Origin of the sequence: Streptomyces sp. NPDC001728 (genome assembly GCF_040297565.1) — a bacterium.
Classification (GTDB): Bacteria; Actinomycetota; Actinomycetes; order Streptomycetales; family Streptomycetaceae; genus Streptomyces.
Genome location: NZ_JBEOZK010000016.1, coordinates 113570 through 167722, shown reverse-complemented (window position 1 = coordinate 167722; position 54153 = coordinate 113570). Strand labels below are relative to the sequence as shown.

At 68.3% G+C, this 54153-nt stretch carries 66 protein-coding genes, 4 tRNA genes and 1 pseudogene (2 of these 71 only partly in view); 61 read left to right on the top strand and 10 right to left on the bottom strand.

All coding sequences use genetic code 11. From position 1 onward, the window contains the following. From ABT154_RS23635 to ABT154_RS23610, 6 genes are all read left to right on the top strand, one after another. Positions 1 to 547: the 3' portion of a complex I subunit 4 family protein gene (locus tag ABT154_RS23635; RefSeq protein ID WP_351858789.1), read on the top strand. Its footprint begins 1007 nt before the window's first position; the window shows 547 of its 1554 coding nt (coding positions 1008-1554); its start codon lies off the left edge, out of view; its stop codon occupies positions 545 to 547. After that, entirely contained in the window at positions 544 to 2100 is a 1557-nt protein-coding gene (locus tag ABT154_RS23630; protein ID WP_351858778.1) for an NADH-quinone oxidoreductase subunit N, read from the top strand. The genes ABT154_RS23635 and ABT154_RS23630 overlap by 4 nt, the downstream gene beginning before the upstream one ends. 50 nt (positions 2101 to 2150) lie before the next feature. Further along, positions 2151 to 2606, top strand: a complete 456-nt coding sequence (mscL, locus tag ABT154_RS23625) for a large conductance mechanosensitive channel protein MscL (protein ID WP_351858777.1) — start codon at positions 2151 to 2153, stop codon at positions 2604 to 2606. A 171-nt stretch (positions 2607 to 2777) separates the two neighbouring features. Further along, entirely contained in the window at positions 2778 to 3641 is an 864-nt protein-coding gene (gene htpX / locus ABT154_RS23620; protein ID WP_332435836.1) for a zinc metalloprotease HtpX, read from the top strand. After that, complete coding sequence (locus ABT154_RS23615; protein ID WP_351858776.1) at positions 3638 to 4036, top strand: YccF domain-containing protein; 399 nt, start codon at positions 3638 to 3640, stop codon at positions 4034 to 4036. Before htpX ends, ABT154_RS23615 begins: the two co-directional genes overlap by 4 nt. Before the next feature lie 8 nt (positions 4037 to 4044). Beyond that, the gene (locus ABT154_RS23610) at positions 4045 to 5076 is read left to right on the top strand and encodes a barstar family protein (RefSeq protein WP_351858775.1); all 1032 of its coding nucleotides are present in this window, start codon (positions 4045 to 4047) and stop codon (positions 5074 to 5076) included. Here ABT154_RS23610 and ABT154_RS23605 read toward each other — a convergent pair. From ABT154_RS23605 to ABT154_RS23590, 4 genes are all read right to left on the bottom strand, one after another. Further along, positions 5042 to 6280: an APC family permease gene (locus ABT154_RS23605; RefSeq protein ID WP_351858774.1), complete on the bottom strand. Its 1239-nt coding sequence runs from the start codon at positions 6278 to 6280 to the stop codon at positions 5042 to 5044. The two genes, ABT154_RS23610 and ABT154_RS23605, sit on opposite strands and share 35 nt — an antisense overlap. Positions 6281 to 6311: 31 nt before the next feature. Further along, on the bottom strand, positions 6312 to 6935 hold the full coding sequence (locus tag ABT154_RS23600; RefSeq protein WP_351858773.1) for an alpha-ketoglutarate-dependent dioxygenase AlkB family protein: 624 nt from the start codon (positions 6933 to 6935) through the stop codon (positions 6312 to 6314). Then, positions 6932 to 7429, bottom strand: a complete 498-nt coding sequence (locus ABT154_RS23595; protein WP_351858772.1) for a methylated-DNA--[protein]-cysteine S-methyltransferase — start codon at positions 7427 to 7429, stop codon at positions 6932 to 6934. The genes ABT154_RS23600 and ABT154_RS23595 overlap by 4 nt, the downstream gene beginning before the upstream one ends. A gap of 105 nt (positions 7430 to 7534) precedes the next feature. After that, positions 7535 to 8026, bottom strand: a complete 492-nt coding sequence (locus tag ABT154_RS23590) for a YajQ family cyclic di-GMP-binding protein (RefSeq protein WP_317878263.1) — start codon at positions 8024 to 8026, stop codon at positions 7535 to 7537. A gap of 170 nt (positions 8027 to 8196) precedes the next feature. Here ABT154_RS23590 and ABT154_RS23585 point away from each other — a divergent pair. Further along, positions 8197 to 8278: transfer RNA gene (locus tag ABT154_RS23585), tRNA-Tyr, on the top strand. Between the two features lie 68 nt (positions 8279 to 8346). On the opposite strand, the gene ABT154_RS23580 is transcribed toward ABT154_RS23585, so the two are convergent. Continuing rightward, positions 8347 to 9003, bottom strand: coding sequence for an SDR family oxidoreductase (locus ABT154_RS23580; RefSeq protein WP_351858771.1), 657 nt, complete (start codon positions 9001 to 9003; stop codon positions 8347 to 8349). 2 nt (positions 9004 to 9005) lie between these two features. Further along, the gene (locus ABT154_RS23575; RefSeq protein WP_351858770.1) at positions 9006 to 10289 is read right to left on the bottom strand and encodes an amidohydrolase family protein; all 1284 of its coding nucleotides are present in this window, start codon (positions 10287 to 10289) and stop codon (positions 9006 to 9008) included. Positions 10290 to 10496: 207 nt separating this feature from the next. Here ABT154_RS23575 and ABT154_RS23570 point away from each other — a divergent pair. From ABT154_RS23570 to ABT154_RS23545, 6 genes are all read left to right on the top strand, one after another. Then, a tRNA-Thr gene (locus ABT154_RS23570) sits at positions 10497 to 10569 on the top strand. A gap of 43 nt (positions 10570 to 10612) precedes the next feature. Then, a tRNA-Met gene (locus tag ABT154_RS23565) sits at positions 10613 to 10685 on the top strand. A gap of 86 nt (positions 10686 to 10771) precedes the next feature. After that, positions 10772 to 10936, top strand: a complete 165-nt coding sequence (rpmG, locus tag ABT154_RS23560; protein WP_007265873.1) for a 50S ribosomal protein L33 — start codon at positions 10772 to 10774, stop codon at positions 10934 to 10936. Positions 10937 to 11054: 118 nt separating this feature from the next. Beyond that, positions 11055 to 11507: an FAS1-like dehydratase domain-containing protein gene (locus ABT154_RS23555; RefSeq protein ID WP_317874077.1), complete on the top strand. Its 453-nt coding sequence runs from the start codon at positions 11055 to 11057 to the stop codon at positions 11505 to 11507. A gap of 2 nt (positions 11508 to 11509) precedes the next feature. After that, complete coding sequence (locus tag ABT154_RS23550) at positions 11510 to 11938, top strand: MaoC family dehydratase (protein ID WP_351858769.1); 429 nt, start codon at positions 11510 to 11512, stop codon at positions 11936 to 11938. A gap of 27 nt (positions 11939 to 11965) precedes the next feature. After that, positions 11966 to 13057: a UDP-N-acetylmuramate dehydrogenase gene (locus ABT154_RS23545; RefSeq protein WP_351858768.1), complete on the top strand. Its 1092-nt coding sequence runs from the start codon at positions 11966 to 11968 to the stop codon at positions 13055 to 13057. A gap of 33 nt (positions 13058 to 13090) precedes the next feature. Here the strand turns inward: ABT154_RS23545 and ABT154_RS23540 are convergent. After that, positions 13091 to 13327: pseudogene (locus ABT154_RS23540) on the bottom strand (NAD(P)H-binding protein); the annotation flags it as partial. Between ABT154_RS23540 and ABT154_RS23535 the strand changes: the two are divergent. Further along, the gene (locus ABT154_RS23535) at positions 13323 to 13895 is read left to right on the top strand and encodes a TetR/AcrR family transcriptional regulator (RefSeq protein ID WP_351858767.1); all 573 of its coding nucleotides are present in this window, start codon (positions 13323 to 13325) and stop codon (positions 13893 to 13895) included. The pseudogene ABT154_RS23540 and the gene ABT154_RS23535 overlap by 5 nt on opposite strands. Here ABT154_RS23535 and ABT154_RS23530 read toward each other — a convergent pair. Further along, a complete protein-coding gene (locus ABT154_RS23530) occupies positions 13888 to 14910 on the bottom strand; it encodes an adenosine deaminase (RefSeq protein WP_351858766.1) in 1023 nt (340 codons plus the stop codon). The two genes, ABT154_RS23535 and ABT154_RS23530, sit on opposite strands and share 8 nt — an antisense overlap. A gap of 139 nt (positions 14911 to 15049) precedes the next feature. After that, entirely contained in the window at positions 15050 to 16276 is a 1227-nt protein-coding gene (locus tag ABT154_RS23525) for a pyridoxal phosphate-dependent aminotransferase (protein WP_351858765.1), read from the bottom strand. A gap of 207 nt (positions 16277 to 16483) precedes the next feature. Here ABT154_RS23525 and ABT154_RS23520 point away from each other — a divergent pair. The 15 genes from ABT154_RS23520 to tuf all read left to right on the top strand — a co-directional run bounded on the left by ABT154_RS23520 (position 16484) and on the right by tuf (position 35239). Then, positions 16484 to 16556 (top strand) — tRNA-Trp (locus ABT154_RS23520). A 103-nt stretch (positions 16557 to 16659) separates the two neighbouring features. After that, positions 16660 to 16947, top strand: coding sequence for a preprotein translocase subunit SecE (gene secE / locus ABT154_RS23515; RefSeq protein WP_317874081.1), 288 nt, complete (start codon positions 16660 to 16662; stop codon positions 16945 to 16947). A 44-nt stretch (positions 16948 to 16991) separates the two neighbouring features. After that, positions 16992 to 17912, top strand: coding sequence for a transcription termination/antitermination protein NusG (gene nusG / locus ABT154_RS23510; protein ID WP_351858764.1), 921 nt, complete (start codon positions 16992 to 16994; stop codon positions 17910 to 17912). A gap of 158 nt (positions 17913 to 18070) precedes the next feature. After that, positions 18071 to 18505 (top strand): 50S ribosomal protein L11, encoded by a 435-nt coding sequence (rplK, locus tag ABT154_RS23505; RefSeq protein ID WP_317874083.1) that lies wholly within the window; start codon positions 18071 to 18073, stop codon positions 18503 to 18505. 78 nt (positions 18506 to 18583) lie between these two features. Beyond that, on the top strand, positions 18584 to 19312 hold the full coding sequence (rplA, locus tag ABT154_RS23500; protein WP_056552442.1) for a 50S ribosomal protein L1: 729 nt from the start codon (positions 18584 to 18586) through the stop codon (positions 19310 to 19312). Between the two features lie 117 nt (positions 19313 to 19429). Continuing rightward, the gene (locus ABT154_RS23495) at positions 19430 to 20356 is read left to right on the top strand and encodes an SCO4651 family lipoprotein (RefSeq protein WP_351858763.1); all 927 of its coding nucleotides are present in this window, start codon (positions 19430 to 19432) and stop codon (positions 20354 to 20356) included. A gap of 248 nt (positions 20357 to 20604) precedes the next feature. Next, entirely contained in the window at positions 20605 to 21135 is a 531-nt protein-coding gene (gene rplJ, locus ABT154_RS23490) for a 50S ribosomal protein L10 (protein ID WP_056552434.1), read from the top strand. Positions 21136 to 21244: 109 nt separating this feature from the next. Next, entirely contained in the window at positions 21245 to 21625 is a 381-nt protein-coding gene (rplL, locus tag ABT154_RS23485) for a 50S ribosomal protein L7/L12 (protein ID WP_351858762.1), read from the top strand. Between the two features lie 548 nt (positions 21626 to 22173). Continuing rightward, the gene (gene rpoB / locus ABT154_RS23480) at positions 22174 to 25656 is read left to right on the top strand and encodes a DNA-directed RNA polymerase subunit beta (RefSeq protein ID WP_317874085.1); all 3483 of its coding nucleotides are present in this window, start codon (positions 22174 to 22176) and stop codon (positions 25654 to 25656) included. Between the two features lie 107 nt (positions 25657 to 25763). Continuing rightward, positions 25764 to 29663, top strand: a complete 3900-nt coding sequence (locus tag ABT154_RS23475; protein ID WP_317874086.1) for a DNA-directed RNA polymerase subunit beta' — start codon at positions 25764 to 25766, stop codon at positions 29661 to 29663. A gap of 126 nt (positions 29664 to 29789) precedes the next feature. After that, a complete protein-coding gene (locus ABT154_RS23470) occupies positions 29790 to 30614 on the top strand; it encodes an ATP-grasp domain-containing protein (RefSeq protein ID WP_351858761.1) in 825 nt (274 codons plus the stop codon). A gap of 266 nt (positions 30615 to 30880) precedes the next feature. Beyond that, a complete protein-coding gene (rpsL, locus tag ABT154_RS23465; RefSeq protein ID WP_003948652.1) occupies positions 30881 to 31252 on the top strand; it encodes a 30S ribosomal protein S12 in 372 nt (123 codons plus the stop codon). Positions 31253 to 31254: 2 nt separating this feature from the next. Then, positions 31255 to 31725: a 30S ribosomal protein S7 gene (gene rpsG, locus ABT154_RS23460; protein ID WP_018101248.1), complete on the top strand. Its 471-nt coding sequence runs from the start codon at positions 31255 to 31257 to the stop codon at positions 31723 to 31725. A 39-nt stretch (positions 31726 to 31764) separates the two neighbouring features. Beyond that, positions 31765 to 33894, top strand: a complete 2130-nt coding sequence (gene fusA, locus ABT154_RS23455) for an elongation factor G (RefSeq protein ID WP_351858760.1) — start codon at positions 31765 to 31767, stop codon at positions 33892 to 33894. Between the two features lie 151 nt (positions 33895 to 34045). Continuing rightward, complete coding sequence (gene tuf, locus ABT154_RS23450) at positions 34046 to 35239, top strand: elongation factor Tu (RefSeq protein ID WP_073910658.1); 1194 nt, start codon at positions 34046 to 34048, stop codon at positions 35237 to 35239. A gap of 108 nt (positions 35240 to 35347) precedes the next feature. Here tuf and ABT154_RS23445 read toward each other — a convergent pair whose 3' ends face one another. Next, positions 35348 to 37330: a PIG-L family deacetylase gene (locus ABT154_RS23445; RefSeq protein WP_351858759.1), complete on the bottom strand. Its 1983-nt coding sequence runs from the start codon at positions 37328 to 37330 to the stop codon at positions 35348 to 35350. Between the two features lie 158 nt (positions 37331 to 37488). Here ABT154_RS23445 and ABT154_RS33965 point away from each other — a divergent pair, with 158 nt between their 5' ends. The 32 genes from ABT154_RS33965 to rplQ all read left to right on the top strand — a co-directional run. After that, positions 37489 to 37635 (top strand): DUF6596 domain-containing protein, encoded by a 147-nt coding sequence (locus tag ABT154_RS33965; protein WP_502969572.1) that lies wholly within the window; start codon positions 37489 to 37491, stop codon positions 37633 to 37635. After that, a complete protein-coding gene (locus ABT154_RS33960; RefSeq protein ID WP_502969573.1) occupies positions 37572 to 37811 on the top strand; it encodes a hypothetical protein in 240 nt (79 codons plus the stop codon). The genes ABT154_RS33965 and ABT154_RS33960 overlap by 64 nt, the downstream gene beginning before the upstream one ends. Positions 37812 to 38201: 390 nt before the next feature. After that, positions 38202 to 38510 (top strand): 30S ribosomal protein S10, encoded by a 309-nt coding sequence (rpsJ, locus tag ABT154_RS23435; protein WP_003948644.1) that lies wholly within the window; start codon positions 38202 to 38204, stop codon positions 38508 to 38510. A gap of 11 nt (positions 38511 to 38521) precedes the next feature. Further along, positions 38522 to 39166, top strand: a complete 645-nt coding sequence (gene rplC / locus ABT154_RS23430; protein WP_317877596.1) for a 50S ribosomal protein L3 — start codon at positions 38522 to 38524, stop codon at positions 39164 to 39166. A 7-nt stretch (positions 39167 to 39173) separates the two neighbouring features. Further along, complete coding sequence (gene rplD, locus ABT154_RS23425; protein WP_317877597.1) at positions 39174 to 39824, top strand: 50S ribosomal protein L4; 651 nt, start codon at positions 39174 to 39176, stop codon at positions 39822 to 39824. After that, positions 39824 to 40147, top strand: a complete 324-nt coding sequence (rplW, locus tag ABT154_RS23420; RefSeq protein WP_015035575.1) for a 50S ribosomal protein L23 — start codon at positions 39824 to 39826, stop codon at positions 40145 to 40147. Before rplD ends, rplW begins: the two co-directional genes overlap by 1 nt. Positions 40148 to 40187: 40 nt before the next feature. Further along, the gene (rplB, locus tag ABT154_RS23415; protein ID WP_030318653.1) at positions 40188 to 41024 is read left to right on the top strand and encodes a 50S ribosomal protein L2; all 837 of its coding nucleotides are present in this window, start codon (positions 40188 to 40190) and stop codon (positions 41022 to 41024) included. A gap of 12 nt (positions 41025 to 41036) precedes the next feature. Beyond that, positions 41037 to 41318 (top strand): 30S ribosomal protein S19, encoded by a 282-nt coding sequence (gene rpsS, locus ABT154_RS23410; RefSeq protein WP_024755409.1) that lies wholly within the window; start codon positions 41037 to 41039, stop codon positions 41316 to 41318. A gap of 42 nt (positions 41319 to 41360) precedes the next feature. Continuing rightward, a complete protein-coding gene (gene rplV / locus ABT154_RS23405; protein ID WP_016645177.1) occupies positions 41361 to 41708 on the top strand; it encodes a 50S ribosomal protein L22 in 348 nt (115 codons plus the stop codon). Next, positions 41708 to 42556: a 30S ribosomal protein S3 gene (rpsC, locus tag ABT154_RS23400; protein WP_033201982.1), complete on the top strand. Its 849-nt coding sequence runs from the start codon at positions 41708 to 41710 to the stop codon at positions 42554 to 42556. The genes rplV and rpsC overlap by 1 nt, the downstream gene beginning before the upstream one ends. A 5-nt stretch (positions 42557 to 42561) precedes the next feature. Continuing rightward, entirely contained in the window at positions 42562 to 42981 is a 420-nt protein-coding gene (gene rplP / locus ABT154_RS23395) for a 50S ribosomal protein L16 (RefSeq protein ID WP_015035580.1), read from the top strand. After that, positions 42981 to 43205: a 50S ribosomal protein L29 gene (gene rpmC, locus ABT154_RS23390; RefSeq protein WP_056552388.1), complete on the top strand. Its 225-nt coding sequence runs from the start codon at positions 42981 to 42983 to the stop codon at positions 43203 to 43205. The genes rplP and rpmC overlap by 1 nt, the downstream gene beginning before the upstream one ends. Continuing rightward, on the top strand, positions 43205 to 43486 hold the full coding sequence (gene rpsQ, locus ABT154_RS23385; RefSeq protein ID WP_024755411.1) for a 30S ribosomal protein S17: 282 nt from the start codon (positions 43205 to 43207) through the stop codon (positions 43484 to 43486). Before rpmC ends, rpsQ begins: the two co-directional genes overlap by 1 nt. A 106-nt stretch (positions 43487 to 43592) precedes the next feature. Continuing rightward, entirely contained in the window at positions 43593 to 43961 is a 369-nt protein-coding gene (rplN, locus tag ABT154_RS23380; RefSeq protein ID WP_003956455.1) for a 50S ribosomal protein L14, read from the top strand. Positions 43962 to 43963: 2 nt separating this feature from the next. Continuing rightward, positions 43964 to 44275 (top strand): 50S ribosomal protein L24, encoded by a 312-nt coding sequence (gene rplX, locus ABT154_RS23375; RefSeq protein ID WP_317874224.1) that lies wholly within the window; start codon positions 43964 to 43966, stop codon positions 44273 to 44275. Then, on the top strand, positions 44272 to 44829 hold the full coding sequence (rplE, locus tag ABT154_RS23370) for a 50S ribosomal protein L5 (RefSeq protein ID WP_351793114.1): 558 nt from the start codon (positions 44272 to 44274) through the stop codon (positions 44827 to 44829). The genes rplX and rplE overlap by 4 nt, the downstream gene beginning before the upstream one ends. Before the next feature lie 5 nt (positions 44830 to 44834). Beyond that, positions 44835 to 45020 carry a type Z 30S ribosomal protein S14 gene (locus tag ABT154_RS23365; protein ID WP_003948630.1) on the top strand — a complete coding sequence of 62 codons (186 nt, stop codon included), beginning with the start codon at positions 44835 to 44837 and terminating at the stop codon, positions 45018 to 45020. A gap of 206 nt (positions 45021 to 45226) precedes the next feature. Continuing rightward, positions 45227 to 45625, top strand: coding sequence for a 30S ribosomal protein S8 (rpsH, locus tag ABT154_RS23360; protein WP_317874225.1), 399 nt, complete (start codon positions 45227 to 45229; stop codon positions 45623 to 45625). Positions 45626 to 45645: 20 nt separating this feature from the next. Next, a complete protein-coding gene (gene rplF / locus ABT154_RS23355; protein WP_317874226.1) occupies positions 45646 to 46185 on the top strand; it encodes a 50S ribosomal protein L6 in 540 nt (179 codons plus the stop codon). A 3-nt stretch (positions 46186 to 46188) separates the two neighbouring features. Next, on the top strand, positions 46189 to 46572 hold the full coding sequence (gene rplR / locus ABT154_RS23350) for a 50S ribosomal protein L18 (protein ID WP_148005765.1): 384 nt from the start codon (positions 46189 to 46191) through the stop codon (positions 46570 to 46572). Positions 46573 to 46618: 46 nt separating this feature from the next. After that, the gene (rpsE, locus tag ABT154_RS23345) at positions 46619 to 47221 is read left to right on the top strand and encodes a 30S ribosomal protein S5 (RefSeq protein ID WP_030214033.1); all 603 of its coding nucleotides are present in this window, start codon (positions 46619 to 46621) and stop codon (positions 47219 to 47221) included. After that, the gene (gene rpmD, locus ABT154_RS23340) at positions 47221 to 47403 is read left to right on the top strand and encodes a 50S ribosomal protein L30 (protein ID WP_056552385.1); all 183 of its coding nucleotides are present in this window, start codon (positions 47221 to 47223) and stop codon (positions 47401 to 47403) included. Before rpsE ends, rpmD begins: the two co-directional genes overlap by 1 nt. A 1-nt stretch (position 47404) precedes the next feature. Further along, a complete protein-coding gene (gene rplO / locus ABT154_RS23335; protein ID WP_317874227.1) occupies positions 47405 to 47860 on the top strand; it encodes a 50S ribosomal protein L15 in 456 nt (151 codons plus the stop codon). 220 nt (positions 47861 to 48080) lie between these two features. Then, on the top strand, positions 48081 to 49400 hold the full coding sequence (gene secY, locus ABT154_RS23330; protein WP_351858758.1) for a preprotein translocase subunit SecY: 1320 nt from the start codon (positions 48081 to 48083) through the stop codon (positions 49398 to 49400). Then, positions 49400 to 50047: an adenylate kinase gene (locus ABT154_RS23325; protein ID WP_317874229.1), complete on the top strand. Its 648-nt coding sequence runs from the start codon at positions 49400 to 49402 to the stop codon at positions 50045 to 50047. The genes secY and ABT154_RS23325 overlap by 1 nt, the downstream gene beginning before the upstream one ends. A 77-nt stretch (positions 50048 to 50124) precedes the next feature. After that, entirely contained in the window at positions 50125 to 50991 is an 867-nt protein-coding gene (gene map / locus ABT154_RS23320) for a type I methionyl aminopeptidase (protein ID WP_502969571.1), read from the top strand. A 179-nt stretch (positions 50992 to 51170) separates the two neighbouring features. Continuing rightward, the gene (gene infA, locus ABT154_RS23315; RefSeq protein WP_003956442.1) at positions 51171 to 51392 is read left to right on the top strand and encodes a translation initiation factor IF-1; all 222 of its coding nucleotides are present in this window, start codon (positions 51171 to 51173) and stop codon (positions 51390 to 51392) included. Between the two features lie 63 nt (positions 51393 to 51455). Continuing rightward, on the top strand, positions 51456 to 51569 hold the full coding sequence (gene rpmJ / locus ABT154_RS23310; protein ID WP_003956441.1) for a 50S ribosomal protein L36: 114 nt from the start codon (positions 51456 to 51458) through the stop codon (positions 51567 to 51569). A gap of 201 nt (positions 51570 to 51770) precedes the next feature. Continuing rightward, on the top strand, positions 51771 to 52151 hold the full coding sequence (rpsM, locus tag ABT154_RS23305) for a 30S ribosomal protein S13 (protein ID WP_030214048.1): 381 nt from the start codon (positions 51771 to 51773) through the stop codon (positions 52149 to 52151). A 66-nt stretch (positions 52152 to 52217) separates the two neighbouring features. Continuing rightward, the gene (rpsK, locus tag ABT154_RS23300) at positions 52218 to 52622 is read left to right on the top strand and encodes a 30S ribosomal protein S11 (RefSeq protein WP_003956432.1); all 405 of its coding nucleotides are present in this window, start codon (positions 52218 to 52220) and stop codon (positions 52620 to 52622) included. A 130-nt stretch (positions 52623 to 52752) separates the two neighbouring features. After that, positions 52753 to 53775 (top strand): DNA-directed RNA polymerase subunit alpha, encoded by a 1023-nt coding sequence (locus ABT154_RS23295; protein WP_003966937.1) that lies wholly within the window; start codon positions 52753 to 52755, stop codon positions 53773 to 53775. A gap of 180 nt (positions 53776 to 53955) precedes the next feature. Further along, on the top strand, positions 53956 to 54153 hold the 5' portion of the coding sequence (gene rplQ, locus ABT154_RS23290) for a 50S ribosomal protein L17 (RefSeq protein WP_351858756.1). Its footprint extends 273 nt past the window's final position; the window shows 198 of its 471 coding nt (coding positions 1-198); its start codon is at positions 53956 to 53958; its stop codon lies beyond the right edge, outside the window.

Below are 54153 nucleotides of genomic sequence, written 5' to 3'. Positions count from 1 at the left end.
GACCCCCACCGGAGTCAACGGCGCGCTCTTCGCCAACGTCGCCCACGGCCTCGTCACCGGCCTGCTGTTCTTCCTGGTCGGCGCGGTCAAGGACCGCTACGGCACCGCCGACCTCGACACCCTCGCCGGGGCCACCGGCGCCGCCCTCTACGGCCGCGCGCCCCGCCTCGGCGCCCTCCTCGCCTTCGCCGCCGTCGCCTCGCTCGGTCTGCCCGGCCTGGCCGGCTTCTGGGGCGAGATGCTGGCCCTGTTCGGCGCCTTCGAACCGGCCGCCGGCCTCAGCCGCCCCGCCTTCCTCACCTTCATGGCGATCGGCGCCTTCGGCACCCTGCTCACCGCCGCGTATCTCCTCCTCGTCGTCCGCCGCGTCTGCATGGGCGGCCCCCGGCCCGCCGGGGAGACACCGATCGCCGACGTCCAGGGGTACGAGTTCGCCGCCTGGACCCCGCTCGTCGCCCTCACCGTCCTCGCCGGACTCTGGCCCGCCGTCCTCCTCGGCCTCACCGACCCGGCCGTCCAGAAGCTCCTTGCCGGAGGCATCCGATGACCCCTGTGACGACGCTCGCCGGCGAGTCGCTCGTCCAGTCCGTCGACTGGCTCACGATCGCGCCGCCGACCCTGACGGCCGTGGTCGCCCTCGTGGTGCTCGTCGCCGACCTCTTCCTCCCCGAGGAGCGCAAGGGGATCCTCGGCTGGACCGCGATCGGCGGCCTCGTCGCGGCCCTCGCCCTCCTCCTCCCGCTGCGGGCCGGTGACCGCTCCACCTTCTGCCTCACGCCCGACACCCAGATCAGGGCGTGCAGCTACACCGCCGACCACTTCACCCTCGTCATCCAGCTGCTCGTGCTCGGCGGCGCCCTCCTCACGGCGCTGCTCTCGATCACGGAGACCCGCGAGAAGCTCCCGGCCGGCGAGTTCTGGTTCCTTCTGCTGTCCTCCGCCGCGGGCGCGGCCCTGCTGCCCGCCTCCCGCGACCTGGCGACCCTGGTCATCGCCCTCGAAGTGGCCTCGCTGCCCGCGTTCGCGCTGGTCGGCCTCAAGCGCGGCGACCGCAGGTCCGGGGAGGCGGCGCTCAAGTTCTTCCTGTCGTCCGTGACCGCGACCGCCGTCACCCTGCTCGGCGTCAGCTTCGTGTACGCGGCGACCGGCACCCTCCACCTCACGGAGCTGGCCCAGCGCCTCGACGACGTGCCCGGCCAGCTCCAGACGCTCGCCGAGGCGGGCGTGGCCCTCACCCTCGTCGGCTTCGCGTTCAAGACGGCCGCCGTCCCCTTCCACTTCTGGGTCCCCGACACCTATGTGGGCGCCCCGCTGCCGGTGGCCGCCTATCTGTCGGTGGTCGGCAAGGCCGTCGGCTTCACCGGGCTCATCCTGGTGACGGTCGTCGCCTTCCCGTCGTACGCGGACGTGTGGGGCCCGGCGCTCGCGGCCCTGGCCGCGCTGACCATGACCGTGGGCAACGTCGCCGCCCTGCGGCAGGTCTCCACGCGCGCGTGGAGCGCGGTCCGGCTGCTCGCCTGGTCGTCGGTCGCCCAGGCCGGCTACCTCCTGGTGCCGATCGCCGCCGCCGCGTACTCCAGCGACGACCAGGTCGGCGCCACCGTCGCGTACGCCCTGATGTACGCCGTCGTGAACCTCGGCGCCTTCGCGGTGGTCGCGCTCGTCGCCCGTACGCACCCCCTGAACCGCCTCGCCGACTACCGGGGCCTGTACGCGACGCGCCCCGCCGCGGCCCTCGCGCTCGGCTTCTTCCTGCTGAATCTGGCCGGTCTGCCCCCGGGTATCATCGGCCTCTTCGCCAAGGTGACCGTCTTCTCGGCGGCCGTCGACGCGGGCCTCGGCTGGCTGGCCGTGGTCATGGCCGTGAACGTCGTGATCGCGCTCTACTACTACCTCCGCTGGACGGCACTGCTGTTCCGTACGCCGGAAGCCGCGCCCGGAACCGCGCCGGAGGCCGCGCCCGAGACGGGCATGGAGAAGGTCCCCCACAGGGCCCCCGTGCCGATCACCCTGGCGATCGCGCTGACCGCCGTAGCCGGAGCTGTGCTGTCGGGTTACCCGCAGTTCGCCCTCCGCTTCGCCGCGAACAGCCTGTTCTGACCCTCAGAAGAGCCCGCCCCCCACAGAAAAAGAACGAGGAGCAAGACCCCGTGCTGAACGGATTCAAGGACTTCATACTTCGCGGGAACGTCATCTCGATGGCCATCGGTCTGGCCGTCGGTTCCGCGTTCACGGCCGTCGTCACGGGCTTCAGCAAGGCCTTCATCACCCCGCTCATCGGTCTCGCCACCGGCTCCGTCGGCGACTTCAGCGAGGCCAGCTTCAAGATCCAGGGCACGGTCTTCCCGTACGGCCTGGCCATAGCGGCGATCATCGCCTTCGTCATCACGGCCGCCGTCCTCTACTTCCTGATCGTCGTCCCGATGACCAAGATCCAGGTCAAGTTCGCCAAGGCCGAGGCCGCCGACCCCAAGGCCGAGAAGCGCGACTGCCCCCGCTGCTTCACCGAGATCCCTGCCATCGCCTCCCGCTGCGCCCACTGCACCAGCGAGGTCGAGCCCGTCGCCACCGGCCTGGAGAAGCTCGCCGTCCCCGCGGCCCGCTGATCACCCGAACGGCGCACACCACCCCCGGTGCGGCCCGGGGAACCCGAGCTTCCCGCCTGGCGTTGACCAGTACGGAAGGGTCCACTGGAGGTGGGCCTCCCCCCGGACGCAGTCCGGGAGGACGACCACGCAGCAAAGGGTTCCCCTGCCGCACCACTTGGAGGGCGTACCGTGCACCGCCGGCACAACGGGCTGAGGACCGCCGTACTCCTCGGAGGGCTCTCGGCCCTCATCATCGTCATCGGCAGCTTCTTCGGCCGTACGGGGCTGATCGTCGCGCTCGTCGTGGCGCTGGGCACCAACGCGTACGCGTACTGGAACAGCGACAAGCTGGCGCTGAGGGCCATGCGCGCCCGCCCGGTCAGCGAATTCGAGGCACCCGGGCTCTACCGGATCGTGCGGGAGCTCTCCACACAGGCCAGACAGCCCATGCCACGGCTGTACATCTCGCCGACCCAGGCGCCCAACGCCTTCGCGACCGGCCGCAACCCGCGCAACGCCGCGGTCTGCTGCACCGAGGGCATCCTCGCGATCCTCGACGAGCGCGAGCTGCGCGGGGTCATCGGCCATGAGCTGAGCCACGTCTACAACCGGGACATCCTCATCTCCTCGGTCGCCGGAGCCCTCGCCTCCGTGATCATGTTCCTGGTCAACTTCGCCTGGCTGATCCCGGTCGGCCGCTCCAACGACGACGACGGCCCCGGACTGCTCGGAATGCTCCTGGTCATGATCCTGGGCCCGGTCGCCGCCTCCGTGATCCAGCTGGCCATCTCCCGCTCCCGGGAGTACGAGGCCGACGCCTCCGGCGCCCAGCTCACCGGCGACCCGCTCGCCCTGGCCAGCGCCCTGAGGAAGCTGGACGCGGGAACCAAGCAGCTGCCGCTGCCCCCCGAGCCCCGGATCGAGACCGCGAGCCACATGATGATCGCGAACCCCTTCCGGCCCGGACAGGGCATGTCCAAGATGTTCTCCACCCATCCGCCGATGGCCGAGCGCATCGCCCGGCTCGAACAGATGGCAGGTCACCGACCGTGAAGACGATCCTCAATGTCATATGGCTGATCCTGTGCGGCTTCTGGATGTTCCTGGGCTACATGCTCGCGGGCGTCCTGCTCTGCATCACGATCATCGGCATCCCCTTCGGGCTCGCCGCGTTCCGCATCGGCGTCTACGCCCTGTGGCCCTTCGGCCAGACGGTCGTCGACCGCCGTGACGCGGGCGCGCCCTCCTGCGTCGGCAACGTGCTGTGGCTGATCCTCGCCGGCTGGTGGCTGGCCCTCGGTCACATCACCACCGGCATCGCCCTCTGCATCACGATCATCGGCATCCCACTCGGCATCGCGAACTTCAAGATGATCCCGGTCTCGCTGCTGCCACTGGGCAAGGAGATCGTCCCCACGGACCAGGCGTACGGCTACCAGAGTCGCTGAGGTGCCCGGTGCAGAACCCGAGGTACGCACTCCTCTCCGGCCGGTACGCGGTCGCGCTCTGCACGGACGTCGAAGGCCTCTTCGGCGAACCCGACCCGCCGCCCCGCACGCGGTACGAGCTCCGCGGCTGCGAACCGCGCGGCGAGCTGGCCCGCGCCGTCACCGAGGCGATCGTGGAGGGCACGGCCCCGCTCGGCACCCTCGATGTGGAGACCCCCGACGGGCCCTGGCGCTTCGACGCCGTCCGCGTCCTGGGCGCGCGCGGCGACACCGTCACGGTCGAGAGCGCGGGCGCCCCTCGCCGCGTCCCCGGGGCGTACGGCACCACCCCGTGCGCCCACTTCATACCGGTCGCCCGCGAGACCGGGACCGGCCGCACCGAGGTCACCTTCCTCGGCTGCTCCCCGCGCGGCGCGCTCCGCGACGCCCTGGCCGCCGGCGCCGAGGAGTTCGAGGCGGTCCGCTACCAGGGCCTCACCTGGCTCGGGAACCACCACCACGAGGCCGAGGCGGGCCACGTCACCGGCTGGGACACCTCCGCCGGCCACCGCGGTCTGATCGACCTGACCGTGTCCTTCTCCCGTACGGGCCTCCTGCCGCACCCGACCCGGGACGTGTGGGACCTCTTCTGGCGCGACCGGCCCACCGAGCCGGGAACCTGGCGCCGCTTCCCCGGCCCCGGCCGGGCCCTGTGGCTGGCCCAGGCCGCCGCACTCGGCTCGTACGGCGCCCGGGAGGTCGTCCCGGGCGCGACCTACCACCTCGACGGCACCGGCGTCCTCGACGAGGACTCCTTCCTCTGTGCCGTGGGCGAGACCGTCCACGGCCCCGGTCACGCCTTCCGCGGCCCCGGCCACGCCCGCGCGGGAGACGTCCGGGCGGTCGGCGAGGCACTGGAGGGCGCCACCCTCGTCTGGCACCACGCCGACGTGGCCCGCGCCTGCCTCGGCGTGCGCCCGCTGACCGGACGGCGCCCGGCCACCTTCCACGAGATCACCGAGGGCCTCACGGCCGCGGGGGTACGGCTCGTCCTCGGCTGACCGCCCACGCCACGGCCCCCGCCGCGACGACCGCCGAGCCCGCGAGGACGGAACCGAACGGCAGCGCGAAGGCCAGCGCCCCGCACCCGGCGAGCCCGAGCGCGGCGAGCGGGCGCCGCTCCGGCCCCAGCGTCCAGGCCGAGGCGTTCGCGATCCCGTAGTAGACCAGCACCCCGAACGACGAGAAGCCGATCGCACCCCGGACGTCCGCCGTCGCCGCCACCACGGCCACCACCGCGCCCACCGCGAGCTCCATCCGGTGCGGCACCTGGAAACGCGGGTGGACGGCCGCGAGCGCCGTCGGCAGATACCCGTCCCGGGCCATGGCCAGGGCCGTACGGGACACCCCGAGGATCAGCGAGAGCAGCGAGCCCAGAGCGGCGACGGCCGCGCCCACCGCGACCACCGGCACCAGCCAGTCGGCGCCGGCCGCGCGGGCCGCGTCGGTCAGCGGGGCGGGAGAGTCGGCCAGGGCTTCGGGGCCGAGGACGGTGAGCACGCTCACCGCGACGAGCACGTACACGGCGAGCGCGATCCCGAGCGCGAGGGGTACGGCACGGGGGATCGTCCGGGCCGGATCGCGGACCTCCTCGCCGAGCGTGGCGATGCGCGCGTACCCCGCGAACGCGAAGAAGAGCAAACCCGCGGCCTGGAGGACGCCGCCGAAGGTCAGCTCCCCGCCGGGCGCGAGCGGGGAGGTCCCGCCGGCCCCGAGGGAGACCACGACCAGCACGAGGAGGACCGCGAGGACCAGCGCCACGATCACCCGCGTGAGCAGGGCCGACTTCTGAACTCCCCCGTAGTTCACGGCCGTCAGGGCCACCACGGCGGCCACCGCCACCACGTGCGCCTGCCCCGGCCACAGATACGCCCCGACGGTCAGCGCCATCGCCGCGCAGGAGGCGGTCTTGCCCACCACGAACGCCCAGCCGGCCAGATACCCCCAGAAGGGTCCCAGGCGTTCGCGACCGTACACATAGGTGCCGCCGGAGCTGGGGTGGCGGGCGGCGAGCCGGGCCGAGGCCATGGCGTTGCAGTACGCGATGACGGCGGCGGTCCCGAGCGCGAGCAGCAGCCCGCCGCCGGACCCGGCGGCGCCGGCGGCCGGCCCGAGGGCGACGAAGATCCCGGCCCCGACCATGGCACCGAGCCCGATCACGACCGCGTCGAAGACACCGAGGGACCGCCGCAGCTCACCAGTCATGCGCCGCAGCCTAGGGGGTGTCCCGGCGTGTCTACGGCCCGGTCTCCCTGAGCGTGATGTTCAGCCGTCCGGTCAGCCCGAGCTCCGGATCGGCCGTCCCCGGGAACACCTTCGGCACCCCGTGGTGCACCCACCGGGACACCCCGCCGAACACGAACAGGTCCCCGGAGGCCAGATCCACGTCCTGGTACGGCCGGCCCCGGCTCTCCTCGTTGCCGAAGCGGAACACGCACCGGTCCCCGAGGCTCAGCGACACCACCGGCGCACCCGAACGCTCCTCCCGGTCCTGGTGCATCCCCATCCGCGCCCCCGGCGCGTAGAAGTTCACCAGCGCGGTGTCGGGCGTGAAACCCCCGTCGTCCCCGTACGCCTCGACCAGCGCCTCCCGGCCCAAGGTCACGAGCCAGCCGGGCAGCGGCACCCCGACGGTGTCGAGATAGCGGTACGGCTCCCACTGCCGCCCCAGGCACAGCGAGCGCACCGACATGACGCCCCCGCCGGGCAGCACGGTCTGCCGGTACGGCACCGGCCCCCGCCCCCACTCACGGCAGACGTCCACCAGCTCCCGCTGCCGGGCGAACGGCAGCCACCCGGGGACGTGCACGGCGCCGGGCGCCACCGTGGCCCGCTCGCGCGGGAACAGCCCCTCGGTCACACCAGGGCCCCCTCCAGGCCCAGGAGCCGCTCCTTGCGCTCCAGCCCGGCGGCGTACCCGCGCAGACTCCCGTCGGCCCCGATCACCCGGTGGCAGGGCCGCACCACGAGCAGCGGATTGCGCCCGATCGCGGTCCCCACCGCCCGCACCCCGGCGCCCGGGGAACCGACGCGCCGCGCGATCTCCCCGTACGAGACGGTCGTGCCGTACGGGATCTCCTCCAGCGCCTGCCAGACGCGCCGCTGGAACGGGGTCCCGGCCTCGCCGTCGAGCGGCAGCTCGAACCGGTGCCGGTGCCCGGCGAAGTACTCCCCGAGCTGCTCGACGGCCTCGCCGAAGGCCTCGGGCGCCAGGACCCACCCGTCCTCGACCTCGACGGCACCCTTCTGCCCCGGCAGGGACAGCGAGCGCAGCACGGCACGGCCCCCTCCGGCGAGCTGCCCGACAAGCAGCATCTCGCCCAGGGGGCCGTCGGCGTACGCGTACACGGTCATGGCTGGTTCCTCTCCCCGCACGGGTCTTCCACAGACCCAGTGTGCGGGGACCGCCGAACCTCGGGCTGGCGGTATTCGGACATGACCTTCACGACCGCTGAGGGGTCAGCGGTAGTTCACGAACTGGATCGCGAAGTCGAAGTCCTTGCCCTTGAGCAGCGCCTGAACGGCCTGCAGGTCGTCCCGGCTCTTCGAGCTGACCCGCAGCTCCTCGCCCTGCACCTGCGCCTTGACGCCCTTGGGGCCCTCGTCGCGGATGGCCTTCGCGACCTTCTTGGCGTTCTCCTGGGAGATGCCCTCCTGGACGGAGGCGAAGAGCTTGTACTCCTTGCCGGACAGCTGCGGCTCACCCTCGACGTCCAGCGACTTCAGCGAGATGCCCCGCTTGATCAGCTTGGACTGGAAGATGTCGAGGATCGCCATGACGCGCTCCTCGCCGTTCGCCTGCATCAGGATCTTCTCGCCCGACCAGGCGATCGAGGCGTTGGTTCCCTTGAAGTCGTAGCGCTGCGAGATCTCCTTCACGGCCTGGTTGAGGGCGTTGTCGACCTCCTGCCGCTCGACCTTGGACACGATGTCGAAACTGGAGTCGGCCATGACTCGTGGCTCCTTGCTCGGATGCTGGGGGTACAGCCCAAAGCCTAGGGGGTGCGCAACGGCCCGAACGGCTGATCAATCCGGTGGCGAAGCACCCCCTGGGATCAGGTATCGTTTACGTCGTTGCCACGGAACACCGCAGAAAAGCGGCTCCACGGCAGCGATCTCATGGCGATGTGCCCGAGTGGCCAATGGGAGCGGACTGTAAATCCGTCGGCTTAGCCTACCCAGGTTCGAATCCTGGCGTCGCCACGCGATACGGAAGGTCCCCGGTGCTTGCACCGGGGACCTTCTCGCGTTTCCGCGGGCCGGGCGGGGGCTCAGTTTCCGGCCACGTCCTTCACCGCGACCGACAGCGGGGTCGAGCCCGCGATCAGTTCCAGGGTCAGGCCGGCCGTCGCCGGGGTGTCCAGGAGTTCCGCCAGGACCGCCGCCACGTCGTCCCGGGGGACCGGGCCGCGGCCCGTGCGGGCCTCCAGTCGGACCATGCCCGTGCCCGCGTCGTTCGTCAGCGAACCCGGGCGCAGGACCGTCCAGTCCAGCGCCGTACGCGACCTGACCTCGTCGTCGGCGGCGCCCTTCGCGCGGAGGTACGCGTCGAAGATCTCGTCGCCCGGGTGGGTGGAGTCGGCGCCCATCGAGGAGACGACGACGAAGCGCCGCACGCCCGCCCGCTCCGCCGCGTCCGCGAACAGCACCGCTGCCGCCCGGTCCACCGTGTCCTTGCGGTCCGCCCCGCTGCCCGGCCCCGCGCCCGCCGCGAAGACCGCCGCGTCCGCGCCCTGGAGCACCGCGGCGACCATCTCCACCGACGCCGACTCCAGGTCCAGGACGACGGGCTCCGCGCCCGCGTCCCGCAGGTCCCCCGCCTGCTCCGGTCTGCGGATGATCCCCGCGACCTCGTGCCCGCCCGCCGAGAGCAGCCTCTCCAGGCGCCGGGCGATCTGTCCGTGTCCTCCAGCGATGACGATGCGCATACTCACGACCGTACGACGGGACCGGCCGGAGGGCTTCCCGGCTCCGGCGGACGCTCCGGGCGCGCCTGCCTCGGCAGGTCCAGCGCCGCCGCCGAGTCGCAGTACTCCCGTACCGCGCTGGTCCGGGCCACCACCCGCCCCCGGTGCACCACGAGCCGGCTGTACGCGAGGGACAGCACGCCCGAGAGGCGCTCGCCGCGCACCGCGAGCAGCTCCGCGGGGAAGCCGGCCTCCACCCGCACCTCCGGCAGCCCCATCACCGCCCGCGCCTCCGCGCTCACCGCCGCGTACGCCTCCTCCGGCGGGAGCCCGCCGAGCGAGGCCAGCAGGTATGCCGCCTCCAGCGGATCGCCGCGCCCCACCGGGTTCGCCACGTCCCGCAGCGCCCCGCTGCCCGCCGCGACCCGCACCCCCGCCGCCCGCAGCAGCCGTACCGGCGCCGAGCCGCGCCGCTCCGTGCTCCCGCAGCCGCCCTGCGGCAGGCACACCACGGTCACCCCGGCCGCCGCCAGCCCGTCCGCCGCCCGCCGGGCCACCTCGGCGGGCAGCCGGCCGAGCCCCGCGCACGGGCCGATCGACACCCCCGGGCGCAGCCCGCCGGCCATCGCCGCGAGCCGGGCGAGCCGCGCCGGGTCGCCGCCGTCGGTGTGCAGGTCGACCGGGACGCCGTGCTCGGCCGCGACCTCCAGAACCGCTTCCACGTAGCCGGAGGGGTCCGGGTCGAGGTCCGGGCAGCCGCCGACCACCCCGGCGCCCATCTTCAACGCGTCCCGCAGCATCGCCAGGCCGTCGGCGCCCGCCACCCCGGTGAGCAGCCTCGGCACCGCGACCGCGGTGAGGTCCACCAGGCCGCGCAGTGAGCGCCTGGCCTGGAGGACGGCTTCGAGCGGGCCGAGCCCGTGGACGTCGCCGGTCCGCACGTGCGCGCGTTGCCCGGTGGCGCCGTGGCCGAGCTGGAGCAGCGCGGCCTCGGTGGCCCGGCGCTGCACCTCCTCGGGGGCGTACGAGACGGGCCCGGGGGAGTCTGCGGAGAGAGCGGTGTCGGCGTGCGCGTGGGGTTCGGCGGCGGCGGGCAGCAGCAGATAACCGGTGAGGTCGACCCGTGCTCCGACGGCGGCGAGGCTGCCGGCCGTGCCGACCGCCTCGATACGCCCGCCGACGAGCCGTACGTCGACGGTCCGCCCGTCGGTGAGCCGTGCGTGGGAGAGCAGGAGGGAGGTCGAGTCGGCCGTGGTGGCGGCCCCGTCCTCGGGCGGCGGCGTGGGCTGCTTGCTGTCGGCTGACATCGGGCTCCTCAAGGCTCCTCAAGATCAAGATCACGCAGCGTGGGGGCCGAGCCTAGGGGCGCTCGGTCCGCGCTTCGAGGAGGAGCGCAATAGTCGTACCGATGAGGCCACGAGTGGCGTACGGGACGCCTGGTGGGGACCCTCGCGGGGGCTCCGCGAAACGGATTTGGGTGATGGGCCGGAGACCGTGTAATGTCTTCCTCGCTCGCCCCAATAGCTCAGTCGGTAGAGCGTCTCCATGGTAAGGAGAAGGTCTACGGTTCGATTCCGTATTGGGGCTCTGGTGAGAAGGACCCGTCTTCGGGCGGGATCCGGATCATCAAAGCGGTGTAGCTCAGTCGGTAGAGCAAGCGGCTCATAATCGCTGTGTCACCGGTTCAAGTCCGGTCACCGCTACACACGGTAGCCGATTGTGGGGTCGGTCCTTCGATCGGCTACTCTTTTATGCGTTCATCCGTCCCATCCGTCCAAGGAGCACTCACGTGGCTGCCACCGACGTCCGCCCGAAGATCACGCTGGCCTGCGTGGAGTGCAAGGAGCGGAACTACATCACCAAGAAGAACCGGCGTAACAACCCGGATCGCATGGAGATGAAGAAGCACTGCCCCCGCTGCAACTCGCACACTGCGCACCGCGAGACGCGCTAATCAGGCTCGTACACGAGGCCGTCCCCACTGCGGGGGCGGCCTCGTGTCGTTTGTCGGCACACAGACGGCGACGGCACCGCCGGAGCCCTCGGCAACAAATCCAGGAGGTATCGAGTCCATGGCGCTCGACCAGTCCTTCGTGGGCCGGACCTATCCGCCCACCGCGCCCTACGAGGTCGGCCGCGAGAAGATCCGCGAGTTCGCCGAGGCGATCGGCGACGCGAATCCCGCGTACACCGACACCGAGGCGGCCAAGGCGCTCGGGCACTCCGATGTGATCGCCCCGCCGACCTTCGTGTTCGCCATCACGTTCAAGGCGGCCGGCGCGGTCATCGAGGACCCGCAGCTGGGCCTGGACTACAGCCGCGTCGTGCACGGCGACCAGAAGTTCGCCTACACCCGGCCCGTCCGCGCCGGGGACCGGCTCTCGGTCACCTCCACCATCGAGGCGATCAAGTCCCTCGCGGGCAACGACATCCTGGACATCCGCGGCGAGGTCCACGACGCCTCCGGCGAGCACGTGGTGACCGCCTGGACCAAGCTCGTCTCCCGCGCACCCGAGGGGGTCTGACCATGACCGCGAAGATCGCCTACGACGAGGTCGAGGTCGGCACCGAGCTGCCCGCGCAGGCCTTCCCCGTGACGCGCGCCACGCTGGTGCGGTACGCGGGCGCCTCCGGGGACTTCAACCCCATCCACTGGAACGAGAAGTTCGCGGTGGAGGTCGGCCTGCCCGACGTCATCGCCCACGGCATGTTCACCATGGCCGAGGCGGTCCGCGTCGTCACCGACTGGGCCGGCGACCCCGCCGCCGTCGTCGAGTACGGCGTCCGCTTTACCAAGCCCGTCGTCGTCCCCGACGACGGGACCGGTGCGCTCATCGAGGTCAGCGCCAAGGTCGCGGCCAAGCTCGACGACCAGCGGGTCCGGGTGGACCTCACGGCGATGTGCGCCGGCCAGAAGGTGCTGGGGATGAGCCGGGCCGTGGTCCGGCTCGCCTGACGCGGCTGACGGGCCCCGCTTTCCGCCGTGGCGGAAAGCGGGGCCCGTACTCTTGAGCCCGTGCAGCTCCTCAACGACGCCCCCCTCGCGCCCCTGACCACCTTCCGGCTCGGTGGCCCCGCCGCCCGGCTCGTCACCGCCACCACGGACGACGAGGTCGTCGCGGCCGTGCGTGAGGCCGATGCCGCGGGGACCCCGCTGCTGATCATCGGCGGCGGCTCCAACCTGGTCATCGGGGACAAGGGCTTCGACGGCACCGCGCTGCGCATCGCCACCACCGGCTTCGCCCTGGACGGGACCCGGCTCGAACTCGCCGCCGGCGAGGTCTGGACGGACGCCGTCGCCCGGACCGTCGAGGCCGGGCTCGCCGGGATCGAGTGCCTGGCCGGCATCCCCGGCTCGGCCGGCGCGACCCCCATCCAGAACGTCGGCGCCTACGGGCAGGACGTCTCCGCCACCGTCACCGAGGTCGTCGCCTACGACCGGCGCGCGGGGGAGACCGTCACCCTCACGGGCGCCGAGTGCGCCTTCTCGTACCGGCACAGCGTCTTCAAGGACCACCCCGAGCGGTACGTGGTGCTGCGCGTCCGGTTCGAGCTGGAGGACGCGGACGGGATGTCCGCCCCGATCAAGTACCCGGAGACCGCCCGCGCCCTCGGCGTCGAGGCGGGCGACCGGGTGCCCCTCGCGACCGCCCGCGAGACCGTGCTGCGGCTGCGCGCCGGCAAGGGCATGGTCCTGGACCCGGAGGACCACGACACCTGGTCGGCGGGCTCCTTCTTCACCAACCCGATCCTCACGGCAGGGGAGTACGGGACCTTCCTCGCGCGCGTGGCCGGGCGTCTCGGCGCGGACGTCGCCCCGCCGGCCTTCCCCGCGGGCGGGGACGGCGAGGTGAAGACCTCAGCCGCCTGGCTGATCGACCGGGCCGGGTTCACCAAGGGGTACGGCTCCGGGCCCGCGCGGATCTCCACCAAGCACACGCTCGCCCTCACCAACCGGGGCGAGGCGACCACCGAGGACCTGCTGGCGCTCGCCCGCGAGGTCGTCTCCGGGGTTCACGAGGCCTTCGGGATCACCCTCGTCAACGAGCCGGTGACGGTCGGCGTCAGCCTCTGAGGTTCCGTACGCGGCTGTTCGGCCCGCGGCTGTTCAGTACGCGACGCCCACGCCCTGCTTGACCGTCGCCGGGTCGTCGATCATCGACAGCATCGCGTGGGCCACGTCCGCGCGGGCGAGGGAGCGGCCCCGGGGCGGGTTCCCGCCGACGACCGTGCGGTAGCGGCCGGTGACCGGCTTGTCCGTCAGCTTGGGCGGGCGTACGGAGGTCCAGTCGGCGCCGCTCGCGGCGAGCTCGGACTCCATCACCCGCAGGTCGGCGTAGATGTCCGTCGACGCCGCCCGCGGCCTCATGCGGACCGTGGGGCTCGCCCGCACCACGACCAAGGAGATCGCCAAGGCCGCGGGGTGCTCGGAGGCCGCGCTCTACAAGTACTTCGCGAGCAAGGAGGCCCTGTTCCTCGCCGTACTCAACGAGAGGCTGCCCCGGCTCGGCGGACTCCTCGACACCCTCGCCGCCGACCCCGGCGGCCGTACCGTCGAGGAGAACCTCGCCGAGGTCGCCCGGCAGGCCGCGCTCTTCTACGAACAGACGTTCCCGATCGCCGCCTCCCTCTACGCCGAACCGCGGCTCAAGCAGCGCCACGAAGAGGTCATGCACGCCTACGGGCGCGGCCCCCACAAGCCCATCGAGGGCCTCGCCGCCTGTCTGCGCGCCGAGCAGCGGCACGGGCGCATCGCCGCCGACGCCGACCCGGTGGCCGCCGCGTCGCTGCTCCTGGGCGCCTGCGTCCAGCGCGCCTTCGCCTGGGAGACGAGCCCGGACCGCAGGCCGCCGGACTCCCTCGACGACTTCGCCCGCGGGCTCGCCCGCACCCTGCTCAGGGGGATCAGCTAGCGATCCAGTCGTCGATCCCCGCGAGCAGCTTCGCCCGTACGTCCTCCGGGGCCGCCGAGCCCCGTACCGACTGCCGGGCCAGCTCCGCCAGCTCCGCGTCCGTGAAGGCGTGGTGCCGGCGGGCGATCTCGTACTGCGCGGCGAGCCGCGAGCCGAAGAGCAGCGGGTCGTCCGCGCCGAGCGCCATCGGCACCCCCGCCTCGAAGAGCGTCCGCAGGGGCACGTCCTCGTGCTTCTCGTACACCCCGAGGGCCACGTTCGACGCGGGGCAGACCTCGCAGGTCACCCCGCGCTCCGCGAGCCTGCGCAGCAGCCGCGGGTCCTCCGCCGACCGCACGCCGTGGCCGACCCGCGCCGCCCGCAGGTCGTCCAGGCAGTCCCGTACCGAAGCGGGACCCGTCAGCTCGCCGCCGTGCGGGGCCGCGAGCAGACCGCCGTCACGGGCGATGGCGAAGGCCCGGTCGAAGTCCCGCGCCATGCCCCGCCGCTCGTCGTTGGAGAGCCCGAAGCCGACGACGCCCCGGTCCGCGAACCGCACCGCGAGCCGGGCGAGCGTACGCGCCTCCAGCGGGTGCTTCATCCGGTTCGCCGCGACCAGCACCCGCATCCCGAGCCCGGTCTCCCGCGAGGCCGCGTCGACCGCGTCGAGGATGATCTCCAGGGCGGGGATGAGCCCGCCGAGGTGCGGGGCGTACGAGGTGGGGTCGACCTGGATCTCCAGCCACCCGGAACCGTCCCTGACGTCCTCCTGGGCCGCCTCGCGCACGAGCCGCTGGATGTCCTCGGGGGCGCGCAGACAGGAGCGGGCGACGTCGTAGAGACGCTGGAAGCGGAACCAGCCGCGCTCGTCGGTCGCCCGCAGCCGGGGAGGCGTACCGCCCTTGAGCGCCTCGGGGAGGCGCACCCCGTACTTGTCGGCCAGTTCGAGCAGGGTCGAGGGCCTCATCGAACCGGTGAAGTGCAGGTGCAGATGGGCCTTCGGAAGGGTCGTGAGATCGCGGTATTCGTGCTCCATCGGCCGATCCTGCCCTACCCGAATGGACGAACACAGCCCGTTTCCCCGATCGGGACCTCGCTAGAACGCAAAAACGGGCCCCCGGTTCCGAAGAACCGGGGGCCCGTCCGGCCCCCTCCCAAGAGCAGGCCGGACTCGCTCAGTCCGTGGCCTCGGCCAGCAGCTTCTGGATCCGGGACACGCCCTCCACCAGGTCCTCGTCGCCCAGCGCGTACGAAAGACGCAGGTAGCCCGGGGTGCCGAAGGCCTCGCCCGGGACGACCGCGACCTCGGCCTCGTCCAGGATCAGGGCCGCGAGCTCGACCGAGCTCTGCGGGCGCTTGCCGCGGATCTCCTTGCCGAGCAGCGGCTTCACCGAGGGGTACGCGTAGAACGCGCCCTCCGGCGTCGGGCAGTACACGCCCTCGATCTCGTTCAGCATCCGCACGATCGTCTGGCGGCGACGGTCGAAGGCGGTGCGCATCTCCGCGACGGCGTCCAGGTTGCCCGAGACGGCGGCGAGCGCGGCGATCTGCGCGACGTTGCTCACGTTGGACGTGGCGTGCGACTGGAGGTTCGTCGCGGCCTTCACGACGTCCTTCGGGCCCACGATCCACCCGACGCGCCAGCCCGTCATGGCGTACGTCTTCGCCACGCCGTTGACCACGATGCACTTGTCGCGCAGCTCGGGGACGATCGCCGGCAGCGAGGTGAACTTCGCGTCGCCGTAGACCAGGTGCTCGTAGATCTCGTCGGTCAGGACCCACAGGCCGTGCTCGACGGCCCAGCGGCCGATGGCCTCCGCGTCGGCCTCGGTGTAGACCGCGCCGGTCGGGTTGGACGGCGAGACGAAGAGGACGACCTTGGTCCGCTCCGTCCGGGCCGCCTCCAGCTGCTCCACCGAGACCCGGTAGCCGGTGGTCTCGTCGGCCACGACCTCCACCGGGACACCGCCCGCGAGACGGATCGACTCCGGGTACGTCGTCCAGTACGGCGCCGGGACGATGACCTCGTCGCCCGGGTCGAGGATCGCGGCGAACGCCTCGTAGATCGCCTGCTTGCCGCCGTTGGTCACCAGGACCTGGGAGGCGTCGACCTCGTAGCCGGAGTCGCGCAGCGTCTTGGCGGCGATGGCGGCCTTCAGCTCGGGCAGACCGCCGGCCGGTGTGTAGCGGTGGTACTTCGGGTTCTTGCAGGCCTCGACGGCCGCGTCGACGATGTAGTCCGGGGTCGGGAAGTCGGGCTCACCCGCGCCGAAACCGATCACCGGGCGCCCGGCGGCCTTGAGGGCCTTGGCCTTGGCGTCGACGGCGAGGGTGGCGGACTCGGAGATCGCACCGATCCGGGCGGAGACCCGACGCTCGGTGGGAGGGGTAGCAGCGCTCATACGGCCCATCGTCCCAGACCGGCTCAGGCCCCGGCACACAGGTTTCACGGACCGGACAGGAACGGTCATTCCCGGTCGTACGCGCGTCCGGCGGCAGGTCCGTCGTGGTTTCTGTTCGACGCGGGGCCCCCTGACCACGTATGCTCACTCCTCGTTGGCCCGCAGCGACCACATCTCACGATGCGGTACGTTGAGGGACACCAACAAAGGGTCGTAGCTCAATTGGTAGAGCACCGGTCTCCAAAACCGGCGGTTGGGGGTTCAAGTCCCTCCGGCCCTGCTACACACACCGCCAGGTGTTGTGCGCATGTACGTACTTCATTGCACCGCCGTGCGGCTCCACCCGGGCGCGGCACGGCCGACCCGGAATCAGGTGAGAGATCGTGACGGACGCCGTAGGCTCCATCGACATGCCTGATGCCGACGACGAGGCCGCCGACGCGAAGAAGAAGTCGCGCAAGGGCGGCAAGCGCGGAAAGAAGGGCCCCCTGGGCCGTCTCGCGCTCTTTTACCGGCAGATCATCGCGGAACTCCGCAAGGTCGTCTGGCCGACGCGCAATCAGCTGACGTCGTACACCACTGTGGTGATCGTCTTCGTCGTCATCATGATCGGCCTCGTCACCGTGATTGACTATGGCTTCCAGGAAGCAGTCAAGTACGTCTTCGGCTGACTTTTTGTTCCACCCCATCTGTATCGCAGGAAGAAGCAGCCACCGTGTCTGACGCGAACCTGAACGACGCCTTCGAGTCCGAGTCCGTCGAGGACGAGCTGGACATCGTCGAGGCCGCCGACGAGGACCAGGCGGACGCTGCTGACGAGGTCGCAGGCGAGGCCGCCGAGGAAGCCGCTCTCCACGTCGAGGACGAGGACGAGGACGAGCAGGAGTCCGACGAGGACGTCGACGCCGCCGAGGGCGACGAGGACGAGACCGTCGAGACCGTCACGGCCGAGGACGAGGCCGCGGAGGACGAGGACACCGAGGAAGAGACCGAAGAGGAGGCCGAGCCGGCCGCCCCGGTCGACCCGGTTGCCGCGCTCCGTGAGGAGCTGCGCACGCTCCCCGGCGAGTGGTACGTCATCCACACCTACGCGGGCTACGAGAAGCGCGTGAAGGCCAACCTGGAGCAGCGCGCCGTCTCGCTCAACGTCGAGGACTTCATCTACCAGGCCGAGGTGCCCGAGGAAGAGATCGTCCAGATCAAGGGCGGCGAGCGGAAGAACGTCAAGCAGAACAAGCTTCCCGGCTACGTTCTCGTCCGCATGGACCTGACGAACGAGTCCTGGGGCGTCGTCCGGAACACCCCCGGTGTCACCGGCTTCGTGGGCAACGCCTACGACCCGTACCCGCTGACGCTGGACGAGATCGTCAAGATGCTCGCCCCCGAGGCCGAGGAGAAGGCCGCCCGCGAGGCCGCCGAGGCCGAGGGCAAGCCGGCTCCGGCCCGCAAGCTCGAGATCCAGGTCCTGGACTTCGAGGTCGGCGACTCGGTCACCGTCACCGACGGCCCCTTCGCCACCCTCCAGGCGACCATCAACGAGATCAACCCCGACTCGAAGAAGGTCAAGGGCCTCGTCGAGATCTTCGGTCGCGAGACCCCGGTCGAGCTCAGCTTCGACCAGATCCAGAAGAACTGATCTCACAGATTTCCGACCAGGTCAGAGTGGCTGTCAAAGCCGCTCTGACCTGCTCGGTTTTTGGCCGCGCGTCTATACCCGTTATCGTTGTGCGGTATGCCTCCATCCGGATGACCGGATGGCGGGCTGAACACTCTCACTAGGACCCGGAGAGAGCAATGCCTCCCAAGAAGAAGAAGGTCACGGGGCTTATCAAGCTCCAGATCAACGCCGGTGCGGCGAACCCGGCTCCGCCGGTCGGCCCCGCGCTCGGTCAGCACGGCGTCAACATCATGGAGTTCTGCAAGGCCTACAACGCCGCGACCGAGTCGCAGCGTGGCATGGTCGTGCCGGTGGAGATCACGGTCTACGACGACCGTTCCTTCACCTTCGTCACCAAGACTCCGCCGGCCGCCAAGCTGATCCTCAAGGCCGCTGGTGTGGACAAGGGCTCCGGCGAGCCGCACAAGACCAAGGTTGCCAAGCTCACGGCCGCCCAGGTCCGCGACATCGCCACGGTCAAGCTCCCCGACCTGAACGCCAACGACCTGGACGCCGCGTCCAAGATCATCGCTGGCACCGCCCGTTCCATGGGCATCACGGTCGAGGGCTGATCACCCCCCTCGTGACCTCAGTGGTAGGGCCTGCGCGGCCCGCACCACGACTCCATACCTGAACCAACAGGAGAAGCAGTGAAGCGCAGCAAGGCTCTCCGCTCCGCGGACGCCAAGGTCGACCGCGAGCGGAACTACGCGCCCCTCGAGGCCGTCCGTATCGCCAAGGACACCGCCACCACGAAGTTCGACGGCACCGTCGAGGTCGCCTTCCGCCTGGGCGTCGACCCGCGCAAGGCCGACCAGATGGTCCGTGGCACCGTGAACCTTCCGCACGGCACCGGCAAGACCGCCCGGGTCCTGGTCTTCGCGACCGGTGACCGTGCCGAGGCCGCGATCGCCGCGGGCGCCGACATCGTCGGCTCCGACGAGCTCATCGACGAGATCTCCAAGGGCAACCGCCTGAACGAGTTCGACGCCGTTGTGGCCACCCCGGACCTCATGGGCAAGGTCGGCCGCCTCGGCCGCGTCCTCGGCCCGCGTGGTCTCATGCCGAACCCCAAGGTCGGCACCGTCACGCCCGACGTGGCGAAGGCTGTCAACGAGATCAAGGGCGGCAAGATCGAGTTCCGCGTCGACAAGCACTCGAACCTGCACTTCATCATCGGCAAGGTCTCCTTCGACGAGACGAAGCTGGTCGAGAACTACGCCGCGGCTCTGGAGGAGATCCTCCGTCTGAAGCCGTCCGCCGCCAAGGGCCGCTACATCAAGAAGGCGACCCTGACGACGACGATGGGCCCCGGCATCCCGCTGGACTCCAACCGCACCCGCAACCTCCTCGTCGAGGAGGACCCGGCCGCGGTCTGAACCCCATCGGTTCACTGAGTGGTCAGCCGGCCCCGCACCTCCTCGGAGGTGCGGGGCCGGCTCTTTGTTACGGTTCAAGGAACCGTAAAGACGTTGATCAAGGGGTGGGGAACACTCATGAACAAGTCCACGTGGAAGCGTGCGGGCATCGCTCTGACGGCCGTGGCCGTCGTGACGGGTGTCGCGGGCTGTCAGGACGGCGACGAGCCCAAGAAGGGCGCCGCCGACGCGCCGGCGAAGCCGCAGTCGCAGACGCAGAGCCTGGAGGACGTCACCAAGGTCATCCAGGCCGCGTACACGAAGACCTCGGCCGCCAAGACCGCGAAGATCCGGATGACCATGGAGATGCCGGCCGGCCTCGAAGGCGGCGGCACGATGGAGATGACCGGCGTGCAGGGCTGGGACCCCTCGGTGATGGACATCACCGTCAAGGGCTCCATGCTCACGGCGGGCAACCCCGGCGGACCCGAGCAGATGCGCATGATCATGCTCGGCGACGCCATGTACATGGACATGGGTGCCAAGCAGGCCGCCGAGATGGGCGGCAAGCGCTGGATGAAGCTCGACATGAAGGCGATCGCCGCCGCGTCCGGGGACAAGGGCCTGGAGAAGTCCATGACCGGGGGCATGGAGAACATGAACCAGGACCCGGCGAAGCAGCTCGCCATGCTCCTCGACTCTCCCAACCTCAAGCACGTCGGCGCGGAGAAGGTCGACGGCGTCGACACCCAGCACTACAAGGGCACGCTGACCCTGGAGCAGATGGTCGCGGCCAACAAGTCCTTCGACGTGCTCTCCGAGAAGGAGCGCACCGAGATGATCGACGGTGTGCGGAAGGCCGGCATCACGGCGTACGACACCCAGGTCTGGGTCGACGGCGACGGCTACCCGGTCAAGATGGACGTCGGCATGAAGATGAAGCAGGGCACCGTGAAGATGGCGATGCACTTCTCCGACTACGGCGCCAAGGCGAGCGTCCAGGCCCCGCCGGCGAAGGACACGATGGACCTGTTCGAGATGCTGAAGGGCATGGGCCAGGGCTGATTTGCCCCGGGCCGACCCGGTCGCGTACTCTTCCACAGAAGCCAAAGACCGCTGGTCGTCACTGTGCCGTCAAGGTGCGGTGGCCGAAGGATTCGCTGAGACGCGAACGACCCGCGCAGGTGATCGTGGAAGAGTTCCCGGATCTTCGGATGCGGTAGAGCTGAGCCCCGAGCGCTTGCGCCCGGGGCGTTTTGTTTTGTCAGCCCCTTCTGAGCGGTCCTCATCACCCGGAAGGAGGCCGACGCTCTATGGCAAGGCCCGACAAGGCTGCCGCGGTAGCCGAGCTTGAGGACAAGTTCCGCAGCTCGAACGCCGTCGTGCTGACCTCGTACACGGGGCTCACCGTGGCGCAGCTCAAGACGCTGCGTCGTTCGCTCGGTGAGAACGCCCAGTACGCCGTGGTGAAGAACACGCTGACCAAGATTGCGGCCAACCAGGCCGGCATCTCCGCGCTGGACGACCAGCTTGCTGGTTCGACCGCGGCCGCCTTCGTCACCGGTGACCCGGTGGAGTCGGCGAAGGCTCTGCGTGACTTCGCCAAGGAGAACCCCAACCTCGTCATCAAGGGCGGTGTCCTTGATGGCAAGGCGCTGTCCGCCGACGAGTTCAAGAAGCTCGCGGACCTCGAGTCCCGCGAGGTTCTGCTCAGCAAGCTGGCCGGCGCGTTCAAGGGCAAGCAGTCTCAGGCTGCCTCGCTCTTCCAGGCGCTGCCGTCGAAGTTCGTCCGCACCGCGGAGGCGCTTCGCGTCAAGCTCGCCGAGCAGGGCGGTGCCGAGTAATTCGGCTCGCGTCATGATCTGTGCCGCCTAGGCACAGGTCGTAGCGGGCCGTAACGCCCGCCTCTCTATACATCCGGCACCTGCCGAATTAGTGGAAGGATCGCCCATCATGGCGAAGCTCTCTCAGGACGACCTCCTCGCCCAGTTCGAGGAGATGACCCTCATCGAGCTCTCCGAGTTCGTTAAGGCGTTCGAGGACAAGTTCGACGTCACCGCCGCCGCGGCCGTCGCCGTTGCCGGCCCGGGCGTCCCGGTTGCCGCTGAGGCCGCCGAGGAGCAGGACGAGTTCGACGTCATCCTCGAGGGTGCCGGCGACAAGAAGATCCAGGTCATCAAGGTCGTGCGTGAGCTCACCTCCCTGGGCCTCAAGGAGGCCAAGGACCTCGTCGACGGCACCCCGAAGCCGGTCCTCGAGAAGGTCGCGAAGGAGGCCGCCGAGAAGGCTGCCGAGTCCCTCAAGGCCGCCGGCGCCTCCGTCACGGTCAAGTAAGACCGTTTCGAGTCGCTGTAGCTGACTCCTGCCCCCGTGTAACGCGGGAGCACCGAAAGGCGATCACCCTTATGGGTGGTCGCCTTTCGGCGTCCCCGGGAAGGGCGTGGCGGGGCACCCGAGGCCCGCCGGAGGCGGAGTATGGTGATCTTCGCCGTGCGCCCCGCAGACCGGGGGGCCTTGACGAACCGCACGCAGCGCGCAATTCTCAGGACGCGTCGTCACAACGATCCGTTTCCGAGGCATGGATCGACGACTGAACGGGCAGTATCGAGGTGCGCCGCACGGCGCGAGGTACCGCGGAGTTGAGAGCAACGAGGGTCGCGAATTATTCGCCCTGGACATCAGTGAGCCAAGTGGCTACACTGACCCTTTGCGCTGCCTGTTAGCTGCCCCCTGCCCGTCACCAGGGGCATACCTTCGCATCCGCTTCTCGGACCGACCCCGTCTGACCTGGCCTTTCGGCCATCTCAGGAAATGTCTGCCGTGAAGCATTGCTGGGGACCGGTACGCGCGTAGTGAGTCCGAGCCCTCGGAAGGACCCCCTCTTGGCCGCCTCGCGCAACGCCTCGACCAATACGAACAACGGCGCAAGCACCGCCCCGCTGCGCATCTCTTTTGCAAAGATCAGGGAGCCCCTCGAGGTTCCGAACCTCCTCGCGCTGCAGACCGAGAGCTTTGACTGGCTGCTCGGCAACGCCGCCTGGAAGGCTCGCGTCGAGGCTGCCCTTGAGTCGGGACAGGACGTCCCCAGGAAGTCCGGCCTGGAGGAGATCTTCGAGGAGATCTCCCCGATCGAGGACTTCTCCGGGTCGATGTCGCTGACCTTCCGCGACCACCGCTTCGAGCCGCCGAAGAACTCGATCGACGAGTGCAAGGACCGTGACTTCACGTACGGCGCCCCGCTCTTCGTCACCGCCGAGTTCACCAACAACGAGACCGGCGAGATCAAGTCCCAGACGGTCTTCATGGGCGACTTCCCGCTCATGACGAACAAGGGCACCTTCGTCATCAACGGCACCGAGCGTGTCGTGGTGTCGCAGCTGGTCCGTTCGCCGGGTGTCTACTTCGACTCCTCCATCGACAAGACGTCCGACAAGGACATCTTCTCCGCCAAGATCATCCCGTCCCGGGGTGCCTGGCTGGAGATGGAGATCGACAAGCGCGACCTGGTCGGTGTCCGCATCGACCGCAAGCGCAAGCAGTCCGTCACCGTCCTCCTCAAGGCTCTCGGCTGGACCACCGAGCAGATCCTCCAGGAGTTCGGCGAGTACGAGTCCATGCGCGCCACCCTGGAGAAGGACCACACCCAGGGCCAGGACGACGCGCTGCTCGACATCTACCGCAAGCTGCGTCCGGGCGAGCCGCCGACCCGTGAGGCCGCTCAGACGCTGCTCGAGAACCTCTACTTCAACCCGAAGCGCTACGACCTCGCGAAGGTCGGCCGCTACAAGGTGAACAAGAAGCTCGGCGCGGACGAGCCGCTGGACGCCGGCGTGCTCACCACCGATGACGTCATCGCCACGATCAAGTACCTGGTCAAGCTCCACGCGGGCGAGACCGAGACGATCGGCGAGAGCGGTACGGAGATCGTCGTCGAGACCGACGACATCGACCACTTCGGCAACCGTCGTCTGCGCAACGTCGGCGAGCTCATCCAGAACCAGGTCCGCACGGGTCTGGCTCGTATGGAGCGCGTCGTGCGTGAGCGCATGACCACCCAGGACGTCGAGGCGATCACGCCGCAGACCCTGATCAACATCCGGCCGGTCGTCGCCTCCATCAAGGAGTTCTTCGGCACCAGCCAGCTGTCGCAGTTCATGGACCAGAACAACCCGCTGTCGGGTCTGACGCACAAGCGTCGTCTCTCGGCGCTGGGCCCTGGTGGTCTGTCCCGTGAGCGGGCCGGCTTCGAGGTCCGAGACGTGCACCCGTCCCACTACGGACGCATGTGCCCGATCGAGACCCCCGAAGGCCCGAACATCGGTCTGATCGGTTCGCTCGCCTCGTACGGCCGGATCAACCCCTTCGGCTTCATCGAGACGCCGTACCGCAAGGTCATCGACGGCCAGGTCACCGACGAGGTCGACTACGTCACCGCCGATGAGGAGGACCGCTTCGTCATCGCCCAGGCGAACGCGACCCTGAACGACGAGCTTCAGTTCACCGAGGCCCGCGTCCTGGTCCGTAAGCGTGGCGGCGAGGTCGACTACGTCCCGCCGGCCGAGGTCGACTACATGGACGTCTCGCCGCGCCAGATGGTGTCGGTCGCGACGGCCATGATCCCGTTCCTCGAGCACGACGACGCCAACCGCGCCCTGATGGGCGCGAACATGATGCGTCAGGCGGTGCCGCTCATCAAGTCGGAGGCCCCGCTCGTGGGCACCGGCATGGAGTACCGCTGCGCCACCGACGCCGGCGACGTGCTCAAGGCCGAGAAGGACGGTGTCGTCCAGGAGCTGTCGGCCGACTACATCACGGTCGCCAACGACGACGGCACGTACATCACGTACCGCCTGCACAAGTTCTCCCGCTCCAACCAGGGCACCTCTGTGAACCAGAAGGTCGTCGTGGACGAGGGCGACCGCGTCATCGAGGGCCAGGTCCTCGCCGACGGTCCCGCCACCGAAGACGGCGAGATGGCGCTCGGCAAGAACCTGCTCGTGGCGTTCATGCCGTGGGAGGGTCACAACTACGAGGACGCGATCATCCTGTCGCAGCGCCTCGTGCAGGACGACGTCCTCTCCTCGATCCACATCGAGGAGCACGAGGTCGACGCCCGTGACACCAAGCTCGGCCCGGAGGAGATCACCCGGGACATCCCGAACGTCTCCGAGGAGGTCCTCGCCGACCTCGACGAGCGCGGCATCATCCGCATCGGTGCCGAGGTCGTCGCCGGCGACATCCTCGTCGGCAAGGTCACGCCCAAGGGTGAGACCGAGCTGACCCCGGAGGAGCGTCTGCTCCGCGCGATCTTCGGTGAGAAGGCGCGCGAGGTCCGTGACACCTCGTTGAAGGTCCCGCACGGCGAGATCGGCAAGATCATCGGTGTGCGTGTCTTCGACCGCGAGGAGGGCGACGAGCTTCCCCCGGGCGTGAACCAGCTGGTCCGCGTCTACGTCGCCCAGAAGCGCAAGATCACCGATGGTGACAAGCTCGCCGGCCGTCACGGCAACAAGGGTGTCATCTCCAAGATCCTTCCGATCGAGGACATGCCCTTCCTCGAGGACGGCACGCCGGTCGACATCATCCTCAACCCGCTGGGTGTCCCGTCCCGAATGAACCCGGGACAGGTCCTGGAGATCCACCTCGGCTGGCTCGCCAGCCGCGGCTGGGACGTCTCCGGCCTCGCGGACGACTGGGCGCAGCGCCTCCAGGCGATCGGCGCCGACCAGGTCGCCCCGGGCACCAACGTCGCCACCCCGGTGTTCGACGGTGCGCGTGAGGACGAGCTCGCGGGCCTGCTGAACCACACCATCCCGAACCGCGACGGCGAGCGCATGGTGCAGCCGACCGGTAAGGCGAGGCTGTTCGACGGCCGCTCCGGCGAGCCGTTCCCGGACCCGATCTCCATCGGGTACATGTACATCCTCAAGCTCCACCACCTGGTCGACGACAAGCTCCACGCTCGTTCGACCGGCCCGTACTCGATGATCACCCAGCAGCCGCTGGGTGGTAAGGCCCAGTTCGGTGGCCAGCGCTTCGGTGAGATGGAGGTGTGGGCGCTGGAGGCGTACGGCGCCGCATACGCCCTCCAGGAGCTGCTGACGATCAAGTCCGACGACGTGACCGGCCGCGTGAAGGTCTACGAGGCCATCGTCAAGGGCGAGAACATCCCTGAGCCCGGCATCCCCGAGTCCTTCAAGGTGCTCATCAAGGAGATGCAGTCCCTGTGCCTCAACGTGGAGGTGCTGTCCTCGGACGGCATGTCCATCGAGATGCGCGACACCGACGAGGACGTCTTCCGCGCAGCGGAGGAGCTCGGCATCGACCTGTCCCGGCGCGAGCCGAGCAGCGTCGAAGAGGTCTGACGGGAGTTCGGTCGGGGACTCGGCGAAACGCCGCTGAGTCCCCGGCCGGCCCCAGGACCCCCGTATCAGACCCCAAGCCTTACAACCCTGAGAGGGATTGACGCATAGTGCTCGACGTCAACTTCTTCGACGAGCTCCGGATCGGTCTGGCCACCGCTGACGACATCCGTCAGTGGAGCCACGGCGAGGTCAAGAAGCCGGAGACCATCAACTACCGCACGCTCAAGCCCGAGAAGGACGGACTCTTCTGCGAGAAGATCTTCGGTCCGACCCGGGACTGGGAGTGCTACTGCGGCAAGTACAAGCGTGTCCGCTTCAAGGGCATCATCTGTGAGCGGTGTGGCGTCGAGGTCACCCGCGCGAAGGTGCGCCGTGAGCGGATGGGCCACATCGAGCTCGCCGCTCCCGTCACCCACATCTGGTACTTCAAGGGCGTCCCGTCGCGCCTTGGCTACCTGCTCGACCTCGCCCCGAAGGACCTCGAGAAGGTCATCTACTTCGCGGCGTACATGATCACGTACGTCGACGACGAGCGTCGTACGCGTGACCTGCCCTCGCTGGAGGCGCACGTCTCCGTCGAGCGTCAGCAGATCGAGAACCGTCGCGACTCCGACCTGGAGGCCCGCGCCAAGAAGCTCGAGAACGACCTCGGCGAGCTCGAGGCCGAGGGCGCCAAGGCCGATGTGCGCCGCAAGGTGCGCGAGGGTGCCGAGCGCGAGATGAAGCAGCTGCGCGACCGTGCGCAGCGCGAGATCGACCGTCTGGACGAGGTCTGGTCGCGCTTCAAGAACCTCAAGGTCCAGGACCTGGAGGGCGACGAGCTCCTCTACCGCGAGCTGCGTGACCGCTTCGGCACGTACTTCGACGGTTCGATGGGTGCCGCGGCGCTGCAGAAGCGCCTGGAGTCCTTCGACCTGGAGGAGGAGGCCGAGCGCCTCCGCGAGATCATCCGTACCGGCAAGGGCCAGAAGAAGACCCGTGCGCTCAAGCGCCTCAAGGTCGTCTCCGCGTTCCTGCAGACCGCGAACAGCCCCAAGGGCATGGTTCTCGACTGCGTGCCGGTCATCCCGCCGGACCTTCGTCCGATGGTGCAGCTGGACGGTGGCCGCTTCGCGACCTCCGACCTGAACGACCTGTACCGCCGCGTGATCAACCGCAACAACCGCCTGAAGCGGCTTCTCGACCTCGGTGCCCCCGAGATCATCGTGAACAACGAGAAGCGCATGCTCCAGGAGGCCGTGGACGCCCTCTTCGACAACGGTCGTCGTGGTCGCCCGGTGACCGGTCCCGGCAACCGCCCGCTGAAGTCCCTGAGCGACATGCTCAAGGGCAAGCAGGGTCGTTTCCGTCAGAACCTCCTCGGCAAGCGTGTGGACTACTCCGCGCGTTCCGTGATCGTCGTCGGTCCGCAGCTCAAGCTGCACCAGTGCGGTCTGCCGAAGGCCATGGCGCTGGAGCTCTTCAAGCCGTTCGTGATGAAGCGCCTGGTGGACCTGAACCACGCGCAGAACATCAAGAGCGCCAAGCGGATGGTCGAGCGCGGCCGCACGGTCGTGTACGACGTCCTCGAAGAGGTCATCGCCGAGCACCCGGTTCTGCTGAACCGTGCGCCCACGCTGCACCGCCTCGGCATCCAGGCCTTCGAGCCCCAGCTGGTCGAGGGCAAGGCCATCCAGATCCACCCGCTCGTCTGCACCGCGTTCAACGCGGACTTCGACGGTGACCAGATGGCCGTGCACCTGCCGCTCTCCGCGGAGGCGCAGGCCGAGGCCCGCATCCTGATGCTGTCCTCGAACAACATCCTCAAGCCGGCCGACGGCCGTCCGGTCACGATGCCGACCCAGGACATGGTCCTCGGTCTGTTCTTCCTGACCACCGACGGTGAGCTCCGTGACACCAAGGGCGAGGGCCGCGCGTTCGGCTCCACGGCCGAGGCGATCATGGCGTTCGACGCCGGCGAGCTCGCGCTGCAGTCGCAGATCGACATCCGCTTCCCCGTCGGCACCATCGCTCCGCGTGGCTGGGTTCCCCCGGTCACGGAGGAGGGTGAGCCGGAGTGGCAGCAGGGTGACTCGTTCCGCCTGCGCACCTCGCTGGGCCGCGCGCTCTTCAACGAGCTGCTGCCCGAGGACTACCCGTTCGTCGACTACTCCGTCGGCAAGAAGCAGCTCTCCGAGATCGTCAACGACCTCGCCGAGCGCTACCCCAAGGTCATCGTGGCGGCGACGCTCGACAACCTGAAGGCGGCGGGCTTCTACTGGGCGACCCGTTCCGGTGTCACCGTGGCCATCTCCGACGTCGTCGTGCCCGAGGCCAAGAAGGCCATCGTCAAGGGCTACGAGGAGCAGGACGAGAAGGTCCAGAAGCAGTACGAGCGCGGTCTCATCACGAAGGAAGAGCGCACTCAGGAGCTCATCGCGATCTGGACCAAGGCGACCAACGAGGTTGCCGAGGCGATGAACGCGAACTTCCCGAAGACGAACCCCATCTTCATGATGGTCGACTCGGGTGCCCGAGGAAACATGATGCAGATGCGTCAGATCGCCGGTATGCGCGGTCTGGTGTCGAACGCCAAGAACGAGACGATCCCGCGTCCCATCAAGGCGTCCTTCCGTGAGGGCCTCACCGTCCTGGAGTACTTCATCTCCACGCACGGTGCCCGTAAGGGTCTGGCGGACACCGCCCTGCGTACCGCCGACTCGGGTTACCTGACCCGTCGTCTGGTGGACGTCTCGCAGGACGTGATCATCCGCGAGGAGGACTGCGGCACCGAGCGCGGTCTCAAGCTGCGGATCGCCGAGCGCGGCGCCGACGGCGTCCTGCGCAAGACGGACGACGTCGAGACCTCCGTGTACGCGCGGATGCTCGCCGAGGACGTCGTCGTCGACGGCAAGGTCATCGCGCCTGCCAACGTCGACCTGGGTGACGTGCTCATCGACGCCCTGCTCAACGCGGGCGTCGAGGAGGTCAAGACCCGTTCGGTCCTGACCTGTGAGTCCGCCGTCGGTACCTGTGCGTTCTGCTACGGCCGTTCGCTCGCCACCGGCAAGCTGGTCGACATCGGTGAGGCGGTCGGCATCATCGCCGCCCAGTCCATCGGTGAGCCCGGTACCCAGCTGACGATGCGTACCTTCCACACCGGTGGTGTGGCCGGTGACGACATCACCCAGGGTCTGCCCCGTGTCGTCGAGCTCTTCGAGGCTCGTCAGCCCAAGGGTGTCGCCCCGATCTCGGAGGCGGCCGGCCGCGTCCGTATCGAGGAGACCGAGAAGACCAAGAAGATCGTCGTCACCCCGGACGACGGCACCGACGAGACGGCGTTCCCGATCTCGAAGCGTGCCCGTCTGCTCGTGGGCGAGGGCGACCACGTCGAGGTGGGCCAGAAGCTCACCGTGGGTGCCACCAACCCGCACGACGTGCTCCGGATCCTCGGTCAGCGCGCGGTCCAGATCCACCTGGTCGCCGAAGTCCAGAAGGTCTACAACTCGCAGGGCGTGTCGATCCACGACAAGCACATCGAGATCATCATCCGGCAGATGCTGCGCCGCGTGACGATCATCGAGTCCGGCGACGCGGAGCTGCTTCCGGGCGAGCTCGTCGAGCGCTCGAAGTTCGAGACCGAGAACCGTCGTGTGGTCACCGAGGGCGGTCACCCCGCCTCCGGCCGTCCGCAGCTGATGGGTATCACCAAGGCCTCGCTGGCGACGGAATCCTGGCTGTCGGCCGCCTCCTTCCAGGAGACGACCCGAGTCCTGACGGATGCGGCGATCAACGCCAAGTCCGACAGCCTCATCGGCCTCAAGGAGAACGTCATCATCGGTAAGCTCATCCCGGCCGGTACGGGTCTGTCCCGCTACCGCAACATCCGGGTGGAGCCGACCGAAGAGGCCAAGGCCGCGATGTACTCGGCCGTCGGCTACGACGACATCGACTACTCGCCGTTCGGCTCGGGCTCCGGCCAGGCCGTTCCGCTGGAGGACTACGACTACGGTCCGTACAACCAGTAAGTAGTGCGAACCGAAGGGCGGTACCCCGTGACCGGGGTGCCGCCCTTCGGCGTACCGGGACCCGGGGGAGGCACGCGCGCGCGTGCCCGGTAGGTTGGCGGCCCCCATCGACCGAGGAGCCGCCCCGTGTCCGCCCGCCCCCGCCTCCTGTACGTCTCCGACCTCGCCTATCCGGCCCGTGGACGGCGCTACTGCGACGAGGACATCCACCTCACCGCCCGGCTGCGCGAGGACTTCGACCTGGCGCTCTGCCATCCGCTGGACGCGACCGCGCTCATGGACGGCTTCGACGCGGTCGTCGTGCGCAACAGCGGGCCCGTCCTGGGCTACCAGCGGGAGTACGAGGCCTTCCGGGCCGCCGCCCTGGCCCGCGGGACCCGCGTCTACAACCCGCTCCACGGGCGCGGCGACATGGCCGGCAAGCAGTACCTGCCGGACCTGACGGCCGCCGGGTACCCGGTCATCCCCACCGTCGACCGGGCGGAGCACCTGGACCGGCTGCCGGAGGCCGCCGCGTACGCGGTCAAGCCGAAGGCCGGCGCGGACTCCCTGGGGCTGCGCTTCCTGCCCCGGGAGGAGCTGGACGGGCTGGACCTCGACGGACTCCTGGTGCAGCCGCGCATCGACTTCCGTTACGAGGTGTCGTTCTACTTCGTCGACGACCTCTTCCAGTACGCCCTGTACGCGCCCGACCCGGAGCGCCGCTGGGAGCTGGAGCCGTACGAGCCCACGGGGGACGATCTGGCCTTCGCGCGCGGCTTCGTCGACTGGAACACCCTGGGGCACGGCATCCAGCGCGTGGACGCCTGCCGGGCGCCCGGAGGAGGGTTGCTGCTGGTCGAGCTGGAGGACCTGAACCCGTACCTGTCGCTGGATCTCGTGCCCGAGAAGGTCCGTATGTCCTTCGTCACGGCCCTCACCGCCTCCCTGCACCGGTTCCTCGCGGCCTGACGGTCCCACAGCTCCATCGGGGCTGACCTGCGGGTCGGCATTTGTTTTGACCGGAGTCCATGCGATAGGTACGCTCATGCCTTGTGCCTGGGGTGTGCCTGGGCTCGCGTGCGTGTCCTCAACCGCACAGTGAGTCCGATACCGGCCGCCGTGATCCGCGCCTTCTCCGCTTCGGCGGAGGTCCGCGAGATTCGACACACCCGACCGCGTGGGTCGGTGGATGTTCCAGGTTAGTTTTACGACGGCACACAGAAACCGGAGAAGTAGTGCCTACGATCCAGCAGCTGGTCCGTAAGGGCCGGCAGGACAAGGTCGAGAAGAACAAGACGCCCGCACTCGAGGGTTCCCCTCAGCGTCGCGGCGTCTGCACGCGTGTGTTCACGACCACCCCGAAGAAGCCGAACTCGGCCCTCCGTAAGGTCGCGCGCGTGCGTCTGACCTCGGGCATCGAGGTCACGGCCTACATCCCGGGTGAGGGTCACAACCTGCAGGAGCACTCGATCGTGCTCGTGCGTGGTGGCCGTGTGAAGGACCTGCCGGGTGTTCGCTACAAGATCATCCGCGGTTCCCTCGACACGCAGGGCGTCAAGAACCGTAAGCAGGCTCGCAGCCGCTACGGCGCCAAGAAGGAGAAGTAAGAATGCCTCGTAAGGGCCCCGCCCCGAAGCGCCCGGTCATCATCGACCCGGTCTACAGCTCTCCTCTTGTCACCTCGCTGATCAACAAGATCCTGCTGGACGGCAAGCGTTCCACCGCCGAGCGCATCGTCTACGGCGCCATGGAAGGCCTCCGCGAGAAGACCGGCGCTGACCCGGTCATCACGCTGAAGCGCGCGCTTGAGAACGTCAAGCCCTCGCTCGAGGTCAAGTCCCGCCGTGTCGGTGGCGCCACCTACCAGGTGCCGATCGAGGTCAAGCCGGGCCGCGCCGCGACCCTGGCCCTCCGCTGGGTCGTGGGTTACTCCCGCGCCCGTCGTGAGAAGACCATGACCGAGCGCCTCATGAACGAGCTTCTCGACGCCTCGAACGGCCTCGGTGCGGCCGTCAAGAAGCGCGAGGACACGCACAAGATGGCCGAGTCCAACAAGGCCTTCGCGCACTACCGCTGGTAGTCGCAACCCACATCGAGACCGAGAGAAGACTGAGCCGATATGGCTACCACTTCGCTTGACCTTGCCAAGGTGCGCAACATCGGCATCATGGCGCACATCGACGCGGGCAAGACGACCACCACCGAGCGGATCCTGTTCTACACCGGTGTCTCTTACAAGATCGGTGAAGTCCACGACGGCGCTGCCACGATGGACTGGATGGAGCAGGAGCAGGAGCGCGGCATCACGATCACGTCCGCCGCGACGACCTGCCACTGGCCGCTCGAGAATGTCGATCACACGATCAACATCATCGACACGCCGGGTCACGTCGACTTCACCGTCGAGGTGGAGCGTTCGCTGCGCGTGCTCGACGGTGCTGTCACCGTGTTCGACGGTGTGGCCGGCGTCGAGCCCCAGTCCGAGACTGTCTGGCGTCAGGCGGACCGCTACGGCGTTCCGCGTATCTGCTTCGTCAACAAGCTCGACCGTACGGGCGCCGACTTCCTGCGCTGCGTCGACATGATCGTGAACCGCCTCGGCGCTGTTCCGATCGTCATGCAGCTGCCCATCGGCGCCGAGATGGACTTCCAGGGTGTTGTGGACCTCGTCCGCATGAAGGCCCTGGTCTGGGCCGCGGAAGCCTCCAAGGGCGAGATGTACGACGTCGTCGACATCCCGGCCGACCTCGTGGAGCTGGCCGATGAGTACCGCGGCAAGCTGATCGAGGCCGTCTCCGAGAACGACGAGGAGCTCATGGAGCTCTTCCTCGAGGGCGTCGAGCCCACCGAGGAGCAGCTCTACGCCGCCGTCCGTCGCATCACCATTGCCTCCGGCAAGGGTGGCGGCGAGAAGACGGTCACCCCCGTCTTCTGCGGCACCGCGTTCAAGAACAAGGGCGTTCAGCCCCTGCTCGACGCGGTCGTGCGCTACCTCCCCTCCCCCCTGGACGTCGAGGCCATCGAGGGCCACGGCGTGAAGGACCCGGAGGAGGTCGTCAAGCGCAAGCCGTCCGACGAGGAGCCGCTGTCGGCCCTCGCGTTCAAGATCGCGAGCGACCCGCACCTCGGCAAGCTCACCTTCGTCCGGATCTACTCCGGTCGCCTGGAGGCCGGCACCGCGGTGCTGAACTCCGTCAAGGGCAAGAAGGAGCGCATCGGCAAGATCTACCGCATGCACGCGAACAAGCGTGAGGAGATCGACTCGGTGGGCGCCGGCGACATCGTCGCCGTCATGGGCCTGAAGCAGACCACCACCGGTGAGACGCTGTGCGACGACAAGAACCCGGTCATCCTGGAGTCCATGGACTTCCCGGCGCCGGTCATTCAGGTCGCGATCGAGCCCAAGTCCAAGGGTGACCAGGAGAAGCTGGGTGTTGCCATCCAGCGTCTCGCGGAGGAGGACCCCTCCTTCCAGGTGCACTCGGACGAGGAGACCGGCCAGACCATCATCGGTGGTATGGGCGAGCTTCACCTCGACATCCTCGTCGACCGCATGCGTCGCGAGTTCAAGGTCGAGGCGAACGTCGGCAAGCCGCAGGTCGCGTACCGCGAGACGATCCGCAAGGCCGTCGAGCGACTTGACTACACCCACAAGAAGCAGACCGGTGGTACCGGTCAGTTCGCCAAGGTGCAGATCGCGATCGAGCCCATCGAGGGCGGCGACGCCTCGTACGAGTTCGTGAACAAGGTCACCGGTGGCCGCATCCCGAAGGAGTACATCCCTTCGGTCGACGCGGGTGCGCAGGAGGCCATGCAGTTCGGCATCCTGGCCGGCTACGAGATGACTGGCGTCCGCGTCATCCTTCTCGACGGTGGCTACCACGAGGTCGACTCCTCCGAGCTCGCGTTCAAGATCGCCGGTTCGCAGGCCTTCAAGGAGGCCGCGCGCAAGGCTTCGCCGGTCATCCTCGAGCCCATGATGTCCGTCGAGGTCACCACGCCCGAGGACTACATGGGTGAGGTCATCGGCGACATCAACTCCCGCCGTGGCCAGATTCAGGCCATGGAGGAGCGCAGCGGCGCTCGCGTCGTGAAGGGCCTCGTGCCCCTTTCGGAGATGTTCGGCTACGTCGGAGACCTCCGCAGCAAGACCTCGGGTCGCGCAAGCTACTCGATGCAGTTCGACTCCTACGCCGAGGTTCCGCGGAACGTCGCCGAGGAGATCATCGCGAAGGCCAAGGGCGAGTAACTCTTCCGAGTTCACGCTTTAGGCTTGACACCAGTCGCCGGGGCTCGGCCCCCGAAACCCGAGGAACGGGCCCCGGGCGACTGGCATCCCAGCAAAGATCACCTGGCGCCGATGAAGCAAGGCGTACAGAACCACTCCGCAGGAGGATTCAGTGGCGAAGGCAAAGTTCGAGCGGACTAAGCCGCACGTCAACATCGGCACCATCGGTCACATTGACCACGGTAAGACGACCCTCACGGCCGCCATTACCAAGGTGCTGCACGACGCGTACCCGGACCTGAACGAGGCCTCGGCCTTCGACCAGATCGACAAGGCTCCCGAGGAGCGCCAGCGCGGTATCACGATCTCGATCGCGCACGTCGAGTACCAGACGGAGTCGCGTCACTACGCGCACGTCGACTGCCCGGGTCACGCTGACTACATCAAGAACATGATCACGGGTGCCGCGCAGATGGACGGCGCCATCCTCGTGGTCGCCGCCACCGACGGCCCGATGCCGCAGACCAAGGAGCACGTGCTCCTGGCCCGCCAGGTCGGCGTTCCGTACATCGTCGTCGCCCTGAACAAGGCCGACATGGTGGACGACGAGGAGATCCTGGAGCTCGTCGAGCTCGAGGTCCGTGAGCTCCTCTCCGAGTACGAGTTCCCGGGCGACGACCTGCCGGTCGTCCGCGTCTCGGCGCTCAAGGCGCTCGAGGGCGACAAGGAGTGGGGCGAGAAGCTTCTCGGCCTCATGCACGCCGTCGACGAGTCGATCCCGCAGCCCGAGCGTGACGTCGACAAGCCGTTCCTGATGCCGATCGAGGACGTCTTCACGATCACCGGTCGTGGCACCGTCGTCACCGGTCGTATCGAGCGCGGTATCCTCAAGGTCAACGAGACCGTCGACATCATCGGCATCAAGACCGAGAAGACCACCACCACGGTCACCGGTATCGAGATGTTCCGCAAGCTGCTCGACGAGGGCCAGGCCGGTGAGAACGTCGGTCTGCTCCTCCGTGGCATCAAGCGCGAGGATGTCGAGCGCGGCCAGGTCATCATCAAGCCGGGTTCGGTTACGCCGCACACCAGCTTCGAGGCCCAGGCCTACATCCTGTCGAAGGACGAGGGTGGCCGTCACACCCCGTTCTTCAACAACTACCGCCCGCAGTTCTACTTCCGTACCACGGACGTGACCGGCGTCGTGACCCTCCCCGAGGGCACCGAGATGGTCATGCCGGGCGACAACACCGCCATGAGCGTTGAGCTGATCCAGCCCATCGCCATGGAGGAGGGCCTCAAGTTCGCCATCCGTGAGGGTGGCCGGACCGTCGGCGCCGGCCAGGTCGTCAAGATCAACGCCTGATCTTGAACTGATCTGGTAGCTCCTTCGAGCTGCTGAGCAGTAAGGGAAGGCCCCGCACCGAAAGGTGCGGGGCCTTCTCGCGTTCCCGGGGGCCGGTTTCCCGGGGTCCTACGGCCGCCAGCTCCAGGGGTGCCCGTCCGCGCCGAGGCCCACCACGGTCACCCCTGGCGCACCCAGGTGCAGCGCGGCCGACACCGCCGAGGGGCCCGCCGTACGGGTACGAAGCCGGCCACCGGACCGGACCAGGAGCCGGCCGTCCGCGTCCGTGCCGAGCAGCACCGTGCCGAGGGACGCCGAGCGGGCGGCGACCACGCCCCCGAAGCCGTCCAGACCGGCGTCGCCCCCCGGGCCGAGGAGCGCGCCGGCGGCGGGCGCCCGGTAGTACAGCTCGCCGCCGGCCGTCGCCACCGTGGAACCCGAGAGCGGCAGCGGCTCCGTCCGCTCCACTCCGTCCACCCAGTGCCGTACGGACTCCCGTCCGGCCGCGTACACATGCACCCGGCCCGAGGCGTCCAGCGAGACCGCGAGGCCGTCCTGGACCTGCGCCGTGCCGGGGAGCGCCCGCCACGGGCCCCAGGAGCCGCCGGCCGCCGCCCGGACCCGGGTGGAGACGCCGTTCTCCGCGTTCCGTACGAAGAGGTGGACCCGGCCGTCGGGGGCCGTGACCGCGACCGGGGCGCCGAGCCGCCGCCCCCGGTCGTCCCCGCGCTCCGGGTTGCCGAGCCCGGTCCAGGCCAGGAAGGGGCCGCCGGGGGAGCGCTGTTCCAGGAGCACCAGTTCGCGCCGGTTCGGGCCGCCGTGGCCGTCGAGCGCGGCGAACCGCACCCCGAAGAGCAGGACGCGGCCGTCGGGGAGCACCGCCGAGCCGAGCGCGGGCGCCAGCGGGCCGCCGCCCAGGTCCTCGGGCTCGCTCCAGACGCCGGGCGTCCGCTCGCGCCAGCGGACCGCGCGCAGGCCGAGCACCCCGTACGCGGCGAGGCGGCCGTCCCGCTCGCGGGCGAGTGCGGGGCCCGCGCTCGGCCAGCGGTGGTGGGTGGAGCGGACCCAGCCCTTGCGGTTGGTGAGCGGCCGGTCGCCGCCGACGCCGTAGTCGCCGCAGCCCGAGGGGTTGCCGCACGCCCAGGACGGGTCGCCGCCGTACGGGACGAGGCGGGCCGCCTTCTCCTTCAGCAGCAGCGGCGGGAGGTTCTTGGGCCAGTGCCGGTTGTAGTAACCGCGGAAGGCGGTCGTCGTGAAGGCCGGTATCGGACCGCCGTCCCGGACCGTGTCCGTGACCCAGCGGGCCAGTGCCGCCCAGGTGAAGGAGGCGACCGCGGTGTGGTCCCCGTGGTCGGAGTACCCGGGCTGCTCGGAGTCCCGCTTCCTGGTGGCCTCGTCGCTGCTCTGGATGTCCGGGTCGGGGTCGAGGGTGTGCACCACGGTGGGCCGGTAGCGGCGGAGCAGCTCGGCGAGGACCTGGACCAGGCGGTCGTAGTCGTAGGTGTCCGAGCGGGTCACCGGGGAACCGGTCGACAGATGGGTCCGCAGTTCGAGGGCCCGGTCGTGCCAGAGCGCGGGCAGCGCCATGTAGCGGCGGCTGGTGTGCATCGGCAGGTTGAGGAAGACCAGCTCGACCCGACGGGGTCCGTGCGTGAGCGTGTCGAGCTCCGCGCGCCGGCCGTCGGGGAGGGGCAGCGTCTCGCGCCGCCAGGGGGTGAACATCGGCAGGCCCAGCGCCACCGCGTACGACTGGCGCAGCCCCTGGTGGCGGGCGGAGGAGTACGCGGACCGGTCCGGGGGAGTGTCGGGCATCCCGGCGATCCGGTTGCGGCCGGTGTGCTCGCCGGCCGTCACGTACACGGAGACCAGCGGGACCCCCGCGTCCAGCAGCCGCTGGGTGTCCGGGTTCATGAAGTACAGGTCGTCGTCCGGGTGCGCGGCGACCTGGAGCAGGAGTGCCCGGCGGGCCCGTGCCGAGGCGATCGGCCGGCCGGGAGAGGGGTCGGCGGTCGGCGCGGTCCTGCGCGGCTCCGGGACGGAACACCCGGCGGCGGCCGAGGTGACCGCGAGGGCGACGGCGAGGACCGTCCGGCGGCGGGGTGGAGTGTGCACGGCAGGGCCCTTCGCTCAATCGGTCCACTGCAAGACGGATATGCGAGCGCCGGGGTTGTGCGGGGCCGCCCCCGGGAGGGGGAAGTTCTCCGGAAGCGCGTCGGCTGCTCCACCGGCTGCTGCCCGAGGACACCGGGGCGGCGGGGGTGCCGGCCCTGATGCTGCTCACCGACGCCCGCCGGGCGGCGCGCACCGGCGCGCACGGCGAGCCGGTGCCGCTCGCGGAGCAGGACCGGGGGCGGTGGACGCGGAGCAGGACCGGGGGCGGTGGGACGCGGGTCTGGTCGCGGAGGGCGTCGGGCTGATCAGCCGTACGCTGCCGCGCGGCCTGGTCGGCCCGTACCAGCTCCAGGCTCCGATCGCGGCGGTCCACGACGAGCGCGCCCGAGCGGCGTCATCTCACGGAGCGCGCGCGGCGCTTGGGGTGACGCGGGGGAGGGGGCGTCCGGGCGAGGCGCGTGCGCCCCGGCGCATGTCCTGACGTGACGTGGGGTACAGTCTTCGATCCCGATTGGCGGCCGGATGGCCCCGTATGGCAGACTGTCGGGGTTGCTCGGTTGAGTGCCGATGCTGCGCGCCTCCCGTCGGGAGGACCGGAAGCGAGTCCCACAGTACTCGTCGCTCCTCTGGGGCGGACGTACGGGAATCTTCTGGGAAGCGTCAGCGGGGTGCAGACCAGGCGCCCGGTGGGTGTTCCGCCCCCGGCCTGCGGTTATGGCTACCGCGCCCCCTTGGTTGGGAAATCCTTAGGGATTTCTGCGTAGAGGGAGTGCGACACGCCCGACCGCGTGGGTCGGAGCAGGACAGTGCTTCTCAGAAGCGCGGCCGATCGGGTTCCAGAGCGTTACGAGACAAAGGACTACTAGTAGCCATGGCGGGACAGAAGATCCGCATCCGGCTCAAGGCCTACGACCACGAGGTCATCGATTCCTCGGCGAAGAAGATCGTCGAGACGGTGACCCGCACTGGTGCGTCGGTCGCGGGCCCGGTGCCGCTGCCCACTGAGAAGAACGTGTACTGCGTCATCAAGTCGCCGCACAAGTACAAGGACTCGCGCGAGCACTTCGAGATGCGCACGCACAAGCGCCTCATCGACATCCTCGACCCCACGCCGAAGACGGTTGACTCGCTCATGCGTCTCGACCTCCCGGCGGGCGTTGACATCGAGATCAAGCTCTGAGGGCGCGCGAGATGGCTAAGAACATCAAGGGCATCCTGGGCGAGAAGCTCGGCATGACGCAGGTCTGGGACGAGAACAACCGGGTCGTCCCGGTGACCGTCGTCAAGGCCGGCCCCAATGTCGTGACCCAGGTGCGTACGAACGACGTCGACGGCTACGAGTCGGTCCAGATCGCCTTCGGCGAGATCGACCCGCGCAAGGTGAACAAGCCCCTCAAGGGTCACTTCGCCAAGGCCGACGTCACCCCGCGCCGCCACCTCGTGGAGCTCCGCACCGCTGACGCCTCCGAGTACACGCTCGGCCAGGAGATCACCGCCGAGCTCTTCGAGGCCGGCGTGAAGGTCGACGTCACCGCGAAGAGCAAGGGCAAGGGCTTCGCCGGCGTCATGAAGCGCCACAACTTCCGTGGTGGCAAGGCGTCGCACGGTGCCCACCGCGTGCACCGCAAGCCCGGTTCCATCGGTGGCTGCGCCACCCCGGGCCGTGTCTTCAAGGGCATGAAGATGGCTGGTCGCATGGGCAACGAGCGTGTGACCACCCAGAACCTGACCGTCCACGCCGTTGACGCCGAGAAGGGTCTGCTGCTCATCAAGGGCGCCGTCCCCGGCCCCAACGGTGGCCTCGTCCTGGTCCGCACCGCGGCCAAGGGGGTTTGAGGAACCGATGAGCACCATTGACATCCTTTCGCCGGCAGGCGACAAGACCGGGACCGTCGAGCTCCCCGAGGAGATCTTCGGCGCCAAGGTCAGCGTTCCGCTGATCCACCAGGTCGTCGTCGCGCAGCTGGCCGCGGCCCGTCAGGGCACGCACAAGACCAAGCGTCGTGGCGAAGTCCGTGGTGGTGGCAAGAAGCCTTACCGCCAGAAGGGCACCGGCCGCGCGCGCCAGGGTTCGACCCGCGCCCCGCAGTTCGCCGGTGGTGGCGTCGTCCACGGCCCGCAGCCGCGTGACTACTCCCAGCGGACCCCGAAGAAGATGAAGGTCGCCGCCCTCCGCGGTGCCCTGTCGGACCGGGCCACCCACTCCCGCATCCACGTCGTCACCGGCGTGGTCGAGGGTGACATCTCCACCAAGGCCGCGAAGACGCTGTTCGGCAAGATCTCGGAGCGCAAGAACCTGCTCCTGGTCGTCGAGCGCTCCGACGAGGCCGCGTGGCTGTCCGCTCGTAACCTGCCCCAGGTGCACATCCTGGAGCCGGGCCAGCTCAACACGTACGACGTGATCGTCTCCGACGACGTGGTCTTCACCAAGGCCGCCCTCGAGTCCTTCGTGTCTGGCCCCCAGACCGCTGAGACCGAAGGGAGCGACGCCTGATGACTGAGGCCGTCGTCACCAGCAAGACCTTCTCGGACCCGCGCGACATTCTGATCAAGCCGGTCGTTTCGGAGAAGAGCTACGCTCTGCTGGACGAGAACAAGTACACGTTCATCGTCGCGCCTGGCTCCAACAAGACCCAGATCAAGCAGGCCGTCGAGGCGGTCTTCTCGGTCAAGGTCACCGGGGTCAACACGATCAACCGCCAGGGTAAGCGCAAGCGCACCAAGGCCGGTTTCGGCAAGCGCAAGGACACCAAGCGCGCCATCGTGACCCTTGCTGAGGGCAACCGTATCGACATCTTCGGCGGTCCGACCGCCTAAGGGCGGTCTGGATCGTCCGGAATCGGACGAGGACTGAGAAATGGGAATCCGCAAGTACAAGCCGACTACGCCGGGCCGTCGTGGCTCCTCCGTAGCCGACTTCGTCGAGATCACGCGGTCCACGCCGGAGAAGTCGCTGGTTCGCCCCCTGCACAGCAAGGGCGGCCGTAACAACACCGGTCGGATCACCGTTCGCCACCAGGGTGGTGGACACAAGCGCGCCTACCGTGTGATCGACTTCCGTCGTCACGACAAGGACGGCGTGCCGGCCAAGGTCGCTCACATCGAGTACGACCCCAACCGCACCGCGCGCATCGCGCTGCTCCACTACGTGGACGGCGAGAAGCGCTACATCATCGCCCCCAAGGGTCTGACGCAGGGTGACCGCGTCGAGAACGGCCCCGGCGCTGACATCAAGCCCGGCAACAACCTGGCGCTCCGCAACATCCCGGTCGGTACCACGATCCACGCGATCGAGCTCCGTCCCGGTGGCGGCGCCAAGTTCGCGCGCTCCGCCGGCGCGTCCGTGCAGCTGCTGGCGAAGGAGGGCACGATGGCCCACCTTCGTATGCCGTCCGGTGAGATCCGTCTCGTCGACGCCCGCTGCCGCGCCACCATCGGCGAGGTCGGCAACGCCGAGCAGTCGAACATCAACTGGGGCAAGGCCGGCCGTAAGCGCTGGCTGGGCGTTCGCCCGACCGTTCGCGGTGTGGCGATGAACCCGGTGGACCACCCGCACGGTGGTGGTGAGGGTAAGACCTCCGGTGGTCGTCACCCGGTCTCCCCGTGGGGTCAGAAGGAGGGTCGTACTCGCTCGCCGAAGAAGGCTTCGAGCAAGTACATCGTCCGCCGCCGCAAGACGAACAAGAAGCGCTAGGAGCGGGTTTAGATGCCGCGCAGTCTCAAGAAGGGACCCTTCGTCGACGGACACCTCGTAAAGAAGGTGGACGTACAGAACGAAGCCGGTACCAAGAACGTCATCAAGACCTGGTCCCGTCGCTCGATGATCATCCCGGCCATGCTCGGCCACACGATCGCGGTGCACAACGGCAAGACCCACATTCCGGTGTTTGTCACCGAGTCGATGGTCGGCCACAAGCTCGGCGAGTTCTCGCCGACGCGCACCTTCCGGGGTCACGTGAAGGACGACCGGAAGTCGAAGCGCCGCTAGTAGCGGGGTGGAATGACCATGACAGACACTGGAAGGACAACCATGGAAGCCAGGGCCCAGGCGCGGTACATCCGCGTTACGCCCATGAAGGCCCGCCGCGTGGTGGACCTTATCCGTGGCATGGATGCCACGGAGGCTCAGGCGGTCCTGCGTTTCGCCCCGCAGGCCGCGAGCGTGCCGGTCGGCAAGGTGCTTGACAGCGCCATTGCCAACGCCGCGCACAACTACGACCACAGTGACGCCTCTTCGCTGGTCATCAGCGAGGCGTACGTGGATGAGGGCCCGACCCTGAAGCGGTTCCGTCCGCGTGCTCAGGGCCGTGCCTACCGGATCCGTAAGCGGACCAGCCACATCACCGTGGTCGTCAGCAGCAAGGAAGGAACCCGGTAATGGGCCAGAAGGTTAACCCGCATGGGTTCCGGCTCGGCATCACCACGGACTTCAAGTCCCGTTGGTACGCCGACAAGCTGTACAAGGACTACGTCAAGGAAGACGTCGCCATCCGTCGGATGATGACGTCCGGCATGGAGCGCGCCGGCATCTCGAAGGTTGAGATCGAGCGCACCCGTGACCGCGTGCGGGTGGACATCCACACCGCGCGTCCCGGCATCGTCATCGGCCGCCGTGGCGCCGAGGCCGACCGCATCCGCGGCGACCTCGAGAAGCTCACGGGCAAGCAGGTCCAGCTGAACATCCTCGAGGTCAAGAACCCCGAGATGGACGCTCAGCTGGTTGCTCAGGCCGTTGCCGAGCAGCTCTCCTCCCGCGTCTCCTTCCGTCGCGCCATGCGTAAGAGCATGCAGGGCACGATGAAGGCCGGCGCCAAGGGCATCAAGATCCAGTGCGGCGGTCGCCTCGGCGGCGCCGAGATGTCCCGCTCGGAGTTCTACCGCGAGGGCCGTGTGCCCCTGCACACGCTCCGCGCGAACGTCGACTACGGCTTCTTCGAGGCCAAGACCACCTTCGGTCGCATCGGCGTGAAGGTCTGGATCTACAAGGGCGACGTCAAGAACATCGCCGAGGTCCGCGCCGAGAACGCTGCGGCCCGTGCGGGTAACCGCCCGGCCCGTGGCGCCGGCGCTGGCGACCGTCCCGCCGGCCGTGGTGGCCGCGGTGGCGAGCGTGGCGGCCGCGGCCGCAAGCCGCAGCAGCAGTCCGCGCCGGCTGCCGAGGCCCCCAAGGCCGAGGCTCCCGCCGCCGCTGCCGCTCCGGCTGAGAGCACCGGAACGGAGGCCTGACCGAAATGCTGATCCCCCGTAGGGTCAAGCACCGCAAGCAGCACCACCCCAAGCGCTCGGGTATGAGCAAGGGTGGTACGCAGGTTGCGTTCGGCGAGTACGGCATTCAGGCCCTCACGCCGGCGTACGTGACCAACCGCCAGATCGAGGCGGCTCGTATCGCGATGACCCGCCACATCAAGCGTGGCGGCAAGGTCTGGATCAACATCTACCCGGACCGCCCGCTGACGAAGAAGCCCGCCGAGACCCGCATGGGTTCCGGTAAGGGTTCTCCGGAGTGGTGGATCGCGAACGTCAAGCCGGGTCGGGTGATGTTCGAACTGTCCTACCCGAACGAGAAGATCGCGCGCGAGGCCCTGACCCGTGCGGCCCACAAGCTGCCGATGAAGTGCAAGATCGTGAAGCGCGAAGCAGGTGAGCTGTGATGTCGGCCGGTACCAAGGCGTCCGAGCTGCGCGAGCTGGGCAACGAGGAGCTTCTCAACAAGCTCCGCGAGGCCAAGGAAGAGCTGTTCAACCTCCGCTTCCAGGCGGCGACGGGCCAGCTCGAGAACCACGGCCGGCTCAAGTCCGTCCGTAAGGACATCGCCCGGATCTACACCCTGATGCGCGAGCGCGAGCTCGGCATCGAGACGGTGGAGAACGTCTGATGAGCGAGAGCAACGTGACTGAGAAGACCGAGCGCAACGCTCGCAAGGTCCGCGAGGGCCTGGTCGTCAGCGACAAGATGGACAAGACCGTCGTCGTCGCTGTCGAGGACCGCGTCAAGCACGCGCTGTACGGCAAGGTCATCCGCCGTACGAACAAGCTCAAGGCTCACGACGAGCAGAACGCTGCCGGCATCGGTGACCGCGTCCTCCTGATGGAGACCCGGAAGCTGTCGTCGACGAAGCACTGGCGCGTCGTCGAGATCCTCGAGAAGGCCAAGTAATTCTTGAAGGGGTAACCCTTCGAGTTCGTTCCGCCAGGCTCGGTGGGGTCGTGCTGACCGCTAGCGCGACCCCGCCGGGAACCGGCAGACAAATCAGGAGATAGACGTGATCCAGCAGGAGTCGCGACTGCGTGTCGCCGACAACACTGGTGCCAAGGAGATCCTTTGCATCCGTGTTCTCGGTGGCTCGGGTCGCCGCTACGCGGGCATCGGTGACGTCATCGTCGCCACCGTCAAGGACGCGATCCCCGGTGGCAACGTGAAGAAGGGTGACGTCGTCAAGGCGGTCATCGTTCGCACCGTCAAGGAGCGCCGCCGCCAGGACGGCTCGTACATCCGCTTCGACGAGAACGCCGCTGTCATTCTCAAGAACGACGGCGACCCTCGTGGCACCCGTATCTTCGGCCCGGTGGGCCGTGAGCTGCGCGAGAAGAAGTTCATGAAGATCATCTCGCTCGCGCCGGAGGTGCTGTAAGCATGAAGATCAAGAAGGGCGACCTGGTCCAGGTCATCACCGGTAAGGACAAGGGCAAGCAGGGCAAGGTCATCACGGCCTTCCCCCGTGACAACCGTGTCCTCGTCGAGGGTGTCAACCGGGTCAAGAAGCACACCAAGGCCGGCCCGTCGCAGGCCGGTGGCATCGTCACGACCGAGGCTCCGGTCCACGTCTCCAACGTCCAGCTGGTCGTGGAGAAGGACGGCAAGAAGGTCGTCACGCGTGTCGGATACCGCTTCGACGACGAGGGCAACAAGATCCGCGTTGCCAAGCGGACGGGTGAGGACATCTGATGGCTACCACCACTCCGCGTCTCAAGACGAAGTACCGCGAGGAGATCGCGGGCAAGCTGCGTGAGGAGTTCTCCTACGAGAACGTCATGCAGATTCCCGGCCTCGTGAAGATCGTGGTGAACATGGGTGTCGGCGACGCCGCCCGTGACTCGAAGCTCATGGACGGTGCCGTCCGTGACCTGACCACGATCACCGGTCAGAAGCCGGCCGTCACCAAGGCTCGCAAGTCCATCGCGCAGTTCAAGCTGCGTGAGGGCCAGCCGATCGGTGCGCACGTCACCCTCCGTGGCGACCGCATGTGGGAGTTCCTGGACCGCACCCTGTCGCTCGCGCTTCCGCGCATCCGCGACTTCCGTGGTCTGTCCCCCAAGCAGTTCGACGGGCGTGGCAACTACACCTTCGGTCTCACGGAGCAGGTCATGTTCCACGAGATCGACCAGGACAAGATCGACCGTGTCCGGGGTATGGACATCACCGTGGTGACCACGGCGACCAATGACGACGAGGGCCGTGCCCTTCTGCGTCACCTCGGCTTCCCGTTCAAGGAGGCGTAAGCGAGATGGCGAAGAAGGCTCTCATCGCGAAGGCTGCCCGTAAGCCTAAGTTCGGCGTGCGTGGCTACACGCGCTGCCAGCGTTGTGGTCGTCCCCACTCCGTGTACCGCAAGTTCGGCCTGTGCCGCGTGTGCCTCCGTGAGATGGCTCACCGTGGCGAGCTGCCGGGCGTGACCAAGAGCTCCTGGTAATCCCTTAGTTGGGATGACCGGAGTCTCTCGGTAAGCATTGGGTTGGCGGACGCCCGAGCCTCCATGGCTTAGGCTAGGAGGGTTGGGCGTCCGCCGCCCTTACGACTTACTACGCCGTAGGTCCCCGCGCCGCACCCGTCCCGCCCCTGTGTGGGGAGAGGGATGGCGCACCGGAAACCACGGCGAGAGAGGCCGAAGGCCACTTCATGACCATGACTGATCCGATCGCGGACATGCTGACTCGTCTGCGTAACGCGAACTCGGCATACCACGACACCGTGTCGATGCCGCACAGCAAGATCAAGTCTCACATCGCGGAAATCCTCCAGCAGGAGGGCTTCATCACGGGCTGGAAGGTCGAGGACGCCGAGGTCGGCAAGAACCTCGTCCTCGAGCTCAAGTTCGGTCCGAACCGTGAGCGCTCCATCGCGGGCATCAAGCGGATCTCGAAGCCCGGTCTCCGGGTTTACGCGAAGTCCACCAACCTGCCGAAGGTTCTCGGCGGCCTGGGCGTGGCGGTTATCTCCACGTCCCACGGTCTCCTGACCGGCCAGCAGGCAGGCAAGAAGGGCGTAGGTGGGGAAGTCCTCGCCTACGTCTGGTAGTCGGGAACGGAGGAATAGCAATGTCGCGTATTGGCAAGCTGCCTATCCAGGTTCCCGCCGGCGTGGACGTCACCATCGAGGGCCGCACGGTCACGGTGAAGGGTTCCAAGGGCACCCTGAACCACACCGTCGCCGCTCCGATCGAGATCGTTAAGGGTGAGGACGGCGTTCTCAACGTCACCCGCCCGAACGACGAGCGTCAGAACAAGGCCCTTCACGGCCTGTCCCGCACGCTGGTGGCCAACATGATCACCGGTGTGACCCAGGGTTACGTGAAGGCGCTCGAGATCAGCGGTGTCGGTTACCGCGTGGCCGCGAAGGGCTCCAACCTGGAGTTCCAGCTCGGCTACAGCCACCCGATCCTGATCGAGGCGCCCGAGGGCATCTCGTTCAAGGTCGAGTCGCCGACCAAGTTCTCGGTCGAGGGCATCGACAAGCAGAAGGTCGGCGAGGTTGCGGCGAACATCCGCAAGCTGCGCAAGCCCGACCCGTACAAGGCCAAGGGCGTCAAGTACGCCGGCGAGGTCATCCGCCGCAAGGTCGGAAAGGCTGGTAAGTAAGCCATGGCATACGGTGTGAAGATCGCCAAGGGCGACGCTTACAAGCGTGCCGCCAAGGCTCGCCGCCACATCCGCATCCGCAAGAACGTGTCGGGTACGGCGGAGCGTCCGCGCCTCGTCGTGACGCGTTCGAACCGCGGTATCACCGCTCAGGTCATCGACGACCTCAAGGGTCACACCCTTGCGTCGGCGTCGAACCTGGACGCGTCGATCCGCGGCGGCGAGGGTGACAAGTCCGCGCAGGCCCAGCAGGTCGGCGCTCTCGTCGCCGAGCGCGCCAAGGCCGCCGGCGTCGAGGCTGTCGTGTTCGACCGTGGTGGCAACAGGTACGCCGGGCGCATTGCCGCTCTGGCTGACGCCGCCCGCGAAGCCGGGCTGAAGTTCTAAGCCCCGGTTCCGGGACTAACGGACGTAACAGAGAGAGGTAAATCCAATGGCTGGACCCCAGCGCCGCGGAAGCGGTGCCGGTGGCGGCGAGCGGCGGGACCGGAAGGGCCGCGACGGTGGCGCTGCCGCCGAGAAGACCGCGTACGTTGAGCGCGTTGTCGCGATCAACCGCGTCGCCAAGGTTGTCAAGGGTGGTCGCCGCTTCAGCTTCACCGCGCTGGTCGTGGTGGGCGACGGTGACGGCACCGTAGGTGTCGGTTACGGCAAGGCCAAGGAAGTTCCCGCGGCCATCGCCAAGGGTGTCGAGGAAGCCAAGAAGAACTTCTTCAAGGTTCCGCGCATCCAGGGCACGATCCCTCACCCGATCACGGGCGAGCGTGCCGCGGGCGTCGTGCTCCTGAAGCCGGCTTCCCCCGGTACCGGTGTTATCGCCGGTGGTCCGGTGCGCGCCGTTCTGGAGTGCGCCGGCGTTCACGACATCCTGTCGAAGTCGCTTGGCTCGTCCAACGCGATCAACATCGTGCACGCGACCGTGGCGGCCCTCAAGGGCCTGCAGCGTCCCGAGGAGATCGCGGCTCGCCGTGGTCTGCCCCTCGAGGACGTCGCCCCCGCGGCCCTGCTTCGTGCGCGTGCTGGGGCGGGTGCGTAATGGCTCGCCTCAAGGTCACGCAGACGAAGTCGTACATCGGCAGCAAGCAGAACCACCGCGACACCCTGCGTTCGCTCGGCCTCAAGCGGGTCAACGACGTGGTTGTCAAGGAGGATCGTCCCGAGTTCCGCGGCATGGTGCACACCGTCCGCCACCTCGTGACGGTCGAGGAGGTTGACTGACATGGCGGAGACCAACCCGCTGAAGGCCCACAACCTCCGTCCCGCCCCCGGCGCCAAGACCGCGAAGACCCGTGTGGGCCGTGGTGAGGCGTCGAAGGGTAAGACGGCCGGTCGTGGTACCAAGGGCACGAAGGCCCGTTACCAGGTTCCGCAGCGCTTCGAGGGTGGGCAGATGCCCCTCCACATGCGTCTGCCGAAGCTCAAGGGCTTCAAGAACCCGTTCCGCACCGAGTACCAGGTCGTGAACCTGGACAAGCTCACCGCGCTCTACCCGCAGGGTGGCGAGGTCACGGTGGCCGATCTGGTCGCCAAGGGTGCGGTTCGCAAGAACCAGCTCGTCAAGGTGCTCGGCGCCGGCGAGATCACCGTGGCGCTGCAGGTGACGGTCGACGCCGTCTCCGGCTCCGCCAAGGAGAAGATCGCCGCCGCCGGCGGCACCGTCACCGAGCTCGTCTGAGACGACTCGATGGCCTGAACATCCGATCGGGGATGCCTCCCAAAAGGGGCATCCCCGATTGGTCGTTCCTAGGGGGGCATGGTCGCCGGTAAGGTGGCGTCCACTGTCTAGACTCCGTGCGGTATGCCCGTGCGGATTTGATGACCGATACCTATCCAGTGATTCTTCGAATCTCAAGCCGTCACCCTTGACGCCTAGCGCGGGGGTCGCAGGAGGCACCGTGCTCACCGCGTTCGCCCGGGCGTTCAAGACGCCCGACCTGCGCAAGAAGCTGCTCTTCACGCTCGCCATCATCGTGCTGTACCGCCTCGGGGCCCACATCCCGGTCCCCGGCGTCAGCTACGAGGCCGTCCAGCAGTGTGTCAAGCAGGCCAGCGAGGGCAACAACAGCCTGTTCGGCCTGGTCAACATGTTCAGTGGCGGGGCGCTGCTGCAGATCACCATCTTCGCGCTCGGCATCATGCCGTACATCACGGCGAGCATCATCCTGCAGCTGCTGACCGTCGTGATCCCGCGCCTGGAAGCCCTCAAGAAGGAGGGTCAGGCCGGTACCTCCAAGATCACGCAGTACACCCGCTACCTGACGGTCGCCCTCGCCATCCTCCAGGGCACGGGTCTCGTCGCGACGGCGAAGAGCGGTGCTCTGTTCAGCGGCTGCTCGGTGGCGGACCAGGTCGTTCCCAACCCGTCCGTCTTCACCATCGCCACCATGGTCATCACGATGACCGCGGGTACCTGTGTCGTCATGTGGCTCGGTGAGCTGATCACCGACCGCGGCATCGGCAACGGCATGTCGATCCTGATGTTCATCTCGATCGCCGCCGGCTTCCCGGGCGCCCTGTGGGCCATCAAGGAGAGCGGCAAGCTCGCCAAGGGCTGGATCGAGTTCGGCACCGTCATCCTCATCGGCTTCGTGATGGTGGCCCTCGTGGTCTTCGTCGAGCAGGCCCAGCGCCGCATCCCGGTGCAGTACGCGAAGCGCATGATCGGCCGGCGCTCCTACGGCGGTACGTCCACGTACATCCCGCTGAAGGTGAACCAGGCGGGTGTGATTCCCGTCATCTTCGCGTCGTCGCTGCTCTACATCCCGGCCTTGATCGCGCAGTTCTCGAACTCCACCGCAGGGTGGAAGACCTGGATCGAAGCCCACTTCGTCAAGGGTGACCACCCCTACTACATCGCCGCGTACTTCCTCCTGATCGTGTTCTTCGCCTTCTTCTACGTGGCGATCTCGTTCAACCCCGAGGAAGTCGCCGACAACATGAAGAAGTATGGTGGCTTCATCCCGGGTATCCGGGCTGGTCGACCTACTGCCGAGTACCTGAGCTACGTTCTCAACCGGATCACTTGGCCGGGCTCGCTGTACTTGGGTCTGATCGCTCTTGTGCCGACGATGGCGTTGGCAGGCTTCGGTGGCGCCAATGCCAACTTCCCCTTCGGTGGGACAAGCATCCTCATCATCGTGGGTGTGGGGCTGGAGACCGTGAAGCAGATCGAGAGCCAGCTCCAGCAGCGCAATTACGAAGGGTTCCTCCGCTGATGCGAATCGTCCTCGTCGGACCGCCCGGTGCCGGCAAGGGAACGCAGGCCGCGTTCCTTGCCAAGAACCTGGACATCCCGCACATCTCCACGGGCGACCTGTTCCGCGCCAACATCTCTCAGGGCACGGAGCTGGGTCTCAAGGCGAAGGCGTTCATGGACGCCGGCGACCTGGTCCCCGACGAGGTGACCATCGGGATGGCCAAGGACCGGATGGAGCAGCCGGACGCCGCCAACGGCTTCCTGCTGGACGGGTTCCCCCGCAACGTGGCTCAGGCCGAGGCCCTGGACGTGGTCCTGAAGGCCGAGGACATGCAGCTCGACGCGGTCCTGGACCTGGAGGTCCCCGAGGACGAGGTCGTGAAGCGGATCGCGGGTCGCCGCATCTGCCGCAACGACAGCGCGCACGTGTTCCACCTGACGTACAACGCTCCGAAGACCGAGGGCGTCTGTGACGTCTGCGGTGGCGAGCTCTTCCAGCGCGACGACGACTCCGAGGAGACCGTCCGCCGGCGCCTGGAGGTCTACCACACGCAGACCGAGCCGATCATCGACTACTACCGGGCGCAGAACCTGGTCGTGACGATCTCGGCGCTCGGCAAGGTGGACGAGGTCACCGCCAAGGCGATGGACGCGCTCAAGAAGTAGCCCCTGGTTCGTGCGATACGGCCGCGGTGCCCCTCAGGGGCGCCGCGGCCGTATCGTTGTTCTGTTCCCCGTACCCGATGGAAAGGCCGCGGCCCGTGCAGATCAAGACCCCCGAGCAGATCGCGAAGATGCGCGAGGCGGGGCTGGTCGTCGCCGCCATTCACGCGGCGACCCGTGAGGCGGCCGTGCCGGGCGCCACGACGAAGGACCTCGACGAGGTCGCGCGGAAGGTCATCGCCGACCACGGGGCGAAGTCGAACTTCCTCGGATACGGCGGGTTCCCCGCGACGATCTGCACCTCGGTCAACGAGGTCGTCGTCCACGGCATCCCCGACGACAAGACCGTCCTCAAGGACGGCGACATCATCTCCATCGACGCGGGCGCGATCGTGGACGGCTGGCACGGTGACGCGGCCTACACGGCCTTCGTGGGCACCGGGCACGCGCCGGAGCTGGTCGAGCTCTCCCGGGTCACGGAGGAGTCGATGTGGGCCGGTATCGCGGCCATGAAGCTCGGCAACCGCCTGGTCGACATCTCGAAGGCGATCGAGACGTACATCAAGCGGCAGCCGCGGCCGGCGGTCGGCGACCACAGCCTCGGCCGCTACGGGATCATCGAGGACTACGGCGGCCACGGCATCGGCACCGAGATGCACATGGACCCGCACCTGCTGAACTACGTCTCCCGCAAGCGTGGCAAGGGCCCGAAGCTGGTCCCGGGCCTCTGCCTGGCGATCGAGCCGATGGTCTCCCTGGGCACGCCCGGTACGGAGGTCCTCAAGGACGACTGGACGGTCATCACGACCGACGGCACCTGGTCCTCCCACTGGGAGCACTCCATCGCCCTCACGGAGGAAGGCCCCCTGGTCCTCACCGCGGTCGACGGCGGCAAGGCCAAGCTGGCCGAGCTGGGTGTGACGGCGGCGCCGGATCCGCTCGCGTAGGAGTACGTTTGAATTTTCTACGGCGTGGTGACTTGCGTAAGGATCAGTTCGGGTGGGCAGACTTCCCGATTCGTCTTTTCCTGGGGCCTGACGTAGACTGATGCGTCGGCTCTCGTGTACCCGTGTGTCCGCACGCGGCGGCGGGAGTCGATCAAGGTAGCCGATTCGAAAGGCGAAGCGTGGCCAAGAAGCAAGGTGCCATCGAAATCGAGGGCACCGTGATCGAGTCCCTCCCGAACGCCATGTTCAAGGTGGAGCTCCAGAACGGTCACAAGGTCCTCGCGCACATCTCCGGCAAGATGCGGATGCACTACATCCGAATCCTCCCGGACGACCGGGTCGTCGTGGAGCTCTCTCCGTACGACCTGACGCGTGGCCGGATCGTCTACCGGTACAAGTAGATCTTGCCCGCACCCCGCCTCCGCGCGCGGGTGGTGGCACTGACCCGGAGAACCTCACATCCCATGAAGGTCAAGCCGAGCGTCAAGAAGATCTGCGACAAGTGCAAGGTGATCCGCCGTCACGGCCGGGTCATGGTCATCTGCGACAACCTGCGCCACAAGCAGCGCCAGGGCTGACGCACGCCGACCGACCTGCATATCGCAGTTCTTCGCGCGACGCATAGCAATACGTACATACGCAGAGCCCGTCGGGCCGTGTTCCACGGTTGACGGCACCTCCGGCGGGGGCCGGGGACCCGGACGTACCACTCCTTTCCATAGGAGTCGGCGGCCGGGAGCGGTTCTGCAGCAGACCCCCGAGAACACAGGAGCCATTGAATGGCACGCGTTTCCGGTGTTGACATCCCGCGCGAAAAGCGCGTGGTGGTCGCACTCACCTACGTCTTCGGTATCGGGCGTACCCGGTCCGAGGAGATTCTCGCCGCGACCGGCGTGAACCCGTCCACCCGTGTCCGCGAGCTTGCCGAGGAAGACCTCGTCAAGATCCGCGAGTACGTGGACGCCAACCTCCAGACCGAGGGTGACCTCCGCCGCGAGATCGCCGCCGACATCCGCCGCAAGGTCGAGATCGGCTGCTACCAGGGTCTGCGCCACCGTCGTGGCCTGCCCGTCCGCGGCCAGCGCACCAGCACGAACGCTCGTACCCGCAAGGGCCCGCGTCGCGCCATCGCCGGCAAGAAGAAGCCGGGCAAGAAGTAGTCCTCAGCGGACGCTTGACCAAGCGGTCTTCGCTGTAGGACCGACCACCTCCCGTAGGAGATATAGATGCCCCCCAAGGGTCGTCAGGGCGCTGCCAAGAAGGTGCGCCGCAAGGAAAAGAAGAACGTCGCTCACGGCCACGCGCACATCAAGAGCACGTTCAACAACACGATCGTCTCGATCACGGACCCCTCGGGCAACGTGATCTCCTGGGCCTCCGCCGGCCACGTCGGCTTCAAGGGCTCGCGCAAGTCCACCCCCTTCGCCGCGCAGATGGCCGCCGAGTCGGCCGCCCGCCGCGCGCAGGAGCACGGCATGCGCAAGGTCGACGTCTTCGTCAAGGGTCCCGGCTCCGGCCGTGAGACCGCGATCCGCTCCCTCCAGGCCACGGGCCTCGAGGTCGGTTCGATCCAGGACGTCACCCCCACGCCGCACAACGGCTGCCGTCCCCCCAAGCGCCGCCGCGTCTGACGCTCCGGCTGCTTGACCAGGGATTTTCGGGCGGTGCGTCCCCTTTGGGGGCGTACCGCCCGTACCCTTGCATACGTAGTACCCGTCGGGCGTCAAATAGTGGGCGTCCACGACTGAAGGAATCACAGACATGCTGATCGCTCAGCGTCCGTCGCTGACCGAAGAGGTCGTCGACGAGTTCCGCTCCCGGTTCGTCATCGAGCCGCTGGAGCCGGGCTTCGGCTACACCCTCGGCAACTCCCTCCGCCGCACCCTCCTCTCGTCGATCCCCGGCGCTGCTGTCACCAGCATCCGCATCGACGGTGTCCTGCACGAGTTCACCACCGTGCCGGGCGTCAAGGAGGACGTGACCGACCTCATCCTCAACATCAAGCAGCTGGTCGTCTCCTCGGAGCACGACGAGCCCGTCGTGATGTACCTGCGCAAGCAGGGCCCGGGTCTGGTCACCGCCGCCGACATCGCGCCCCCGGCCGGTGTCGAGGTGCACAACCCCGACCTCGTCCTCGCCACGCTCAACGGCAAGGGCAAGCTGGAGATGGAGCTGACCGTCGAGCGCGGTCGCGGCTACGTCTCCGCCGTGCAGAACAAGCAGGTGGGCCAGGAGATCGGTCGTATCCCGGTCGACTCCATCTACTCCCCGGTGCTCAAGGTCACGTACAAGGTCGAGGCGACCCGTGTCGAGCAGCGCACCGACTTCGACAAGCTGATCGTCGACGTCGAGACCAAGCAGGCCATGCGCCCGCGTGACGCCATGGCGTCCGCCGGCAAGACCCTGGTCGAGCTGTTCGGTCTGGCGCGCGAGCTCAACATCGACGCCGAGGGCATCGACATGGGCCCGTCCCCCACGGACGCCGCCCTGGCCGCCGATCTCGCGCTGCCGATCGAGGAGCTCGAGCTCACCGTTCGTTCGTACAACTGCCTCAAGCGCGAGGGCATCCACTCCGTGGGTGAGCTCGTGGCGCGCTCCGAGGCCGACCTGCTCGACATCCGCAACTTCGGTGCGAAGTCGATCGACGAGGTCAAGGCGAAGCTGGCCGGTATGGGCCTCGCGCTGAAGGACTCGCCTCCCGGCTTCGACCCGACCGCAGCGGCGGACGCCTTCGGCGCCGACGACGACGCGGACGCGGGTTTCGTGGAGACCGAGCAGTACTAAGAGCTCGGGCCTCACGGTCCGTACTCGGGTGCGGGAGCGCTGTGCTTGATCGCGCAGTTCCCCTCGCCCCTTCCGGCCTCGCCCCTTCGGGGCTTGGTCGGATCTCCGACGGGTGACCGCCCGCTCGGACACTGACATCGGTACCTCATACGGCCGGTGCAGATCACAAGGAGAATCACCATGCCGCGTCCCGCGAAGGGTGCCCGCCTCGGCGGTTCCGCCGCGCACGAGAAGCTGCTCCTCGCCAACCTGGCGAAGTCGCTCTTCGAGCACGGCCGCATCACCACGACCGAGGCCAAGGCCCGTCGCCTGCGTCCGGTCGCCGAGCGCCTGATCACCAAGGCGAAGAAGGGCGACATCCACAACCGTCGCCTGGTG

Excerpts from the sequence above, each read along its gene's own strand:
- ABT154_RS23630 (WP_351858778.1), top strand. The coding sequence starts at position 544 with ATGACCCCTGTGACGACGCTCGCCGGCGAGTCGCTCGTCCAGTCCGTC.
- ABT154_RS23605 (WP_351858774.1), bottom strand. The coding sequence starts at position 6,280 with ATGACTGGTGAGCTGCGGCGGTCCCTCGGTGTCTTCGACGCGGTCGTG.
- ABT154_RS23595 (WP_351858772.1), bottom strand. The coding sequence starts at position 7,429 with ATGACCGTGTACGCGTACGCCGACGGCCCCCTGGGCGAGATGCTGCTT.
- ABT154_RS23590 (WP_317878263.1), bottom strand. The coding sequence starts at position 8,026 with ATGGCCGACTCCAGTTTCGACATCGTGTCCAAGGTCGAGCGGCAGGAG.
- ABT154_RS23580 (WP_351858771.1), bottom strand. The coding sequence starts at position 9,003 with ATGCGCATCGTCATCGCTGGAGGACACGGACAGATCGCCCGGCGCCTG.
- ABT154_RS23575 (WP_351858770.1), bottom strand. The coding sequence starts at position 10,289 with ATGTCAGCCGACAGCAAGCAGCCCACGCCGCCGCCCGAGGACGGGGCC.
- ABT154_RS23555 (WP_317874077.1), top strand. The coding sequence starts at position 11,055 with ATGGCGCTCGACCAGTCCTTCGTGGGCCGGACCTATCCGCCCACCGCG.
- ABT154_RS23550 (WP_351858769.1), top strand. The coding sequence starts at position 11,510 with ATGACCGCGAAGATCGCCTACGACGAGGTCGAGGTCGGCACCGAGCTG.
- ABT154_RS23535 (WP_351858767.1), top strand. The coding sequence starts at position 13,323 with ATGTCCGTCGACGCCGCCCGCGGCCTCATGCGGACCGTGGGGCTCGCC.
- ABT154_RS23530 (WP_351858766.1), bottom strand. The coding sequence starts at position 14,910 with ATGGAGCACGAATACCGCGATCTCACGACCCTTCCGAAGGCCCATCTG.
- ABT154_RS23525 (WP_351858765.1), bottom strand. The coding sequence starts at position 16,276 with ATGAGCGCTGCTACCCCTCCCACCGAGCGTCGGGTCTCCGCCCGGATC.
- rplK (WP_317874083.1), top strand. The coding sequence starts at position 18,071 with ATGCCTCCCAAGAAGAAGAAGGTCACGGGGCTTATCAAGCTCCAGATC.
- ABT154_RS23495 (WP_351858763.1), top strand. The coding sequence starts at position 19,430 with ATGAACAAGTCCACGTGGAAGCGTGCGGGCATCGCTCTGACGGCCGTG.
- rplJ (WP_056552434.1), top strand. The coding sequence starts at position 20,605 with ATGGCAAGGCCCGACAAGGCTGCCGCGGTAGCCGAGCTTGAGGACAAG.
- rplL (WP_351858762.1), top strand. The coding sequence starts at position 21,245 with ATGGCGAAGCTCTCTCAGGACGACCTCCTCGCCCAGTTCGAGGAGATG.
- rpsG (WP_018101248.1), top strand. The coding sequence starts at position 31,255 with ATGCCTCGTAAGGGCCCCGCCCCGAAGCGCCCGGTCATCATCGACCCG.
- fusA (WP_351858760.1), top strand. The coding sequence starts at position 31,765 with ATGGCTACCACTTCGCTTGACCTTGCCAAGGTGCGCAACATCGGCATC.
- ABT154_RS33965 (WP_502969572.1), top strand. The coding sequence starts at position 37,489 with ATGCTGCTCACCGACGCCCGCCGGGCGGCGCGCACCGGCGCGCACGGC.
- rpsJ (WP_003948644.1), top strand. The coding sequence starts at position 38,202 with ATGGCGGGACAGAAGATCCGCATCCGGCTCAAGGCCTACGACCACGAG.
- rplC (WP_317877596.1), top strand. The coding sequence starts at position 38,522 with ATGGCTAAGAACATCAAGGGCATCCTGGGCGAGAAGCTCGGCATGACG.
- rplD (WP_317877597.1), top strand. The coding sequence starts at position 39,174 with ATGAGCACCATTGACATCCTTTCGCCGGCAGGCGACAAGACCGGGACC.
- rplW (WP_015035575.1), top strand. The coding sequence starts at position 39,824 with ATGACTGAGGCCGTCGTCACCAGCAAGACCTTCTCGGACCCGCGCGAC.
- rplB (WP_030318653.1), top strand. The coding sequence starts at position 40,188 with ATGGGAATCCGCAAGTACAAGCCGACTACGCCGGGCCGTCGTGGCTCC.
- rpsS (WP_024755409.1), top strand. The coding sequence starts at position 41,037 with ATGCCGCGCAGTCTCAAGAAGGGACCCTTCGTCGACGGACACCTCGTA.
- rplV (WP_016645177.1), top strand. The coding sequence starts at position 41,361 with ATGGAAGCCAGGGCCCAGGCGCGGTACATCCGCGTTACGCCCATGAAG.
- rpsC (WP_033201982.1), top strand. The coding sequence starts at position 41,708 with ATGGGCCAGAAGGTTAACCCGCATGGGTTCCGGCTCGGCATCACCACG.
- rplP (WP_015035580.1), top strand. The coding sequence starts at position 42,562 with ATGCTGATCCCCCGTAGGGTCAAGCACCGCAAGCAGCACCACCCCAAG.
- rpmC (WP_056552388.1), top strand. The coding sequence starts at position 42,981 with ATGTCGGCCGGTACCAAGGCGTCCGAGCTGCGCGAGCTGGGCAACGAG.
- rpsQ (WP_024755411.1), top strand. The coding sequence starts at position 43,205 with ATGAGCGAGAGCAACGTGACTGAGAAGACCGAGCGCAACGCTCGCAAG.
- rplX (WP_317874224.1), top strand. The coding sequence starts at position 43,964 with ATGAAGATCAAGAAGGGCGACCTGGTCCAGGTCATCACCGGTAAGGAC.
- ABT154_RS23365 (WP_003948630.1), top strand. The coding sequence starts at position 44,835 with ATGGCGAAGAAGGCTCTCATCGCGAAGGCTGCCCGTAAGCCTAAGTTC.
- rpsH (WP_317874225.1), top strand. The coding sequence starts at position 45,227 with ATGACCATGACTGATCCGATCGCGGACATGCTGACTCGTCTGCGTAAC.
- rplF (WP_317874226.1), top strand. The coding sequence starts at position 45,646 with ATGTCGCGTATTGGCAAGCTGCCTATCCAGGTTCCCGCCGGCGTGGAC.
- rplR (WP_148005765.1), top strand. The coding sequence starts at position 46,189 with ATGGCATACGGTGTGAAGATCGCCAAGGGCGACGCTTACAAGCGTGCC.
- rpsE (WP_030214033.1), top strand. The coding sequence starts at position 46,619 with ATGGCTGGACCCCAGCGCCGCGGAAGCGGTGCCGGTGGCGGCGAGCGG.
- rpmD (WP_056552385.1), top strand. The coding sequence starts at position 47,221 with ATGGCTCGCCTCAAGGTCACGCAGACGAAGTCGTACATCGGCAGCAAG.
- rplO (WP_317874227.1), top strand. The coding sequence starts at position 47,405 with ATGGCGGAGACCAACCCGCTGAAGGCCCACAACCTCCGTCCCGCCCCC.
- ABT154_RS23325 (WP_317874229.1), top strand. The coding sequence starts at position 49,400 with ATGCGAATCGTCCTCGTCGGACCGCCCGGTGCCGGCAAGGGAACGCAG.
- map (WP_502969571.1), top strand. The coding sequence starts at position 50,125 with ATGGAAAGGCCGCGGCCCGTGCAGATCAAGACCCCCGAGCAGATCGCG.
- rpmJ (WP_003956441.1), top strand. The coding sequence starts at position 51,456 with ATGAAGGTCAAGCCGAGCGTCAAGAAGATCTGCGACAAGTGCAAGGTG.
- rpsM (WP_030214048.1), top strand. The coding sequence starts at position 51,771 with ATGGCACGCGTTTCCGGTGTTGACATCCCGCGCGAAAAGCGCGTGGTG.
- rpsK (WP_003956432.1), top strand. The coding sequence starts at position 52,218 with ATGCCCCCCAAGGGTCGTCAGGGCGCTGCCAAGAAGGTGCGCCGCAAG.
- ABT154_RS23295 (WP_003966937.1), top strand. The coding sequence starts at position 52,753 with ATGCTGATCGCTCAGCGTCCGTCGCTGACCGAAGAGGTCGTCGACGAG.